The organism is Polynucleobacter sp. (assembly GCF_040400325.1).
In the GTDB taxonomy this organism is placed as follows: Bacteria; Pseudomonadota; Gammaproteobacteria; order Burkholderiales; family Burkholderiaceae; genus Polynucleobacter.
On sequence record NZ_JBBAQK010000008.1, the window covers coordinates 1 to 57,671 of the forward strand.

Genomic DNA, 57,671 nt, shown 5'->3' on the forward strand with positions numbered 1-57,671 from the left:
ATCAAACCAAGCTTCATCAGTCTGGCTAGATTTGAAAAGAGATCCGAGGGTTTTACTTAAGCCGAACATAATCGATACAATTTAAACCTTGCATTTTATCAATTTAATTCTTGGGATATGGTGATTTAGCAGATGCGTTCTAATTTACTCCGTTTTTTCTTTTCCTTACTACTAGTTAGCCCATTAGCATGGGCTTCGGCAGGTAATCCTCCACAAACTCATGAGTTTAATTTGAGTAATGGCCTCAAACTTATTGTGAGGGAAGATCATCGCGCCCCTACGGTTGCTCATATGGTTTGGTACCGCGCCGGCTCTATAGATGAGACTAATGGCAAAACAGGAGTGGCTCACGTGCTTGAGCACATGATGTTTAAGGGCACTAAAAAAGTGAAGTCAGGAGATTTTTCTCGTTTAGTTGCTGCAGTGGGTGGTCGTGAGAATGCATTTACATCGCGTGATTACACTGCCTATTTTCAGCAAGTAGAAAAGTCAAAGCTTGAGGAAGTGATGAAGCTCGAAGCCGACCGAATGTCTAATCTGAGCTTTGATGATGCAGAGTTTGATAAAGAAATTCAGGTCATCATGGAAGAGCGTCGTCTTCGTACAGAAGATAATCCAAGCAGCCTTCTCAATGAGTCATTAATGGCTACAGCCTTTATGAGTTCACCTTATCGTTATCCTGTCATCGGCTGGATGAATGATCTAATGAATATGAGAGCAGTGGATGCGCGCGATTGGTATCGCAGTTGGTACGCGCCAAATAATGCAACTGTTGTTATCGCTGGTGATGTGGATCCACAGAATATGTTGAGGCTGGTGCAACAATATTATGGTGTTGTCCCCCCCCATGAATTGCCAGTGCGTAAGCCGCAAATTGAGCCACCCCAAAGAGGTATCAAGCAAGTAGAGGTAAAGGCTCCAGCCGATAGCGCTCAGATATCGATGGCTTGGAAGGTTCCCCGCCTTGAGCCAGGTAAGTTGGATGATCCAGAGCCATATGCCCTAGAACTTTTAACAGCCGTCCTAGATGGATATGACAATGCTCGCCTTAATCGAGTTTTAGTCAAGCAGGAGAAAGTCGTCAATGATGTCGGTGTAGGTTATGACATGGTTTCTCGTGGGCCAGAGTTATTTCTAATTGGTGCAACGATGGCTAAAGGTAAGACAGTGGCCCAAGCACAAGTGAGTATTCGAAAAGCCCTAGAAGAGCTCAAGCAAAAAGGAATTTTGGAGTCTGAACTCAAGCGTATAAAAGTGCGCATTCTGTCTAACCAAATCTATAAGCGAGACTCGATCTTCGGACAGGCAATGGAAATTGGTAGTAATGAGATGGCAGGCTTTTCTTGGAAAGACATTGATTACATGTTGGAGAAAATGCAAACCATTACACCAGCCCAGGTACAGGCAGTAGCTAAAAAATATTTAGTAGATGAAGGTTTGACAATTGCTACATTGGATCCTCAGCCACGTAAAACTGAAGTAGCCAAGGGGAGTAAATAATGCGCACTCTCAATAGAGGATTATGGCTTGTCATTCTGACGCTAGGCCTTATCCAAAGTGCATACGCAATTTTGCCGATTGAAAAATTAGACTCATACAAAGGTGCCAAGGTATTTCTAGTGCAAACCAAAGCCTTACCTATGGTAGATATTGAAATCAGCATTGATGCTGGTGACCGCTATGACCCAAGCAATAAGAGTGGCTTAGCTGATATGGCTGCAGGCCTCATGAGTTATGGTGCGCGTGGCGATAAGGGCGTATGGACTGAGGCACAGATTGCTGATGAGATTGCTGACTTGGGTGCCAGTATTGGCGTATCGGCAGGCGGGGAACGCACGATCATGCGTATTCGGAGCTTGAGTCGTAAAGACTTGCGAGATAGAGCAGTCCAATTGGCTGCGACCATGCTCAGCTCGCCTTTATACGATGCCAAAATTCTGGAGCGTGAAAAACAACGCTCAATCACTAATTTGCTTGAAGCAGAAACAAAACCAGAGTTCGTACTCGATCGTAGGTTTAAAAAATCAGTCTATGGTAACTATCCCTTAGGCAATTCTCCATCAGTCAAATCGGTGAGTTCAGTTAGTGTTTCTGACTTAATGCAATTTCATAAAACGTTTTATCGTGGTGATCGGATCATCATTAGCATTGTTGGGGATGTCGATCGCGTACAAGCCGCCGAGATTGCGCAACGATTATTAAAGAAGCTTCCACAGTCTGGACCTGCTATCGCAGCATTGCCAACGCTTGGACGATCCCCTGTAGAGGGTTTGTCAGAGCGTGAAATTCAAATTCCGTTCGATAGTCAGCAGGCGCATATCGTCATGGGCATGACAGCCATTGCGCGCAATAATCCCGACTATTTTTCTTTGTTGGTCGGCAATTACGTGCTGGGCGGTGGTGGCTTTGTATCTCGTTTGATGTCTGAGGTCCGAGAAAAGAGGGGTCTTGCCTATAGTGTATCTAGTTACTTTGCCCCCGGAAAAGATGCTGGTATTTTTCAAGCTGGCTTACAAACCAAAAATGATCAAGCAACACTAGCGCTTGAAGTTCTCAGTTCGACGATTGCAAAGTTTATTGCTGACGGACCTGCAGTATCTGAGCTGGTGGCTGCAAAGTCGAACCTAGTCAATGGCTATCCTTTGCGTATTGATAACAATCGTAAATTATTGGATAACGTTTCCTCGATTGCTTGGAATGATCTTCCTATCGATACCATGGAGATTTGGACTAAACAGGTTGAAGCAGTTACTCTAGAACAAGTGACTACTGCATTTCAAAAATATCTTGCGATGGATCGTATGAAGATTGTGGTCTTGGGTGCTAAGAGCAAAGCCTCTCCTTAATGGTGCATGAATAAAACAGCCGCTAAGAAATCAATAAAAACTGAGCTACCTAAGAAAGTCAGAATCATCGGGGGTCTTTGGCGTAGTCGTTTGCTCTCGGTATTGGATTTGCCTGGGCTACGACCAAGCACTGACCGGATTCGGGAAACGCTATTTAATTGGCTTGGACAAGACTTAAGTGGCTTACGCTGCTTAGATTTATTTGCTGGTACCGGTGCGTTGGGATTTGAGGCGGCCTCCCGCAATGCAGAGACGGTAGTTCTTTTAGAAAAAGATAAAAAAGCCTATGTCAATTTGCAAGCAAACCTAAAGCTTTTGTTATCGACACCAGTTTCTGGAGTAGTAGAAATCTTGCATAAAGATAGTTTGGAGTTTTTAAAGCAACAAGCTGATCTTTCCAGCAATTTGATTTTTATAGACCCTCCCTTCCAAGATTTTGCGTTATTAGATCATTCGATCATTGAGGCATCCAGGGTCTGTGACGACTCCGCTGGCGGAGGTATTTATGTGGAGTTTTCCGCCAGCCGAAGGCGTGAGGAAGTAGAAGCCCTGATTCCTCAGTGGAATTGTGGAAAATACTTAGAGCTAGGGGCTGTAAAAGCCTGTCTATTTCGGAGTAGAAGAGACTAAAATCTTGCTTGTAGCTGATAAAGCCTTAGGAGATTTATGACTGTCGCTGTATACCCAGGAACATTTGACCCTTTTACTCGTGGTCATGAGGATTTAGTCCGTCGCGCATCTAGTATTTTTGATGAGCTGATTGTGGGCGTTGCCTCCAGTCGTAGCAAGCATCCTTTCTTTACTTTTGAAGAGCGTATTGATATTGCCAAGGAAGTATTGGGCCATTATTCGAATGTAAAGGTTGTTGGCTTTAATGGTTTATTAAAAGACTTTGCTCGTGATCATCATGCCCGTGTCATTGTGCGTGGCTTACGTGCGGTGTCTGATTTCGAATATGAATTTCAGATGGCTGGTATGAATCGCTATCTACTGCCGGACGTGGAGACATTGTTTTTAACGCCTTCCGACCAATACCAATTTATTTCAGGTACTTTCGTACGTGAAATTGCTTCCATGGGCGGTGACGTTAGTAAGTTCGTTTTTCCATCTGTCGAAAAATGGCTAGTCAAAAAGACTGCTGCGAACGAATTAAATAATAAGTCAGGTCAATAGCCCTCTATGGCTTTAATGATTACGGACGAATGCATCAACTGTGATGTATGTGAGCCCGAGTGCCCCAATGATGCGATTTACATGGGCCTAGAGATTTATGAGATTCACCCAGATAAGTGCACTGAATGTGTAGGGCACTACGATACGCCTCAATGCCGTCAGGTATGCCCAGTAGACTGCATCCCATTTGATCCAGCGCATAAAGAAAACCAAATGCAACTAATGGCTAAATACAATTTACTGCTGACTAAGAAAAAGGCTCAGTCGGCTTAAGTCTTAGAGTGCAACTCCAGCATGGCACCCGCTACATCACCTTTTAAGAAAAGCGGCAAAATTTTTAAGCCATTTTTAATGCTCTCATCAATCTGATTTTGTTCTGATCGTTGCGGTCTACGTAAAACGTAATCTGCTACATCCATGGCTTGTCCATCACCAGCTAAGTCTCTTGGGTGACCAATGCCAAGGCGCAAGCGCCAGTAATCAGGGGTTCCCAGGTGGGCTTGGATATCTTTTAAGCCATTGTGCCCCCCAGTACCACCACCTAATTTAATCCGAGCCGTGCCTGGCTTTAAATCTAGCTCATCTTGAATCACTAATATTTCTGCTGCTGTGATTTTATGAAAACGACAGAGTGCTCCAACGGCTTGCCCACTCAAATTCATGTAAGTGTTAGGCTTGAGAAGATAAATATCACTCCCTTCCCATTTGCCTTTGGCCACTTTTCCATGAAAGCGTTTTTCGGTTTCAAAGCGGACGCCTGATTGTTTTGCCAAGGCATCAACAAACCAGAATCCGGCATTGTGTCGATCATCTTCGTGCTCGTCTCCTGGATTGCCTAGGCCAACAATTAATTTAGTCATGGTGGGAGTTTAAAGATATAAGTGCTTTTGCACAAAAGAGAAAAAAGAAAGCCCGCTTGCGCGGGCCTTCTTTTGCATAGTAGGCAGCTTTAAATCATTAGGCCTTATCTTTGGTATCCGCAGCAGGAGCAGCTGCTGGGGCTGCAGCAGGCGCTGCAACTTCTTCAGTTTCAGCGGCTTTAACAGATGGAATACGTGCGTTTGCAATCACTGGATTCTCTTGTGAAACGTGCAATACCAATGCAACGCCTTTTGGCAATGTAACGTCTTTAGCGTGAATAGAGTGACCCACTTCAATTTTGCTCAAGTCCACTTCAATAAACTCAGGCAAGTCTGCTGGTAAGCAAGACACCTCGAGATCGTTGAGGATATGACTAATAACAGCACCTTGCAGCTTTACAGCAGTTGAAGTTTCAGCATTAGTGAAGTGCAATGGAATGCGCATATGGACTTTCTCAGTCGCAGATACGCGCTGGAAGTCAATGTGCAATACCAATGGTTTAAATGGATGCATTTGGTAATCGCGCAACAACACTTGTTGTGTCTTGCCGCCAACTTCCAAATCCAAAATAGATGAGTGAAATGCTTCCTTGCGGAGAGCATGAAACAGTGCGTTATGGTCTAACTCAATGACCAAGGCTGGATCTTTACTACCGTAAACGATTCCCGGAGTTTTACCGGAATTGCGCAGACGGCGGCTCGCACCCGTTCCCTGTACGCTTCTTTCAAAGGCTACAACTTTCATATTTAATTCCCTTTTAAGGTTAATTTCCGTTCGCGACCAAACGGAAAAGCCTTCGATTATATCGTGGGAATGGAGATTTTTGCCTACAAATGCCTCAAAACTACCAAAAAGCGGGATAAAACTGTATTTTGAGCTTATTCCGCAAACATGGACATGACCGAATCGCCCTTACTGATACGGGACAAAGTTTCGGCCAAGATAGGCGCCACACTGAGCTGACGTATTTTTGGCTCTTTCATGGCTTCTGGAGTCAAGGGAATAGTGTCAGTAACCACTAATTCATCTAATTTGGAAGAGGCAATACGAGCCACTGCTCCGCCAGATAGGACAGCGTGAGTACAGTAGGCGGTAACACCCTTAGCGCCACGCTCTTTAAGGGCTTCAGCAGCCTTACAGAGGGTTCCACCAGTATCAATGATGTCATCCATGATGACGCAATGACGGCCTTCTACTTCGCCTATAAGGTGCATTACTTCAGAGACATTCGCTTTGGGGCGTCGTTTATCAATAATCGCCAAATCTGTGCCTAATTGCTTGGCCATAGCACGGGCTCGAACAACGCCTCCGATATCTGGAGAAACAACAATGAGGTCTTTTTGGCTCTTCTGGGCCTGTAAGTCAGCCAAAAGAACTGGGGAGGAATAAATGTTATCAACGGGAATATCAAAGAAGCCTTGAATTTGGTCCGCATGCAGATCCATCGTCAGAACCCTTTCAATGCCGGCAACCGATTGCAACATGTTGGAAACGATACGTGCCGAAATAGCGACCCTGGCAGAGCGTGGGCGACGATCCTGCCTTGCATATCCAAAGTAGGGAATCACTGCGGTTATACGGCCTGCTGATGCTCGTTTTAGAGCATCGATCATGATCATCAGCTCCATCAAGTTATCGTTTGTTGGAGCGCAAGTAGATTGAATAACAACTACATTTTTACCGCGGACATTTTCTTGAATTTCAACCTGAATTTCGCCGTCCGAAAATCGACCCACAAAGGCTTTACCCATTTGGAGATTTAGCTCTTTGGCAACAGCCTTTGCCAAAACGGGATTCGCGTTGCCTGTGAATAAAGTCAATAAATCAGCGTTCATGTGGGCGGACATAGGCTTTTCGATGAGGGTTAGGGTCGAGTGTTTTATTTGTTATTTCTACAGTATTGGCAGGGGAAGAAGGATTCGAACCTTCGCATGCTGGAATCAAAATCCAGTGCCTTAACCAGCTTGGCGATTCCCCTACAGGTCATTCTGAAGAAATCAAATTGTAAGCGGGATTTTTATTTAACCCCCGAACAATCCTACCCACCCACCCTTTGGGGAGCGTTTGCAAAAGATTTTGGAGTTTTGCGCTATCAGTCTTAGGGTCTAAAACGGCAAAAACGCTACTTCCAGAGCCTGACATTCTGGGTTCAGAACCCGGTACCGCCTGGCTAATCCAATCTAAAGCTTGCTTCACTTCAGGGCATATTCGCAGCGCTACTGCCTGACAATCATTCGATTGTTTAAACTTTGGCGACGCAAGAAAGCCGTCAATTGTAATCGGAGCATGATCTCGGGTCAATTCAGGGTCTTGAAAAATGCTTGTAGTGGCAATACCTTGGTTCGGAAAAATCACTAAAAAGTCTTGAGTTTCCAAGGCAACTTCTTGAATTTGTTCGCCTACACCTTCAACAAAGGCATTTTTTCCAAAGATGAAAAAGGGCACATCGGCCCCCAGTTTTAATCCCAACATGCTTAAGGTTTGTTTATCTAACTTTAGATCCCATAAAGCATTTAAGCCAATCAAGGTTGTGGCTGCATCTGAAGAGCCTCCACCTAAACCAGCACCCATCGGTATATTTTTTTGAAGACTAATTTCAACACCAGTTTGAGTATGGCAAAAATCTTTTAGTAAGTTTGCAGCGCGTACTACTAAATCTTGCTCTGGCGCAAGCTCGGGAATAGGATCAATGCGCCGTACTTCATTTTGGGGAATGAGTTTAAGGGTGACCGTATCGCACCAATCAATGAGTTGAAATACGGATTGCAGTAAATGATATCCATCAGATCTGCGACCAATAATATGTAGAAAGAGATTTAATTTAGCTGGCGAATGTAGCTCTAGAGTTTGTAAAGATAATTTAGTCATCAGGGCGATCAAATACTAAGCGAATATCAATCGACCCCACATTAGAGTTACGAGTCATCAATAACTTTTCTAAGCGATTTGAATCATCCCAACTGTAAATTAAATTCCAACCATCTTGATCAATTTTGCTGACTTGTCCTTTGCTATTTCTTTCTACGCTTGCGTTACTGCCGGGACGTATTTGGCCGCGCAACCAATCGGATAAGCCACGCGCAGGCAGGGGAAGACCTAAAGTATTTTGCACAAGAGAGTCCGCATCAACGGCTGTGACCACTTTACCATCGCGTTCAAGACTAGCTTCCCCTGGAGTAATCGTAATTTTGGCTATTGCACCTCCAACGGGATTACGTATTTCTAGGATGTCTTTTAGTTCATCTTGCGTCAAAGTAAAACCACCAGATCCACCTTGATTTTGGGTATTAGTTAGACCCGTGACTTTCACTGCAAAGCGACCATCCCAAGAACCCTTGGAGACTCGCTCTGAGACTGACCAGGTGGGCTTTAAACGTTTTAAAGTTTCTTTTAAGGTTGAATTATTAGCATCTAATTTTTGCCCTTGTCGCCACATCTCTTCCGCTTGCTCTGGTTGGTTCATGACCCACAATACTTCACCAGTATGCGCAGCAATATCAGCCTCAGGTTTTATATTAAATGCTTGTTGGAGCTGCTCCAAAGCAATGGCATTTTTACCAAGACGAAAATTGACCCAACCTAGGCTATCTAAGATAAAGCCATCCTTTGGTGATAGTTGATGAGCCTTGTTGATCAAGATAAAGGCTTCAGATAATTTGAGATTACGGTCTGCTAATGAATAACCTAAAGCATTCAGTGCATTTACATCATTCGGATTTTTACTCAAAATTTCACGTAATGTTTTTTCCATGACATCTAAACGACCCACTTTTTCTGCTGCCATTGCATAGGTGTATACCAGGGTAGCGTCGTTTGGTGAAAGCTTGATCGTAGAGGCGATTTCATAAAAAGCATTCAAAGCTTCCGATTCATTTTTTGCTTTTCCAAGCAAACTTTGTAATTGCTTTAATGTATTTTCTTGTTGAGCGGGGGTTTGTTGCTTTAATAAATTAATCGCAGGCTTAATAGCATCTGACCAGCGGTCACTGAGGATCAGCAGGGTAACTAGGACTTCTTTGGGTTTGGTATCCGAGGCGGGCGTTAAGTTATCCCAAGATTGAGCTGCCTGAAGCGCTAATGAAGGGGAGCCATTCGTAATGGCAATTTCCATGGCTCTTTGGGCTAGGCGAGGGTCGTTGTACTGGCGAGCCATCTCTAGATAAGTATTAAAGGCAAGCCCTGCTTCCCCACGTTGCAAGGCAATCTCAGAGGCGAGGACCTCAAAAACAGCCTCCCCAGACTCAAGGCCGTTACTTTGGGCCTGGGCTGGAAGAATCAGTCCTGCAGCCAGAAAAGTGACCAGCAAAACTTGCAAAAGTGGCTTTAGTCTTAATTTACTCATAAGCACATTCTAATCTGCGAATCTACAATCCATTGATGCCAGAACTTCCAGAGGTAGAAGTCACCCGATTAGGTATTGCCCCTCATTTGATAGGGCGCAAGATTAGCGCCGTCAAAGTGATTGATGGGCGCCTACGTTGGCCAGTACCACGCAATTTGCCCAAGATCTTGCAGGATCAAAAAGTCCACTCAATCGAGCGCAGGGGCAAGTATTTGCTAATGGCATTAGATACGGGATATTTACTCTTGCATTTGGGGATGACGGGAACCCTGCGGGTATTGCCCAGTTCAGATTTGTTAAAGCCACATGATCGAGTCACTTTTGAGTTCGGCAAGTTGAGTTTGCGTTTGCACGATCCCAGAAAGTTTGGTGCAGTTTTATGGCACCCGAATACAAAAGGCACGATTGATAAAAATGCCTTGTTACAAAAGTTGGGTACAGAACCATTTGCTCCAGAGTTTGCTGGGGAGCTGGGTGGCCGGATTTTGTATGAGCGGTCTCGCAGACGCAGTATTGCAGTGAAACAGTTTTTATTAGCGGGTCAAGCAGTAGTTGGCGTCGGTAATATTTATTGTTCAGAAAGTCTATTCGAGGCAAAGATTCATCCTGCTAAAGCGGCTGGAAAATTAACTCGCCCTGAATGTATTCGTTTGGCCAATGCAGTGCGCTTTATATTGCAAAAGGCGATTGATGCTGGTGGTAGTAGTTTGAAAGATTTTGTCAATAGCGAAGGTAATCCTGGATACTTCATGGTACAAACCAAGGCCTATGATCGTAAGGATCAGCCCTGTAAGGTATGTAAAACCCCTATCAAGCAAATTGTGCAGGGGCAGCGCTCCACCTATTTCTGCCCGCAATGCCAAAAGCGTTGATGAAGCAGTTCTCTAAAAAATTAATTGCTTGGCATCAGCAAAATGGCCGTTCTGGATTACCTTGGCAAGGTAACCGTGATCCTTATGCGGTTTGGGTTTCAGAAATTATGCTGCAGCAAACACAAGTAGCAACCGTATTAGAGCGCTACCCGCGTTTTATGAAGCGCTTTCCGACGGTGAAAAAATTAGCCGCTGCTGATATTGATGAAGTATTAGCAGAGTGGGCTGGATTAGGTTATTACTCCCGCGCGAGAAATTTGCATGCTTGTGCAGGTCAGGTGGTCGAGCAATTTTCTGGAAAATTTCCGAGCGATCCTCTCTTGTTAGAGCAACTCAAAGGTATTGGGCGCTCAACTGCAGGCGCGATTGCTGCCTTTGCTTTTCATGAGCGAGCTCCCATACTCGATGCGAACGTCAAACGTATTCTGGCGCGTATTTTTGCAGTAGACGGAGCATTGCAAGATAAGGCAGTAAATGAGCGGCTCTGGGAATTGGCCGAAGATCTATTGCCTAGTAAGCCAGCAGATATGCCTATTTATACCCAGGCCTTGATGGACTTTGGCGCAACCTGGTGCACTTCACGGAAACCGGTCTGTTTCAGTGGCGAGCGGAAATGTCCTTATTTGAAGGAATGCCAAGCGAACTTGAGCGATCAGGTTTTGTTATTTCCGCAAAAAAAAGTGAAAGCAAAATCTCCAGAATTGAATTGCGACATGCTTTTGATGAGAAGTGGCAATTCTGTTTTGTTGCAAAAGCGGGCAAGCAAAGCAATTTGGGGTGGTCTCTGGTCTCTCCCTGAGTCGCCTTGGAAGCCAAGAATATCAGCCATACAGGTCTTAGATATCAACACAAAAGATTTGCTGGCAGCAGCATTGCCGAATGAAAAGATTGCTACCTTATTAAAGTCATCTCAAAAGCTCATTCGGGGTGAGCAAATTAAACATGTCTTTACTCATCGTCGTCTATGGATGCAGATATGGGAAGCTAGCTTATCTAAGCCACTTGAATTTTCAAATACAGACTTAAAGTGGGTAGAGCTATCACAATTGGGGCGTTACGGATTACCGCAACCAATCAAAGTTCTTTTACAGCAATTGAGTCTAGTTCGCGGTGGCGGTCTAAAAAATTAAGCTGCAAGTTAACCAGTTCTTTTTGGGCTCTAAAGTGTTTGCTAATGCGATTCACTAGATAAACAGAGCGGTGTTGGCCACCAGTGCAACCGATAGCAACAGTTAAATAGCTTCGTCCATCGGCAATATAGTGCGGCAACCACTTATCTATGAATTGAATGATGTCACTTTCCATGCTGACTACTTCCGGAATTTTTTCTAAGAATTCTTTAACGGGTTTATCGTTACCTGTCAGAGGGCGTAAGATTTTGTCGTAGTGCGGATTAGGTAAACAACGAACATCAAAAACCAAATCAGCTTCACTGGGAACCCCTTTTTTGAAACCAAAGGATTCAAAAATGATTGTCAGTCCAAGAGGCTTATCTTGGAGTAAATCCCGAATCCAGGAGCGTAATGCATGAGCTGGAATATTACTCGTATCAATGCTGTGAGCTTGATTACGCAATGGCTCTAGAAGCTGACGCTCCTTATCGATCGCCTCAATGAGTGTTGCTGATTGTGACTGTTCTGCATTGGTAGATAGAGGATGGCGACGTCTTGTTTCTGAGAAACGCTGCACTAAAGTATTGGTATTAGCATTTAAAAAGACTACCCTTACCTGATGATTGCGTCCTAAGTTCTCTAAAATTGACGGAAGCTCTTCAATCGATTGGCCGCGACGTGCATCTATGGCAACAGCAACACGTTCACATTTTTCATTTTCGAGAGTGCTGATGAGATTTTCTAATAAAGAAACTGGGAGATTGTCTACGCAGTCGTAACCCGCATCCTCAAAAGCTCTTAGGGCTACTGATTTACCTGAGCCTGATATTCCGGTAATCAGATTGATTTGCATGATTTAAAGCAGGCGCCCTTGTGATTTCGTTGAGTCGGCTTCAGCGTTCATTTGTAAACGCTGGCGCTCCATAAATTCTTTTAGAGTATCAATGCCACGTAATTGCAAAATCGTATTTCGTACAGCCGCCTCAACCAGTACGGCTAAGTTGCGACCTGCAGCCACTTGGATTTTGACTGTACGAATTGGTACGCCTAGGACATCGATGTGTTGAGCTTCCAATGGCAATCTTTCGAATTCGCCATCCGTTCTTCGGACCAACTGAACAATCAGCCGTAATTTCAATTTACGACGAACAGCAGTTTCGCCAAAAATAGTGCGAATATCCAATAAGCCTAGCCCGCGCACTTCCAGTAAGTTGCGCAGAATAATTGGACAGCGGCCTTCAATATAGTCTGAACCTAGTCTGGCAAAGTCAACCGCATCATCGGCAACTAAGCCATGGCCGCGAGAAATAAGCTCTAGACCTAATTCACTTTTACCTAGTCCAGATTCGCCAGTAAGCAATACCCCTAAACCCAAAATATCCATGAATACGCCATGCATCGTAATTTGAGGCGCACCAATTTTGGTTAAGTAAATACGCAGATGATCAATCACCTCAGCAGCAGAAATACTAGTAGTAAATAGCGGAGTAGATGACCGTTGGCAAAAGAGTTGTAGGTCGGGATCCGCAGATTTTCCATCTGCAACGATGACACATGGTGGCGTTTTTGAAATTAAGCTAAAGATTTGCTCTTGCTTTTGCTCGAGCTCAAGTGCTGCGTGATAGTCAACCTCTTGTTCACCAAAGATTTGGATGCGACTAGGATGAATCAGATTTAAGTGGCCTACCAAATCTGAGCTGGCTGCGGCTGCCTTGACTGCTTCAGGTGGAAAGGTGCGGTCGGCACCTTCTAGGCCGCCAATCCAAGAAAGCTTGAGATCGGAAACATTATCATCAAAAATCTGTTGGGCAGTGACTCCATCTAAGAGTAAGGGTTGAGTCATTTTGGTAAACCCCACTGTTGAAGCAAGTTACATACTTTGCTGGGCTCGTTTGAAGAGGATAAAAATTGACGAGCATCCGAATCTGATAAAAGTTGCGCAATCGAAGACAAAATTTCAAGATGTTGTTGGGTCGCTTTTTCGGGGACTAGTAAAAAAATCAAAATAGATACTGGCTCACCATCGGGGGCAGCAAAATCAATCGCATTTTTTAATCGTATGAAGGCAGCAATTGGCTGCTTTAGACCTTTAACGCGACCATGAGGAATGGCAACGCCGGCCCCTAGAGCCGTAGATCCCAAATCTTCACGCGCATTGAGAAAGCCAACTACTGCATTTGAGTCAATACCAACTTGCTTAGAAAATAATTCCCCTGCGGCTGCAAATGCATCTCCTCTGTTATTAGCAGGGCTATCTAATGCAATGCAGTCAAGGGCAAAAAGATGAGTCAGGACATTCATATTCAATGATTATAGGTGTCCTGACGCACCAAATCACTCAAAATGCTTATCGTGATGATGATCTTGAATCTTTTCCTTGTGTTTTACGACTTGACGCTCGAGTTTATCGACGACTGAGTCCATCGCATGGTAGAGGTCTGCATGATGAGCTTCGGCAAAAAGTTCCTTGCCCTTGAGGTGGAGGGTGATCTCAGCGCTTTGACGGAGATCCTTTTCTTTGGCGTTATCGACAAGCAGAAAGGCTGAAGCATCAATGACATGGTCAAAGTGCTTTCGAATTTTGGCTAAGCCAGCCTCAAGGTGAGTGCGCATGGCGGGGGTAACTTCCACATGATGGCTATTAATTTTGAGATTCATCAGCAACTCCTTTTAAAAGTGCGTGCGCATGCTCATGCCCGGGGTGCGCAGCAAGCCCCTGAAATTCTGGAGGTATCGCTTTGGGAAGGAAGCTCATGAACCTCCAGCGTATCAGCGAATTTGTTGAAAACCAAGGGGGGAAGCACTTTTTTATTGCGTATCAGGCTGGGAAGCCCATCTGGCTTACATCCGGAAGTTTTCGCCTAGATAAACTCTTCGCACAGCGTCGTTTTGAATAATTTGATCAGGCTTACCTTCAGCCAAAACGCTACCCTCGCTAATGATGTAGGCGTGATCACAAATTCCCAGGGTTTCTCGAACGTTATGGTCAGTAATCAGAACCCCAATTTGGCGGTCACGCAGAAAGCGGACAATCCTCTGAATTTCCCCAACGGCAATAGGGTCAACGCCCGCAAATGGTTCATCTAGCAAAATAAATTTTGGTGAAGAGGCTAGTGCTCTAGCAATTTCTACGCGCCGCCTTTCGCCTCCCGAAAGAGATAGTGCTGGGTTGTTACGAAGATGAGTGATTTGTAATTCACCTAAGAGCTCATCAAGACGTTGTGCAATTGCTGCCTTGCTTAATCGCTTACCGCCTTGTACTTGCAGCTCTAGTACGGCTTGAATATTTTCGGCAACATTGAGCTTACGAAATACCGACGCCTCTTGAGGTAGGTAGGAGAGACCCATGCGTGCTCGCTCATGAATGGGTAGTTGGGTAATATCTGCGCCATCGAGCACGATATTGCCGCCATCTAAGGGAACTAAGCCCACAATCATGTAAAAAGAGGTCGTTTTACCCGCTCCATTTGGCCCTAGTAGGCCAACTACCTCACCGCATTTTACTTGTACGGATACGTCACGCACAACAGTTCTGGAGCCATAACGTTTCTGCAGGTGTTGCGCAGTAAGGGTTGGTGAATTATTGGTTTGATCTAAATCCGCTGTCATTTCTCTAATAGCACTTTTCGTCTTGGGGTGAGAATTGCTCTTGCCACGGGCAGGTCATCAGGTTTTATATCTTTTGGGGGTATGACTCGATAGTACTGCTTTACATCATCGTATTCAATTTTCCAGCCAGTCAGCTTGTCGAGCATTTGCATATTCAGAAGGCGCCTTAGAGTGGCATCACCAGTGAGTGTGAGCAACTCTGTCTTTGCATCATAGGTGGCATGAGCACTTCGACCTTGCATAAATTCATCAGCGCGTCCTTCGCGACGTTGTCTAAAGGTGGCGACTGCTTCAGGAGTACCCTTAACGTCAATAAATTCATAGCCCTGAGGATCAATTCGAATTTGACCATCTTCACCAGTGACGATGATGCTACCTTTGACTAGCAATATATCTCCATTGAGGTCATAAACTTGCGTCGTATCATTGCCAAATACTTTGTCCGCCTCAAGAATGATGGGCTTATCCTGATCAGCCTTTTCCGCATAGGCCAGTTGAAATACATTAACAACTACTAAGGCTAGGCATAGCAAAGCAAAAGGCAGATTAATCTTAAGGCTTTGCATGCTATTGAGCTTCCTTTGGCGCGCGCTCAATACGACCTTTTACTCTACCTAAAAGCCTCATACTCTGATCAACATTATTGAAAGTTCCCCCTACCGTGGAGTTCATGGTGGACATGCCTTGTTCGAGGATCATCGGCTTGTCGGTCTCAATAATGTCATCGTTAATAAATACCTTGAAATAACTTGAAGCAGCCAGCATTCGGGCACTTGCTGCTTGGGTCTCTGTAGCCGCTTGTGCAGGGCGATAGATTTGCGCATTATCGTATAAATCCATAATGGTGACATCACCATCTATGTGCCCAGTATCCGCTTTCACAGTGACTGGCGCCTTATTGAGTTGAAAGAGCCGCATGCGAGGTGTCAGAACATCCATTGAGGCGTCATCATCGTAATGGATTAGTTTTTTGCCGGTGACTCGATACTTAGTGGTTCCAAGCTCATTTAGGGCAGTCAATGTTCCATCCACAATAGTGTAATCAGGCTCGTGAAGTCGCACGCGCTCAAGGGTTGTTTTTTTTTCTTGAGGAGTATTTTTTTCAACCAAATAAAAAGTCAGCAGCGTCAGTAGCCCCATTAGTAGCAGAGGCATCAAGCCTAGGAGCGCACGAAAGACTCCTACTTTGATTTTTTGAGAATTCAATACCATGACTTACTGACAAGCCTTATTCAAAAGTTCTTCGTAACGGTTTTGGGCTTTCAGTATGAGATCACATACTTCGCGCACTGCGCTATTTCCGCCTGCACGAGTAGTTACGAAATGGACATACTCTTTTACTGACTCATGAGCCTGTGCTGGGCAAACACGAAAACCAGCACTCTTCATCATGGCAAGATCTGGCCAGTCATCACCCATCACAGCACAATCTTTTGGAGTCATCCCCATAGATTTGAGTATCTGATCTAAAGCAAGCGCTTTATTTTCAACTCCCATATGCACCTGTTTAATTCCGAGCTCTTCGCAACGGGCTGATACCATTTTGGAATGACGACCAGTAATGATGGCTGTTGGAATACCAGATTGCTCTAATAATTTGATACCTAAGCCATCTTGAATATCAAAAGCTTTCAAGGCTTCCTTTCCGTCAGCGCCAATCCATACTTGACCATTGGTTAACACGCCATCTACATCTAGGACTAGTAGCTTGACCTTGCTCGCTCGCTCCCAGGCTTGTGGGTATTCAGTACTAGGGTTTGTGACGTGGGTGCTAAAAGCGTTCGGCATCGTTAAATAACTTTGGCTGCAAACAAGTCATGTAGGTTGAGCGCTCCCAAAAGAGTGCCTGAAGTATCTGTTACCACTAGCTGATTGATACGATGCTTTTCCATCATCTCAATAGCTTCTTCGGCAATCAACTCAGGTGGGATAGTGCGTGGCTTAGAAGTAGTTGCATCCTTGATAGTCACGCCATCAAGATTGCTTGTTTTTTCTAGTAGGCGACGTAAGTCACCATCAGTAAAGATTCCAGTAACCTTCTTTGCATCATCTAAGGTAATTACCATGCCCATCCGTTTAGATGTCATTTCTAATAAGGCCTCTTGAAGTGTGGCATTGATAGAAATCTTCGGCGTATCTTCAAGGGGGCGCATCACTTCACTAACATGCATCAATTGTTTGCGACCCAATCTGCCACCAGGGTGTGAGCGGATAAAATCTTCCGCTTCAAATCCTCTGGCATCTAACAGAGCAACGGCTAGGGCATCACCCATTGCTAAGGTTGCGGTAGTACTGGTGGTGGGCGCTAGATTTAATGGACACGCCTCTTTTTCTACACTGGTATCAAGGTGGGCGTCTGCTAATTTAGCGAGTGAAGATTGTGGTGCGCCTGTAAGGGCAATTAGTTTCGCGCCAGTTCGCTTAACGATGGGAACAATCATGAGGAGCTCCTCAGTTTCCCCTGAATTGGAAAGAGCCACAAAGACATCATCACGCGTCACCATTCCTAAGTCACCATGGCTGGCTTCAGCGGGGTGTACGAAAAAGGCGGGTGAACCAGTGGAGGCAAATGTGGCGGCAATTTTGCGAGCAATATGGCCTGATTTACCGATGCCTGAGACGACGATACGGCCTTTGCAGCCATGCAAGAGATCTACTGCAAGGACAAGGGCATCAGCATTGGCCCCTTCCAGGCGATCACGCATAGTTTGCAGGGCTGCAGCCTCAATAGTGAGGGTGTCGCGCGCAAGCTTTAGGGTTCGTTCACGAGTCTTAGCTATCATCGAGTAAGTATATGCCGTCAGTCCTTCATTTAACTCTCATTCTCTTGGCCTCTGGTGTGGCCGGAGTGGTTATTTTCCGCTATTTTGGCTTACCCCCTATTTTGGGCTATTTAGCCATTGGGGTCTTGATAGGCCCCCATGCTTTGGGTTTGGCAAGCGATACGGCCACCGTCAAGTATCTAGCGGAATTTGGGGTAGTTTTCTTGATGTTCTCAATTGGCCTGGAATTTAACCTTCATAAGCTAAGGGCAATGCGTTCGATCGTATTCGGCCTTGGTGGCAGCCAAGTCATTTTGACTATCTTGTTGACGGTACCAGCAAGCTTTCTGATGAATTGGGTATATCCAATTTCTTGGCAAGCAGCAATTGCATTGGGTGGTGCTTTAGCAATGTCATCAACTGCGATTGTGACCAAGCTTATTTCTGACCGTGCTGAATTAGAGGCTGAGCATGGTCGAAATGTTGTTGGTATTTTGCTATTTCAAGATTTGGCTGTGGTCTTTTTACTGATCTTGTTGCCATCGCTTGGAAAAAACCCTACAGATTTATTTGTTGCCTTGACAACCGCATCTATCAAGATTTCGATTGCCTTGATCTTGATTTTCTTCATCGGCCAATCGTTGATGAGTCGCTGGTTCAGATTGGTTGCAAAGTTGCGTTCACAAGAGTTATTCATGCTCAACCTCCTTCTCATTGTTTTGGGTATGGCTGGTTTAACTGAGTATTTTGGTTTGTCATTGGCGCTGGGAGCATTTTTGGCAGGCATGTTGATTTCTGAAACACCTTATCGCCATCAAGTGGAAGAAGACGTTAAACCTTTCCGTGATGTGCTTCTAGGCCTTTTCTTTATTACGATTGGGATGTTGCTCGATTTCAATGTGATTCGGGAACAGTGGGTCTTAGTTTTGCTGCTGCTGATAGGCCCACTAGTATTTAAGTTTGGATTGATTGCCATTCTCTCCCGGGCCTTTGGTTCTAGCTTGGGTGTATCGATTCGTACGGGTTTATGTTTGGCGCAAGCGGGCGAATTCGGTTTCGTTCTATTAACCCAAATCGATGGCTTAGATTTAATTGATCCAATACTTAGCCAGGCAGTGCTAGCGGCGATGTTGATCTCCATGTTCTGCGCTCCATTCTTAGTTGAATATAGCGACCGGATAGCAATGCGTTTTTCAAGTAATGAATGGTTACTACAATCTCTGGCGTTAACACGCGTAGCTGCAAAAAGTGTTCGTAATGAAAACCATGTTGTGATTTGCGGATTTGGACGTTCGGGGCAAAGTTTGGCTCGTATGCTTGATCAAGAAAAGATTCCTTATATTGCTTTGGACTTAGATCCTGATCGAGTCAAGGAGGCAGCAGCTGCCGGTGACAATGTGGTCTATGGCGATGCAAGTCGCGAAAATTATCTCAATGCGGCAGGTCTTAATCGCGCTAAGGCAGTAGTCATTACCTATGCAGATACTGTCGCAAGCTTACGTGTACTGAGACAAGTCGAGCAATTACGACCGGGAATGACAGTGCTGGTTCGTACTCGAGATGATGCTGATATTGCTAAGCTACAGGCGGCAGGTGCAACCGAGGTTGTGCCTGAGCTGATTGAGGGTAGTCTGATGATTGCTTCCCATGTGCTACTCATTATGGGTGTGCCGATGCGTAAAGTGGTAAGAAGAATTACTACTGCTAGAGAAGAGCGTTATAGCTTATTAAGGGGCTACTTCCGTGGCTCAGCTGACGATGATTTTGGTTCTAATGAATCTTGGAGGCTACATTCGATTACCTTGCTGCCAAAATCACAAGCAGTTGGTAAGACGCTTGGTGAGCTTCACATAGAAAATGAGGGTGTGAGCGTCCAGGCAGTAAGACGCAAAGGCCAGAACTCTGATTATGTAAAGCTGAGCCTATCTCCAGACTTGCGCCTAGAAGCGAATGATATTTTGGTGATCTCAGGTAATTCAGAGGCAACTGATTTAGCCGAAGCTAAATTACTCTGAGCTTATTTCTTCTTCTTGGTAGTAGGGGCTTTACGTGTCAAAAGTGCTGCCAAGTAGTGTCCAGTAAAACTGGCTGCGTTCTTAGCAACATCTTCTGGGGTTCCAGTAGCAATAATTTGTCCGCCACCAGCCCCGCCCTTAGGCCCAAGGTCAATAATCCAATCGGCAGTCTTAATCACATCTAAGTTGTGCTCAATGATGACGATTGTGTTTCCTTGCTTCTTGAGAGTCTGAATCACTGTCAGAAGAAGCTGAATATCATGGAAATGCAGACCTGTTGTTGGCTCATCCAAGATATAGAGCGTTCTACCCGTATCACGCTTGGAGAGTTCAAGGGATAATTTCACGCGTTGTGCTTCACCGCCAGATAAGGTGGTAGCACTTTGTCCTAGCTTTACATAACCCAATCCAACATCAAGCAGGGTTTTGAGTTTTCGTTTTACTACTGGCACTGCTTCAAAGAACTCATGTGCCTGCTCGATTGTCATCGACAGTACTTCATGAATATTTTTACCTTTGTAGCGAATATCGAGAGTTTCACGGTTATAGCGTTTACTGTGACAGATATCACAGGGAACATAAACATCTGGCAAGAAATGCATTTCTACTTTAAGAACGCCATCGCCTTCGCAAGAATCACATCGGCCCCCTTTGACGTTAAAGGAGAAACGTCCAGCTTCATAACCACGCTCACGCGATGCTGGCACTCCGGCAAACAGCTCTCTGATCGGTGTAAAAAGTCCTGTATAGGTTGCTGGATTTGAGCGTGGCGTTCTGCCGATCGGTGATTGGTCTACGCTAATGACTTTGTCAAAATGCTCTAGACCTTTCATAGCTTCATGGGCTGCAGGTTCAGCATTAGAGCCATATAGATGTTGTGCAACAGCATGATGCAGGGTGTCATTAATCAAGGTAGATTTACCAGAGCCCGAAACACCTGTTACGCAAGTGAGAAGTCCTACTGGAATCTTGGCATGAACAGATTGCAAATTATTACCACGCGCACCAATAATTTCTAAGAAACGGTCATTGACTGGAATACGCTTTTCTGGAATCGCAATCGCTGCGCGACCAGCCAGATAGTCACCAGTCAAAGAGCGAGGGTTTGCTTCAACTTCCGCTGGCGTGCCCTGCGCGACAATTTCACCACCGTGCACCCCGGCACCTGGGCCGATATCAATCACCCAGTCAGACGCTCGGATCATATCTTCATCATGCTCAACTACTAACACGCTATTACCTAGGTCACGTAGATGTTTTAAGGTCCCAATCAAGCGATCGTTATCCCGTTGATGCAATCCAATCGACGGTTCGTCTAACACATACATGACACCCGTTAAGCCGGAGCCGATTTGTGATGCTAGACGAATACGCTGCGCCTCACCACCAGAGAGAGTGTCAGCACTGCGCTCGAGCGAAAGATAATCCAGTCCAACATCGTTTAAAAAACGTAGACGTGCACTGATTTCTTTCACAATCTTATCGGCGATTTCGCGTTTAGCACCTTTTAAATCGAGGGCTTCAAAATATTCTTTTGCTTCTTTCAGTGGCAAGGCACTGATTTCATAAATAGCGCGAGATTGCTTTTTCTCACCTACTTTTACAAAACGTGCCTCTTTTCGTAAGCGACTACCGTTACATTCTGGGCAGGTTTGTACATTTTGATAACGCGCCAGTTCCTCGCGAACTGTCATTGAATCCGTTTCACGATAGCGTCTTTCAAAGTTTGCAACAATGCCTTCAAAAGCATGTTCACGAGTACTATTTTTGCCACGCTCATTGATGTATTCAAATGGGATGGTGATATCACCAGAGCCCAAGAGGATCAGATCTTGCTGTTTTTTGTTGAGGGTTTCAAAGGGCTTCTCAACATCAAAGCCACCGTGCTTTGCCAAGGTTTGAAGTAGCTTGAAATAAAACTGATTACGACGATCCCAGCCTTTAATTGCACCAGAGGCAAGGGATAAATCAGGGTGTGCCACGATCCGTTTTGGATCAAAGAAGGACTGATGTCCTAGGCCATCACAGGAAGGACAGGCACCCATTGGGTTATTAAATGAAAATAGGCGTGGTTCAAGTTCTTGTAATGAATATGAGCATACAGGGCAAGCAAATTTGCTCGAGAAAATCATCTCTTTGCCAGTATCCATATTTACGATCATGGCTTTACCGTCAGCCAAGCGCAGCACGGTCTCAAAAGACTCAGCCAGTCGTTGTTGAATATCAGGACGTACTTTAATACGATCTACAACAACCTCAATTGAATGCTTATCGTTCTTCTTCAGTGTAGGCAGTTGATCAACTTCAAAAATTTCTGCTTTTGCTGCATTTGCTGTGCCACCACCAGAGCGCACCCTAAAACGAACAAAGCCTTGTGCCTGAAGGTCTTGGAAGAGATCTACAAATTCACCTTTACGTTCACTGACTACCGGCGCAAGAATCATGAGCTTCGTATCTTCAGGCATTGCCTGCACGGTGTCGACCATTTGCGAAACACTTTGTGCCTCTAAAGGTAAATCGTGATCTGGGCAGTGTGGTGTGCCAGCACGAGCAAACAAAAGGCGTAGGTAATCATGTATTTCGGTGACAGTGCCCACAGTAGAGCGTGGGTTATGACTAGTGGCTTTTTGTTCAATCGAGATTGCTGGTGACAGACCTTCAATCGTATCGACGTCGGGTTTTTCCATTAGTTGTAAAAACTGGCGGGCATAGGCAGAAAGCGATTCTACATAGCGACGCTGACCTTCCGCATAGAGCGTATCGAAAGCTAGGGAGCTTTTACCTGACCCCGATAGACCAGTCAGAACAACTAACTTTTCTCTGGGGATATCGAGATTGATGTTTTTGAGGTTGTGAGTGCGAGCACCACGGATTTTAATTTCGTTATTCATGATTTTTTAGCGTAACTTGTTAATATAGCTCTTTCCCATGAATTCTTCTGAACTTCGCTCCGCTCTTGCCTTAGCAGGCATCTTTGGCCTTCGTATGCTGGGCCTTTTCTTGCTTTTGCCTGTCTTTAGCATTCATGCCAAAGACTTACCTGGAGGCGACCAAGCCTTATTAATAGGGCTGGCATTGGGTATTTTTAATATTGTTCAGGCTTGCTTTCACATCCCCTTAGGCAGACTTTCTGATCGAATCGGCCGAAAAAAGGTCGTTTTATGGGGGCTATCCTTATTTGTTGCTGGAGCCTTAATTTGTGCCGCTAAGGATGATTTGCTTTGGATCTCGATTGGTAGAGGGGTGATGGGTGCTGGCGCAATTTCTGCCGCTGTTTCTGCTTGGGTTGCTGACCTGACTCGGGAGCAAGTGCGCAGTCAAGCCATGGCCTTGGTCGGCGTCAGTATTTCCCTATCATTTGCTATTTCCTTGGTTGTCGCTGCCCCGCTTTATCGCATGATGAGCTTAAGCGGGATGTTTTTGGTGCTGGCAATCTTAGGAATCGTGGCGATGTTGGTAGCGTATTTTGTATTGCCAAATAACAAACCTGAAGTTCATGCGCAGCAAGAATCAATTAAGGTGGTGTTTTTACGCCCAGAGCTCATGCGCCTAAACTTAGGGGTGTTTGTTTTAAATGCTACCCAAGTAGCAATGTTTTTAGTGGTGCCACGCCTATTAGAGCAAGCAGGATTTCCGCTTGCTGCACATTGGCAAATTTATCTCTCAGTCGTTTTACTGTCTTTTGTATTTATGGTCCCGCTTTTAATTTACGGAGAAAAAAAACAGCGCATCAAACTTGTCCTATTAATCGCCATCATTCTTTTAGTGATTGCTGAAATCATTTTCACTCAAGCTTCATCCGTGACACTGATTACTGTGGCATTGCTGATTTATTTTGTAGGCTTTAACTTACTAGAGGCTTTACAACCCTCATTAGTGACTCGTTATGCAAAAGAATCTAAGGGAACGGCTTTAGGGGTTTACAACACCACACAATCGATTGGTCTCTTTTCAGGCGCATTGTTGGGGGGTTGGTTAATGGATGCCCATGGTGATTTATCGGTCTTTACTGCTGGTACAGTCCTCTTAATTTGCTGGCTTATAATTGCGTGGTCAATGCGCGAATTGCCTGCAAGGACTGCAGATTTGCAGGATGCATCAGCAAAGACATAGCCTTAGTTTGTACTTAGAGTTTATAGTGCAATTTTTAGTCGTAATCACATCATCATTTTTCTTCGGGAGACAACATGGCTTCGGTAAATAAGGTCATCATCGTAGGTAACGTAGGGCGCGATCCAGAAACGCGTTATATGCCAAGCGGCGACGCAGTTACTAATATTTCAGTAGCAACATCTGATCGCTACAAAGATAAACAAACTGCCGAAATGAAAGAAACTACAGAATGGCATCGTGTTGCCTTCTTTGGTAAGCTTGCAGAGATCGCTGGTCAGTATCTTAAAAAAGGTTCGCAGGTTTATGTTGAGGGACGTTTACGGACACGTAAATGGACTGACGCTAGTGGCCAAGAAAAGTATTCCACTGAGATCGTTGCAGAAACGATGCAGATGCTGGGTGGTAAGCCTGTTGGCGGTAGCGGTGACGGTGGCGAAAGTTATAGTCGCTCAAAGGCATCTGATCAAACTGCACCAGCAGCATCTAATGCTGCTTCACTCGGTGCGATGGATGACGACATTCCGTTTTAAGTAACAGCGTAATAGCAAAAACCCCTTCTAGGATTTCCTACAAGGGGTTTTTTATTGTCGAGAGTGGCGAGTATTTTCTGGCCAGGGTGCATTGTGATCCGTGCGGAAGGGATTGATGTCTAATCCACCGCGTCTGGTGTAGCGCGCATAGACAGATAACTTATCTGGTTTGCAATAGCGTTTGATGTCACTAAAAATAGTTTCTACACAATGCTCATGAAACTCACCTAGTTGTCGAAAACCAATCAGATAACGCAATAAGCCTTCCTCAAGAATGGGGCGTCCTTGATAACGGATTTGAACGCTAGCCCAGTCTGGTTGGCCAGTCACAGGACAGTTCGATTTGAGTAAGTGGGAAACAAGACATTGCTCGATGGGACCAAAATCTTCGTTGACACCTAACAAGTGGGGGTCGGCTGGAATATGGGGGTCAATTTCAATATCAAGGCGATCCAGTAAAACCCCACCCATTTCTTGTATCCCTTTTTTGGCAATTGCTTCGGTTGGATTGATTTTAGTAGTGATTTTGCTGCCGGCTACTTTAGATAAGTCAGCAATCAATCGCTCACGTAATTGGTTCTCATCTTCGAAGCGTGTGTTGTTCAGGCTATTGAGATAGAGTTTAAAAGACTTGGATTCAATCATCTGAGGTGAGTCAGCAGGTATCTGAAACTCAGCTAATGCAATTTGGGGTTTACCTTTGTGATTTAACCAACTGAGTTCAAATGCATTCCAAATATCAACGCCAACGAATGGTAAGGCTTGTCCTTCTTTGAGACCTAATTTCAGGCGGTTTTCTGAGCGTGGAATTGGGTATAGCAAGCCAGGATCATATTGTTCTGGATATTGCGTAGCTTGACCAAGTGGTAATGTTGCCATGGAATCAGTAACTGAGTCTGTGCTGCTTAGTTTTTAGGTTGATTAGATACACCCGAGACGACATGTCCTGTAGGTGCAACAGTTGCGGCAGACTGGCAATGGCCGGTTTGATCATCAAAGAAAAAGTCGGGCTCAAATTCTCGTAGGAATTCGCTTTTCGATAAGCCACCCAAGAACATGGCTTCGTCCACATCAATGCCCCAAGCCATCAAAGTACGAATCGCTCGCTCATGCGCTGGCGCTGAACGGGCAGTCACTAAGGCCGTCCGAATGCGCATGCCGTTCTCACTAGTTGAGCGCTGCAGTCTATGAAGCGCTTCTAGTAATGGTTTAAATGGTCCTGGGGGCAGGGGAATATCAACCTTTTTACTTTCATGATCAACGAAAGCTTCAAGCCCTTTTTTCTGGAAAACTTGCTCGGCTTCATCGGAAAACAGTACCGCATCTCCGTCGAAGGCGATACGGATTTCATTAGGATGAGATTCAGCTGTTTTACTAGATTCTGGATACACACGCGCAGCAGGAAAGCCCGCATCAATTGTTGCTCTAACATCATCTTCATTGGCTGACAAAAAGAGATTGGCATGTAAGGAGCGCAGATAGTGATAAGGTGGACGACCCCGTGTAAATACACCACGCTCTAGGCGCAAGCCATGATGTTCTGCGGAACGGAAAACCCGTAGTCCACTCACAGGGTCATTGCGCGAGAGAATTACCACCTCTACACGCTGCTCGCCCTCTTCATTAAACGCGAGTAGTTTTTTGACTAAAGGAAAAGCGACTCCGGTCCGGGCGGCGACACCAAGGCGCTCAAGCTGTAATTTCATGTAGGCGCTGTCATCAGAAGATTCAAAGATACGATTTTCTTCTTCGAAATCGAAGAGGGCGCGAGAGGAAATCGCAACAACGAGTTTTCCGGTTAGTGTGAACGACATCTTAAAAATTTCATTTTAGAAATAGGCGATAAGCAGGATTATGAGTTTCATTCCAGTAAGGATAGCCAAGAGTGGTTAAGAATTTCTGGAATTTCTGTTGCTCATTCTTGGGTACTTGAATACCAATCAAGATACGGCCATAGTCAGCACCATGATTGCGATAGTGAAACAGGCTGATATTCCAGTTGGGCGCCATGCTAGTTAAGAATTTCATCAGGGCCCCTGGACGCTCTGGAAATTCAAAGCGATAAATCAATTCATCCTTAGCAAGTACTGAATGTCCGCCCACCATATGGCGTAAATGTGATTTGGCTAATTCGTCATGCGTAAGGTCAATCGTTGCAAACTTCGCTTTACGAAAATGTTTAGCAATCGCTTCACTGTCCCCAGCCTTTAGGGTGCTAATCCCAACAAAAATATGGGCTTCACTTTGATCGCCAATACGATAATTAAATTCAGTGACATTGCGCTTGCCAAGTAACTCACAGAAGCGTTTAAAGGAGCCACGCTCTTCAGGAATAGTGACGGCAAATATGGCTTCACGGAATTCACCTACATCAGCACGCTCAGCCACAAAGCGTAAGCGACTAAAGTTCATATTGGCACCGCAGGCAACTGCAACTAGAGTTTTCTTCTTGGTGTGATGTTTTTCAACGTACTTCTTCATGCCTGCGATGGCTAGGGCGCCAGCTGGCTCCAAAATGCTTCGCGTATCAGTAAAGACATCATTAATAGCAGCGCAGATTTGGTCTGTATCAACCGTCACAATTTCATCAACCACCTTTTTACAGATACGGAAAGTTTCTTTGCCAACCAACTTTACTGCAGTGCCATCTGAAAATAAGCCTACATCTTTCATTTCAATACGCTTATTTGCTTTAAGTGAGCGATTCATGGCATCGGAATCTGAAGCTTGAACGCCAATCACTTTCGTTTTTGGGCTGACTGCTTTGACGTATTCACCAATACCAGAAATAAGACCGCCACCTCCAATAGCAACAAACACAGCCTCGATTGGTTCTTGATGTTGTTGAAAAATTTCTTGAGCAATCGTTCCCTGACCAGCAATGACATCGGGATCATCAAATGGATGGACAAAAGTAAGTCCACGTTTTTTCTCTAATAGTTCTGCATGTTTGAAGGCATCGCTATACGACTCACCATGCAAAATCACCTCTACCCAAGAGCCACCCCGTGCTTTGACCGCATTCATTTTGAGACTCGGTGTGGTGATTGGCATCACAATCACGGCTTTGCATTTCATCTTGGCAGCAGATAAAGCGACACCTTGGGCATGATTTCCAGCGGATGCGGCAATCACTCCACGTTTGAGGGCCTCAGAGCTTAAATGGGCCATTTTGTTGTAAGCACCGCGTAGTTTGAAGGAGAAAACCGGCTGGTTATCCTCTCTTTTCAGCAGTACCTGGTTACCTAAGCGCTTACTGAGTTCCGGGGCTAGTTGGAGCTCAGTTTCTCTAGCCACGTCATAGACGCGAGCTGATAAAATTTTCTTTAAATAGTTCGTTGCCATCCAATGAGCGTAACACGGATGAGCTCTAAGCCCTTAAATTTGCAAGGGTTTATCTCTTGAGGCGACATCTTTCGATGTTTCCTGCCACTATCAAGCTTGCTCTATTAAAATGCTTATTTATCAGATATGTTGCCATGAACGCCCCATTAGCTTTGAACCAGTTGTTGGACGCAGAAGCGGACTTACCCCGTTTGCGTGAAATTCCCTATAACTACACCTCTTTTTCAGATAAAGAAATAGTCATTCGCCTATTGGGCGAGGAGTCATGGCGCGTTCTGAATGATCTTCGCGGGGTTCGCCGAACTGGGCGTTCCGCCCGGATGTTATTCGAAATCTTGGGTGATATTTGGGTTGTTCAGCGCAATCCATTTCTACAGGATGACTTGTTAGATAACGCTAAACGTCGCCAACAATTAATCGATGCTTTATGGCATCGCTTAGGTGAGGTGAAAAAACGCAATGCTGGCGAGTCTGCTGATCAAGTAGATATTTTATTGGGTGCTGCAGATCGCGCTATAGAAAACTTTGAAAATGGGTTTAAAGAAGTTGAGCACATTCGAAAGCGTGCTCGAAAAGAATTAGCTCGTCATACCGCTGCAGACAATATTTGCTTTGATGGAGTGTCGCGCGCTGCCCATGTGACTGATGCTACAGATTGGCGTGTTGAGTTCCCCTTAGTCATTTTGAAGCCAGATTATGAATCTGAAATTCCTGGTTTAGTAAAAGCGTGTGTTGAGTTAGGTCTCACGATCATTCCTCGTGGAGGCGCTACAGGCTATACCGGTGGAGCAATTCCGCTCTATGCGATGTCTGCAGTGATCAACACTGAGAAGCTAGAAGATATTGGTAGCGTAAAGAGCATGCGCTTACCAGGGCATGCTCACGAAGTACCGACGATTTTTACCGGAGCCGGGGTCGTAACGCGCCGAGTTTCTGATGCTGCTGAGCATGCAGGGCTTGTGTTCGCAGTTGATCCCACTTCTGCGGATGCTAGTTGTATTGGCGGCAATATCGCGATGAACGCAGGTGGCAAGAAGGCTGTTCTTTGGGGTACTGCTTTAGACAACCTAGCTAGCTGGCGCATGGTTGATCCTGATGGCAATTGGTTGGACATTGAACGTCTTGATCACAACTTGGGAAAAATTCATGAAGTAGAAAAGGTGCGTTTTCAGTTAACTTGGTCTGATGGAATAAAAGAGCCGGGCGAGCGCATCCTAAAAACAGAATTACTCGAAATAGAAGGAAAACGTTTTCGTAAAGAGGGTTTAGGCAAAGACGTTACTGATAAATTTTTATCTGGCCTACCTGGTGTACAAAAAGAAGGTTGTGATGGGTTGATTACTAGCGCAACCTGGGTGCTGCATCGCATGCCTCAATATATGCGGACCGTTTGCTTAGAGTTTTTTGGCCAAGCGCGTGAAGCCATACCCAGTATTGTTGAAATCAAAGCCTATCTTGATGGCCTCAGTAAGCAGGGTGGCCCAATTTTGGCCGGCCTAGAACATCTGGATGATCGCTATTTAAAGGCAGTGGGCTATTCAACTAAATCTAAGCGTAATGGTTTGCCTAAGATGGTATTAATAGGCGATATTGCGGGCGATGATGAGGAGGCTGTTGCGTCAGCCACTAGTGAGGTAGTGCGTATGGCCAATCTACGAGTTGGCGAAGGCTTTGTGGCTGTTAGTCCTGATGCTCGTAAGAAATTTTGGTTAGATCGCGCTCGCACGGCTGCAATTGCTCGCCATACCAATGCTTTTAAGATTAATGAAGATGTAGTGATCCCATTGCCACGCATGGGCGAGTACACAGATGGAATAGATCAAATCAATATTGAGCTATCCCTCAAAAATAAATTACAAGTTCTTGATGGGCTCGAAGCATTCTTGAGAAAGAGCTCATTACCGCTTGGTAAAGGCGATGAGGATTATGAAGTACCTACTGCAGAAATTTTGGGAGATCGTGTACAGCAGGCCCTAGAGCTGATACAAACAGTGCGCCTGCGTTGGTCTGAGTGGCTGACTCAGATGAATACGTATTTTCCGCAATTACAGAGCCATAGTTTGCGCGCCTCCTGGAAAGAAGAAATTCGCGCTGAGCTACGAATTATTTTTGGTGGCTTAGCATTTGAGCCAATTCTGAATGAGCTTGAGGCAATTCATAAAAAGATTTTGCGTAAGCGCGTCTTTATAGCGCTCCATATGCATGCTGGTGACGGTAATGTACACACTAATATTCCCGTGAATTCGGACGATTATGAAATGTTACAAGATGCTCATCGTGCAGTAGATCGCATCATGAAATTTGCACGCTCTTTGGATGGTGTGATTTCTGGTGAGCATGGAATTGGCATTACAAAACTGGAATATCTGACCGAAGCTGAATTGAAAGATTTCCGAAGCTATAAAAATCGTGTTGATCCAGAAGGTCGCTTTAACAAGGGCAAACTCATGCCTCATGCTGATCTCAGTATGGCCTACACACCTAGCTTTGGTTTGATGGGTCATGAATCGATCATCATGCAGCAAAGCGATATCGGAGCGATTGCGGATAGCATTAAAGATTGCTTGCGTTGCGGTAAATGTAAGCCAGTCTGTGCTACGCATGTACCACGTGCAAACTTGTTATATAGCCCCCGTGACAAAATTTTGGCTACTTCATTATTGATTGAAGCCTTCTTGTATGAAGAGCAAACTCGGCGTGGTGTATCTATTCGCCATTGGGAAATGTTTGATGACGTGGCAGCACACTGTACGGTTTGTCATAAGTGCTTGACACCTTGTCCGGTCAAAATTGACTTCGGTGATGTCAGCATGAATATGCGCAATCTTCTGCGGAAGATGGGTCAACAACGCTTCAATCCCGGTACAACTGCATCGATGTTCTTCCTTAATGCTACGAGTCCAGACACCATTAATCTTACCCGTAAGATGATGATTGGCTGGGGTTACAAATTACAGCGCTTGGGCAATGATGTGCTGCGTAAGTTTGCAAAACAACAAACTGCACATCCACCAGCAACTGTCGGTAAGCCTAGTGTTAAAGAGCAGGTTATCTTCTTTGTAAATAAGAAAATGCCTGGTAATCTGCCTAAGAAAACTGCACGTGCATTACTAGACATTGAAGATGCGAACTATGTCCCAATCATTCGCGACCCTAAGACTACTTCTGCAGATACTGAGGCAGTATTTTATTTCCCAGGCTGCGGATCTGAGCGTCTCTTTTCACAAGTGGGCCTAGCAACTCAAGCGATGTTGTGGAATGTGGGGGTTCAGACAGTCTTGCCTCCTGGCTATTTATGCTGTGGCTATCCACAACGAGGTAATGGCGACTTTGATAAAGCTGAAAAGATGATCACAGATAACCGGGTGTTATTTCATCGGGTTGCCAATACTTTGAATTATCTGGATATTAAGACGGTGGTGGTATCTTGTGGCACTTGTTATGACCAACTAGCAGGCTATCAGTTTGAACAGATCTTCCCAGGCTGCAGAATTATTGATATTCATGAATATTTGCTAGAGAAGGGTGTAAAACTCTCGGGTGTTAGTGGAGTTAAATACATGTACCACGATCCTTGTCATTCTCCAATGAAGCTGCAGGATCCAATGAAGACAGTGAATGAACTGATTGAAATGGAAGATGGCAATGCGATTAAAAAGAATGATCGTTGTTGTGGTGAGTCGGGTACTTTAGCTGTGACTCGTCCAGATATTTCTACCCAAATACGTTTTCGTAAACAAATTGAAATGGAAAAAGCAGCCAATGATCTGCGCAAAAACGACTTTACAGGTGAAGTGAAGGTTTTAACAAGCTGCCCATCTTGCTTGCAAGGTTTAGCGCGTTTTGATGCTGACAGTGGCACTTCCGCTGACTACATTGTGGTTGAAATGGCTCAAAAATTACTTGGCGAGAACTGGATGAAAGATTATGTGGAAAAAGCAAACCACGGTGGCATCGAAAGGGTGTTGGTTTAAATGATTCCAAAAAATATCGTAGTGCATCAGCAATCTAAAGTTTTAGAGCTTTCCTATGAAGACGGTAAAAGCTATCGTCTTCCTTTTGAGCTTTTGAGGGTGCTGTCTCCCTCTGCAGAAGTTCAAGGCCATGGCCCAGGACAAGAAACCTTACAAACTGGCAAACGAGAGGTGCTGATTGCCAATATTGAGCCAGTTGGTCATTACGCTGTAAAGCCTAGTTTTTCAGACGGGCATGAATCAGGCCTGTACTCTTGGGATTATTTACGTTTCTTGTGTGATAACCAAGATCAGTTGTGGCAGGAGCATTTAGATAAATTAGCTGCTGCTGGTTTGGATCGGGACGCACCCATGCCTAATTCAGGGCATTCTTGTGGAAGTCATTAATGAGTAAAACCCATTTCGGCTATCAAAGCGTTGATGAGGCAGACAAGGCCGGCAAAGTTGCCGAGGTTTTTCATTCGGTTGCTAGTAAATATGATGTGATGAATGACTTTATGTCATTTGGTTTACATCGTGTTTGGAAGCAAATGACGATTGCTCGTGCGCAGGTTAGGCCTGGTCAAAAAGTTTTAGATATCGCTGGGGGTACTGGAGATTTAGCAGCCGCCTTTGCAAAAGCAGCTCAATGGGGAAGTAATTCAGAGGCACAAGTCTGGTTAAGTGATATTAATGCGTCCATGCTGGAAGTTGGCCGTGATCGTTTATTAGATCGTGGAATGGCCCTGCCTTGCGTTCAGTTTGATGCTGAGCAGATTCCCTTTCCCCACAACCATTTTGATTTGGTGACGGTGGCATTTGGACTCCGTAATATGACCCATAAGGAGGTTGCTTTAGGTGAGATGTTGCGCGTCATTAAGCCAGGCGGCCGTGTGCTGGTATTAGAGTTTTCAAAGCCAGATGCTTTCTTGCAGCCGGTTTATGATCTGTATTCTTTTAAGGTTTTGCCATGGTTGGGTGAGAAAATTGCCCAAGATGCTGAGAGTTATCGCTATTTGGCTGAATCGATACGGATGCACCCTGACGCTAACACTTTGAAGGAAATCATGCTTGGAGTGGGTTTTGACGAGGTAGAAACCCATAAAATGACTAGGGGTATCGTTGCGCTGCATATTGGTATTAAATACTAATAGTTGTCTAATATTTAAAATTCTAGAGTTAAAGAAGTAAAGCAGTTATAAAGGGGTCAATGAACATGAACAAACATTTTTTTAAAGCAGCTCTACTCAGCATTACTTTGGTTTTTTCCACAGTAGGTTATGTTGAGGCTGCACGCTTGGGTGGTAGCAAAAGTATTGGCAAAGCGCCTAGCGCTCCAATGCAAAAACAAGCAACGCCAGCGCAAAAGCCTGCTCAACAAGCTCAGCCAGCAGCTCCTGCTGCCGCTCCTGCTGCTGCACCTAGTCGCTTTGGCGGCATGGGTGGAATCTTAGGTGGTTTAGCAGCGGGTCTTGGAATCGGTTATTTACTTTCCCATTTTGGTTTGGGTGAAGGGGCCGCTTCTTTGATTACTGGTCTATTGATTGCCATGCTTGCTGGTTTTGCAATCATGTTTGTGATTAAGAGATTGTTGCCTGCAATGTCTGGTGCTGGCAGAAATGCTAATTTGCCAACAACAGGAATGCAGCGCACTTCACAGGAGCAAGCGCCGCGCCAGGAGCCTGCCTTTAGTCCTGCAGCTGGTGCACTTGGAGGATTAACTACTGAGCCTGAGCAATTCCAGTCAACGCTTCCACCAGGATTTGATCAGCACGCCTTTTTGGAAAATGCAAAACAGTATTTCACTAATTTGCAAAAAGCCTGGGATCAAGGCGACTTAACATCCTTGCGTGAATTTACAACGCCAGAAATGTTTGCCACGATTCAGCAGGATTTAGCTGGCCGGACAGATGGCTCTAACCAAACAGATGTGATTAGCATCAATGCTAGCTTATTAGGTATTGAGACAAATGACGCACACTACTACTGCAGTATTCAGTTCAGCGGGATGATTCGTGAGCAGCTAGGGGCGCCTGCAAATAATTTCTCTGAAATCTGGAACCTTAGTAAGCCAGTAGAAGGCCCTGGGGGCTGGGTACTGGCAGGGATCTCCCAGTTGGTTTAAGCTTGACGTAGTTTCCATTGGAAAACCCGCACTAGTGCGGGTTTTTTACACTCATGAACACAAGTTTTCCATCTACCCATGTAATGACTACTGGCGCCCTATGCCGAGCGATTAATCACGTTCTGAGTAGTGAGCCCTGGGCAATGAATCAGCTTGTAAAGCATGCTAAAAAAACAATTCATCTTCAACTCCCTCTTGGTGAGCTGAGTTGTGAGATTGGTCCAACGGGTTTGTTACAAGCTTTAAAGCAGGTAGATTCGCCCTCGCTGACCCTCGCAGTGTCAGCTAAAGCACTAAATGATTTGGCGGGTAGCTCTGGAAGTTTGCGTGAGCAGGCATTTAAAGCAGTCAAGATTACTGGCGATGCTGATTTAGCACAGTTGATCGGGCATCTTGCAGGACAGCTGCGCTGGGAGTATGAAGAAGACTTGGCGCGCCTTGTAGGAGACGCTCCAGCCCATTTTGCGGTCAAGCAGGGTAAGCGGCTGGTGTCTGCAACTTACTCTGCGGCCAGTGATTTGCGGGACAATCTGGTCGAGTACCTTAGTGAAGAAAAAAAAGTGCTCATACATCAACGTGATTTCATGATTCGTAAATCTGAATTAAATAACTTGCGTGATGCTGTAGATCGAATAGAAAAAAGAATCCAACTCTTAGAGCAAAAGGCTAAATAGAACCGTGCGTCGAATTGCTCGTCTTTGCTATATTTTCTTAACTGCTTGGCGCTTTGGCTTGCTACCGCTTTTGCGTGATCTATTAAAGCCAGGCATTCGCCGTAGCTTATTAAGTGTTCTTTGTTGGATTTCTCCCGGAAAACATTTATCAAGAGGTGAGCGTATTCGCTTAAGCCTTGAGGCATTAGGTCCTATTTTCGTTAAATTTGGACAAGTACTTTCTACCCGCCGTGATTTATTGCCAGAAGATATTGCAAATGAGTTGGCGAAATTACAAGACCAAGTGCCACCTTTTTCAAATGAGGAGTCACGTCGTTTAATTGAGAAGGCTCTAGGACAGTCTATTGAAGAGATCTTTATCAGCTTTGATGCAACCCCGGTTGCCAGCGCCTCAGTTGCTCAAGTCCATTTTGGAATATTGCGCGCTACTGAGAAGCATCCTGAGTGGGAAGGCGAGGCTGTAGCCATCAAGGTTTTGCGCCCAGGGATTTTGCCAGTAATCGATGGTGATTTGGCTTTGATGTATGACTTAGCCAAAATTATTGAGAAGACCTCAGAAGATGGGCGACGTTTGAAGCCGCGCGAAAATGTTTCTGAGTTTGATACTTGTTTACATGATGAATTAGATCTGATGCGTGAGGCGGCTAATGCAAGCCAGCTCCGCCGTTATTTTGTAGACTCCACAATGCTGATGATTCCAGAAATGTATTGGGATTTATGCCATACCAATGTCATTGTGATGGAAAGAATGTATGGTATTTCGATTGGACGGCTTGCAGAGTTACGTGAAGCCGGGGTTGATTTTAAAAAGCTGGCCGCTGATGGTGTTGAGATATTTTTTACTCAAGTATTTGAGCATGGTTTTTTCCATGGGGATATGCATCCTGGCAATATCATGATTAGCTTAGAGCCTGAAACTTTTGGCCGTTTCATTTCTCTAGACTTTGGAATTGTTGGGGCGCTGAGCGAGACTGATAAAAATTATTTAGCACTGAATTTTCTAGCCTTCTTTAATCGTGACTACCGTCGCGTTGCAGAATTACATGTTGAGTCAGGATGGGTTCCAGCTGACACACGTGTGGAGGAATTGGAGGGTGCAGTGCGTTCTGTGTGTGAGCCCTACTTTGATCGCCCCTTGAAAGAGATTTCTTTAGGTATTGTATTGATGCGACTCTTTCAGACCTCGCGTCGTTTTAAGGTAGAGATTCAACCTCAACTGACTTTGTTACAAAAAACCTTATTGAATGTTGAAGGATTGGCGCGTCAATTAGATCCTGATTTAGATCTCTGGAAAACTGCTAAGCCTATTCTGGAAAAATGGATTGATAAGCAACTGGGTTGGCGTGGACTGCTAGATGGCCTAAAGGCTGAAGCGCCTTTGTGGGCCAAAATCCTCCCTACTTTGCCTCGTTTATTGGCTGATAGCTTAGCTAAGGCTAGCGCTAAGCAAAAGGACGAAAGTGGCGAATTAGAGCTCATTAGGGCTCTTTTGGTCCAGGAAAGACGAACCTATCGCCTATTAGTGGGCGCTTTGCTCTTTGGGGGCGGCTTTTTGGTGGGAATTTTGATCATTCGCCTAGGTGTTTATTAAGCTCTACCTACTGAGGCGCCTAAACCGCTAAAATAATGGGTTAGGCGGAACACATGAAAAAATACTTTATCGCAGGCATCTTGGTTTGGGCACCATTGGCAGTCACCATTTGGGTGATTTCATGGGGCCTGGGTTTGCTCGACGGCGTATTTGGATCAGTGATGCATGCAATCATTGTAGTTCTGCCAAATAGCGCTACATCAGATGTTCAGCACTTCCGTGATATTCCAGGTCTTGGAATACTGATTGTGATTTCCATCATTATGTTAACCGGTCTTGTCGCCATTAGTTTTGCAGGTCAATGGTGGCTAAAAGTATGGGATAAATTTGTTCATCGTATTCCAATTGTCCGTTCGATTTATTCGAGTGTTAAGCAAGTCTCATCGACTTTATTTTCTGGAAACGGTCAGGCGTTTGGCAAGGCTTTATTGATCCGCTATCCCCATGCAGATTCTTGGGCGATTGCTTTTCAAACAGGGATACCAGCTAAAGAAGTCACCGCAAAGTTAGGCGAAGATTATGTCAATGTATTTTTGCCGACCACTCCTAATCCTACCTCAGGTTTTTTCATGATCGTGCCTCGCTCACAAACGATTCAACTGGAGATGAGTGTGGAAGAAGCATTGAAGCATATTGTCTCAATGGGGTCTGTCCCACCCAATAGTTCAAGTGGAAAACCTGCAATTGGCTTACCACCCCATCTTTGATTTATAGGAAATTTTATGTCGATGCGAAGTCATACCTGTGGGCAGGTAACTGATTCACTGATTGGTCAAGAAGTTACTCTCTGCGGATGGGTTAATCGTCGTCGTGACCATGGTGGCATCATCTTTATTGACTTGCGTGACCATCAAGGTTTTGTGCAGGTGGTGTGTGACCCTGATCGCCCAGAAATGTTTGCGCTTGCAGAGCTAGTTCGTAATGAGTTTTGTATTCAGATAAAAGGCAAGGTGCGTGCGCGTCCAGCTGGCACAGAAAACACTGATTTAGTGAGTGGCAAAGTGGAAATTCTCTGTCATAGCCTAGTCATTCTGAATGCTTCTATCACACCTCCATTCCAGTTAGAGGATGAGAATTTATCCGAAACAACACGCTTAACCCATCGCGTACTCGATTTACGTCGCCCACAAATGCAAAAGAATTTACGTTTGCGCTACAACGTAGCGATGGAGTGCCGTCGTTATTTGGATGAGGCCGGCTTTATCGATATTGAAACACCGATGTTGACCAAGAGCACTCCAGAGGGTGCCCGTGATTACTTGGTGCCTTCTCGTGTACACGATGGCCAATTCTTTGCCTTGCCACAATCCCCACAACTTTTTAAACAGTTATTGATGGTGGCTGGTTTTGATCGCTATTATCAAATTACTAAATGCTTTCGTGATGAAGATTTACGCGCAGATCGTCAACCTGAATTTACTCAGATTGATTGTGAAACGGCATTCTTAAACGAAATAGAAATTCGCGATTTGTTTGAAAACATGATTCGCCATATTTTTAAGAAGACCATGAGCGTGGAATTGCCCAATCCATTTCCGACCATGGCTTATTCAGAAGGTATGGCACGTTTTGGCTCTGATAAGCCTGACTTGCGTGTGAACTTTGAGTTCACAGAGCTGACGGATTTGATGAAGGATGTTGATTTCAAGGTTTTCTCAGGCGCTGCTAATCAAGCTGGTGGGCGCGTAGTTGGTTTATGTGTTCCAGGTGGCGCCACAATTAGTCGTAGTGAAATTGATGACTACACACAATTTGTGAGCATCTATGGCGCTAAAGGTTTGGCGTGGATTAAGGTGAATTCTGTTGCCGAAGGCCGTAACGGCTTGCAATCTCCGATTGTGAAGAACTTGCATGATGCAGCGATTGAAGGCATTTTGAAGCGCACCGGTGCAAAAGATGGCGATATTATTTTCTTCGGTGCTGATAAAGAAAAAGTTGTGAACGATGCGATAGGTAATTTACGTTTACGTGTTGGGCATTCCGCTTGGGGTAAAGAGCATGGCCTCTTTACTGAAGCTTGGAAGCCATTATGGGTGGTTGATTTCCCCATGTTTGATTACGATGAAGGTGAAGCCCGTTGGGTAGCTTGCCATCATCCATTTACTAGCCCCAAAGATGAGCATCTGAAGTATCTGGAATCTGATCCAGGAAAATGTTTGGCTAAAGCTTATGACATGGTCCTTAATGGTAGTGAAATCGGTGGAGGCTCTGTACGTATTCATCAAAAAGTGATTCAAAGTCAGGTATTTCGCGCCCTCAAGATTGGTGCTGAAGAAGCGCAAGCTAAATTTGGTTTCTTATTAGATGCTCTTCAGTATGGCGCTCCTCCTCACGGTGGTGTTGCATTTGGTTTAGATCGTATCGTTACCATGATGACTGGTGCTGATTCGATTCGTGATGTGATTGCCTTCCCTAAGACCCAGCGTGCTCAGTGCTTGTTAACTCAAGCTCCTAGTCCTGTAGATGAGCGTCAGTTGCGTGAGTTACATATTCGTCTACGCCAAGCTGCGCCCGCTGCTTAAATTAGTTCAGCAGTACTCATCTTGAAAATCCCTATTTCGGTTTTAGTAGTCATTTATAAATTGAATGGGGATGTTTTATTGATTGAACGTGCAGATCGTAATCAATTCTGGCAATCCGTCACTGGAAGCCTAGATGCTACTGATGAAGCTTTAGCCCAAGCTGCAAGCCGTGAAGTATTTGAAGAAACAGGCATATCGATAGAGGTATTGCCCCCTGAATCATTGCAGAATATGCATCATCAGATTGAGTATGAAATCTATCCCGCATGGCGTTTTCGCTATGCTCCAGGTGTTACCCGAAATACCGAGCATTGGTTCTCCTTAAAAGTTCCTGATGACATTCAGATTCGGCTTGCTCCAAGGGAACATGTTGCCTATCAATGGCTGCCTTATCAGGATGCGGCTAAGCAATGTTTTTCTCCTAGCAATGGCGAAGCAATTCTGAAATTATTTTCAGGACTTTGACATCTGAAGAATGATAGAATAAGGAATAAGATAGAGCGATGAGACATTCATCGGGGCACCATCGTATTAGCGCAGATTCAAAAACACCTCAAAGAGGTGATTGGCACGTCATCCGTGATCTCTTGCCCTATCTCTTGGAGTATCGCTTTAGAGTAGCTTTTGCTTTGAGCTGTTTGATTGCAGCTAAGTTTACCAATCTAGGTATTCCTATCTTAATGAAAGAGTTGATTGACTCTTTAAACATTAAAGCAAGCTCCCCTCAGGCCCAGCTTGTGGTGCCGGTTAGCATCATTGTTGCGTATGGTTTATTAAGAATTTCTGCCTCGGTATTTAATGAGCTACGTGAGGCTGTATTTGCCCGCGTGACACAAAATGCTGTTCGTAAGGTTGCCCTCCAGGTTTTTGAGCATTTGCATTCTTTAGCGCTCAGTTTTCATTTAGCTCGTCAGACTGGTGGCGTCAGTCGCGATATTGAACGCGGTACGCGCGGCATTCAGTCGCTGATTTCTTACTCTCTTTACAGCATTCTTCCGACTCTAGTTGAGTTCTGTTTGGTACTGGGTTACCTTGCCTATTCTTATGACATCTGGTTTGCAGCAATTACCTTAGCAGCCTTAGTTTTATATATTATTTTCACGATTGTCGTAACGGAATGGCGCACGCATTATCGCCGTACCATGAATGATATGGATTCCAAGGCCAATCAAAAGGCAATCGACTCTTTGTTGAACTTTGAAACAGTGAAGTATTTTGGTAATGAAGCCTTTGAGGCGAATCGTTATGATGAAAACTTATTGCGTTATCAAGTAGCGGCGGTCAAGTCACAAAAAACATTAGCCGTTCTCAATTTAGGCCAGCAAATTATTATTGCCGTTGGTTTGGTATTGATATTGTGGCGTGCTACTGTTGGGGTCATTAATGGCACTATGACCTTGGGTGATCTTGTCTTGGTTAATACACTCATGATTCAGTTGTACATCCCTTTAAATTTCTTGGGTGTGATTTATCGAGAGATCAAACAAGCTTTAACAGATATGGATCGCATGTTTTCTTTACTTAATACTGATAAAGAGATCGCTGATTCACCGGATGCAAAAGTGTTACAGATCCATAATCACGGCTTAGGCCCAGATATTCGGTTTGAGCACGTCTCATTTCACTATGAGAGCAAACGAGAAATCCTAAGAGATGTCAGTTTTAATATTCCTGCTGGAACTATTACAGCAGTCGTAGGTCAGAGTGGTGCTGGTAAAAGTACTTTAGCCAGATTGCTCTTTCGTTTTTACGACGTGCAGACTGGAAAAATATTAATCGATGGTCAAAATATTCAAGATGTCACGCAAGCTAGCTTGCGCAAAGCGATTGGCATCGTGCCGCAAGATACCGTTCTATTTAATGACACTATTGGATATAACATTGCGTATGGCAATCCTTCGGCCTCAATTGAAGAGGTGCATGAGGCTGCTAGAGCAGCACAGATTGATGGTTTTATTAAACGCCTACCGGATGGCTATGATGCACAAGTTGGTGAGCGGGGCTTAAAGCTCTCTGGCGGTGAAAAGCAGCGTGTGGCGATTGCGAGAACTTTACTAAAAAAACCTGCCATGCTGATTTTTGATGAAGCTACTTCGGCCTTAGATTCAAAAACCGAGAGGGCTTTTCAAGAAGAGCTACTGAGCTTAGCTAAAAATCGTACAACTCTTATTATTGCCCACAGACTGTCGACCATAATTCATGCTGATCAGATATTAGTTATGGACCATGGGCAAATTGTGGAGCGTGGAACCCATTTTGAGCTATTGTCCGCCAATGGTCGCTACAGTGAGATGTGGCAAATGCAAGAGCGAGCGACGCTTGATTAGAATAGCTAGATGACTCAATCCTTAAACACCGAAGCTATTCTGAAGGAAGCCTTTGCAGTAGCAGTAGCAGTGGCAGATCCGCAGTTAATTGTTCCGCAGTATTTAGCCAAGATCTTTCCGCCTGGACAAGAGCCTCGGGGAAGGTGCTTGGTGGTGGGGGCCGGCAAAGCGAGCGCCTCCATGGCAAGCGCATTAGAGTCTTATGCGAAAGTGCATTGGCCAAAGGTTGTGATAGAGGGTGTAGTGCTGACTCGTTATGGTCATAGCTCTCCAACAACCCATATCGAAATTGTTGAAGCAGGACATCCCGTTCCTGATCAGGCTGGCATGAACGGAGCTAAGGCAGTTTTAGCCCTAGCAAAACAGTTGCAAGCCGAAGACGTATTGATTGCATTGGTTTCTGGTGGGGGATCTAGTTTATTGACTTTGCCGCAAGAGGGAATCTGCATTGATGATATGCGCGCTACAACAGAAACTCTTTTACGAAGTGGTGCGCCAATTGAAGAAATGAATATTGTGCGTAAACACTTATCTGCGATTTTAGGAGGTAATCTTGCTAGGGTAGCTATGAGTCGAGGTGCACGAGTTGAAGCCCTATTAATTTCTGATGTTACTGGTGATCATCCTGCAGATATCGCCAGTGGTCCTTGTGCAGCTGACTATTCAACTTACCAGGATGCTCTGAATATTTTTGCAAAGTATCACCTTGGGAATGATGTCATTCCTGCATCAGTCATGAATCATCTTCTACAAGGTGCAGCTGGAAAAAAGCCCGAGACTTTAAAAGAACATGATTTGAAGAATGCACAAGTGACCAATCATGTCATCGCGACAGCTTATAAAAGTCTCGAGGCTGCAGCAGACTATGTTCGTAGTCAAGGTTATGAGCCTGTTGTATTGGGCGACACTATTACTGGTGAGGCCCAAGAGCTTGGGGTTGAACAAGCGAATCTAGTTCGCGAGCATTCAGCTAAAGGTGGTAAGCCCCTAGCGCTTATCTCTGGTGGTGAATGTACTGTAACGATTCCTCTGGGCATTAAAGGACGAGGTGGCCGTTGCAGTGAATACCTGCTTTCTCTTTTAGCCGCAAGCTCTGATTTGCCCAAAATGGCTGCTTTGGCAGCTGATACCGATGGAATTGACGGTAGCGAAAAGAATGCAGGGGCATGGTTTGACGGCGAGATTCGAAAAGCAGCTCAATCTCAGGGCTTAAAACCAGAAACATTTTTATCGGCACATGATTGTTATGGTTATTTTGCAGAATTAGGGGCTTTAGTAGAAACTGGTCCTACACTAACGAATGTGAATGATTTCCGTATCATCTTGATAGATCAATCAAATGCCTAATAGCCCTACAGAAATTCAACTCATCCAGCCAGATGACTGGCATTTGCATATTCGTGATGGCGCTGTCATGAGGGATGTGTTGGCTGATACCGCCAGACAATTTGCGCGCGCCATCATCATGCCGAACTTAAAGCCGCCCGTTACTACAGTGGAATTAGCCCATGCATATCGTTCACGGATAGAGGCGAACTTGAAATCTCTCGGCATCAATGACTTTGAGCCTCTAATGACTCTGTACCTGACAGACAATACTTCGGCTGATGAAGTTCGTAAAGCCAAGGCTGAAGGAATTGTCGGCTTCAAGCTTTATCCGGCCGGAGCCACAACCAATAGTGATGCTGGAGTAACCGATATTCGGCATTGCTACAAAGCGCTGGAAGCGATGCAGGAAGTTGGGATGCCATTTTTAGTTCATGGCGAAGTAACTCATGCGGAGATTGATATCTTTGATCGCGAAGCAGTCTTTATTGATCAAATATTGGAGCCATTGCGTAGCGATTTTCCACAGCTCAAAATGGTGTTTGAACACATCACCACTAAACAAGCTGCACACTATGTGCGTGATGCCCTTACAACAGGGGATACCATAGCAGCCACTATTACTCCGCAACATCTACTGATGAATCGTAATGCGATTTTTTCTGGGGGAATACGTCCACATAATTATTGTTTACCAGTGCTCAAGCGTGAAGAGCATCGTGTTGCACTATTAGAGGCTGCCACTAGTGGCAATCCCCGTTTCTTTTTAGGAACCGATAGTGCACCACATGCTAAGGGAGATAAAGAGGCGGCTTGTGGTTGTGCCGGTTGCTATAGCGCTTTTAATGCCTTAGGTTTATATGCTGAAGCATTTGAAAGCGTTAATCAGTTAGAAAAATTAGAAGGCTTCGCAAGTTTTTTTGGCCCTGATTTTTATTCTTTGCCGCGCAATAGCAAAAAAATTACCCTCAAGAAGCAAGCGCAAAGTATACCGCAGGAGTTGCCTTTAGGCGATGCCACGATTGTTCCGCTACGTGCCGGTGAAACGATTGCATGGTCACTGGTTTAAGCCAAACCTTTTAATTTCCGAACCAAATTAGTCTGACTGCGTTAGACTGCAGTCGCAGAGTCAATTGGGCAATCGCCGCCTCTTTAGTGAGGGGGAGGAAAGTCCGGACTCCATAGGGAAGGGTGATGGCTAACGGCCATCCACGGCGACGTGAGGAATAGGGCCACAGAGACGAGCGTATTTAGTTACGGTGAAACGCGGTAACCTCCACCTGGAGCAATCCCAAGTAAGCAGGCGATGAGGCGTCCCGCTGAGTCTGCGGGTAGGGAGCTTGAGCCGTCAGGTAACTGCCGGCCTAGAGGAATGATTGCCCCTAGATGCAAATCTAGGCGACAGAATCCGGCTTATCGATTGACTCTGCACTTATTCCGAAATGACTTGCACGCTGTAAGTGAGTTCAGCAGTTTTTGCTAGCATCGCGGTCGCTGAGCAATACTTTTCGTGGGAAAGCTTCACTGCTCGATCTACTTTGGCTTGATCCAGATCTTTTCCCTTCACTTCAAAGTGCAAATTGATTTTGGTGAAGACTTTGGGGTCTTCGCTAGCGCGCTCTGCTGTGAGGCTGACATTGCAAGCGCTGATCGCCTGACGGGATCTTTGTAGGATTAAAACCACATCAAAGGCTGAGCAACCGCCTGCACCTGCCAAAAGAAGCTCCATAGGTCTTGGAGCTAGGTTTTTGCCTCCTGCTTCTGGGGCGCCATCCATATTCATGAGGTGTCCACTCCCTGTTTCTGCCGAAAAAGCCATTCCGCTATTACCCAACCAAGATACTCGACATTCCATATAGCAAGCCCTAATTTGAAAATTAATCAATATTTTCAATAGTTTATCAATTTTCAAGAGATCTCAGTTGTTGCGTAGCAACATAAAACTCTTGATACCGATCAATTTTCTTGCACTGCACCACGTTTTTTATGTAGAATAACCATATTGGTAGTCAGTCTTATAGAAGACTGCGACTTACCTCCTAGTGTCTCCTCCACCCAAACAAAGGTGGATTCCAACCCAGGACTCGTTCCTGGGTTTTTTTTAGGATACAATTCAAGGCTTTACTGAATTACCGAACTAGTCAGCGGTAATTGTTTTACCAGTTAGATTTTAAAAAACTGCGAGCTTGCAAATATAAGCAGGGCCAAGGTGGACGCGGTGTGATTGGAGTATTTTTTTGACTATAACAATTTGAGAAATCATGAAAACTTTTTCTGCAAAATCCCATGAGGTAGTGCATGAATGGTTCGTGATTGACGCTACGGACAAAGTCCTCGGTCGTGTCGCCAGTGAAGTGGCACACCGTCTACGCGGCAAGCACAAGCCTGAATTCACCCCACACGTTGATACTGGCGACTTTATTGTCGTGATCAATTCATCTAAGCTGCGTGTCACTGGCACGAAAGGCTTAAACAAAATTTATTACCGTCACAGCGGATACCCAGGCGGTATTAGCTCGACTAACTTCGACAAGATGCAAGATCGTTTTCCAGGTCGCGCTTTGGAGAAGGCTGTGAAGGGTATGTTGCCAAAAGGCCCACTAGGCTATGCCATGATCAAGAAATTGAAAGTCTATGGCAACGCCAGTCATCCGCATGCGGCTCAACAGCCAAAAGCGTTAGAGATTTAAGGAAACCAAATGGCTATTAATTACGGAAATTGGAATTACGGTACCGGTCGTCGCAAGAGTTCTGTTGCGCGCGTATTCATTAAATCTGGCAAAGGCGAAATTATCGTTAACGGTAAGCCTATTGATACTTATTTTGCTCGTGAAACATCGCGCATGATTGCTCGTCAGCCTTTGGCTCTCACAGCCCACTTAACGACCTTTGATATCAAAGTAAACGTTTCTGGTGGTGGTGAAACTGGCCAAGCTGGTGCAGTTCGTCACGGTGTTACTCGTGCATTGATGGACTACGACATCACTTTGAAGCCAGCCCTGTCCAAAGCAGGCTTGGTAACTCGCGATGCCCGTGAAGTTGAGCGTAAAAAAGTTGGTCTGCATGGCGCGCGTCGTCGTAAGCAGTTCAGCAAGCGCTAATTTCTTTCAGTCGCTATTGTTTTTTGAAAGGGTCGCGCAAGCGGCCCTTTTTGTTTCTACAATCAAGGTATTCAGTAGTTTTATTAAAAACTACTCTTGGCCAGTATTTTGGAGAATGACATGATTAAGGTTGGCATCGTTGGCGGCACTGGATATACAGGGGTTGAGTTATTGCGTTTATTGGCGCAGCACCCCGAGGTAAAAATTGTTGCTATTACTTCTCGGACAGAAGCTGGTATGCCAGTGGCTGAGATGTTTCCATCTTTGCGTGGTCGCGTTGATCTGAAATTTACAACACCAGATGAGTCTAATTTAAACGACTGTGATGTCGTGTTCTTTGCAACCCCACACGGAGTTGCAATGGCACAAGCAAAAGAATTGCTGGCAAATAATGTCAAGATCTTGGATTTGGCTGCTGACTTTCGCTTAAAAGATGTGAAAGAATTTACCAAGTGGTATGGCATAGAGCATGGCTGCCCTGACATTTTGGCGGAAGCAGTTTATGGCTTGGCAGAGATCAATCGTGAGGCAATTAAAAAGGCACGCGTGGTAGGTTTAGCTGGCTGCTATCCCACCTCAGTTCAACTTGGCTTGGCCCCAGTACTGTCGCCGAAATCGACTGGTGGTAAACAATTGATTGATGGCAACCATATTATTTCTGATTCTAAGTCTGGCACTTCTGGCGCTGGGCGTAAGGCAGAGATCGGAACTTTACTCTCCGAGGCCAGTGATAACTTCAAAGCCTACAGCGTAAAAGGCCATCGCCATCTTCCTGAAATTGTGCAAGGCTTAAAGGCCATCGCTGGTCACGATCAGATTGGTTTAACTTTTGTGCCCCATTTGACACCAATGGTCAGAGGCATTCATTCCACCTTATATGTGCGTTTGACGGATGCCGGCAAAGATGTCGATTACCAAAAACTGTATGAGGATTTCTATAAAGATGAGCCATTTGTAGATGTCATGCCTCCTGGTAGTCATCCAGAGACACGCTCTGTGCGGGGCAGTAATGGCATCAGAATAGCCATCCATCGTCCAGGCGGCGCAGATACCTTAGTTATTCTGGTGGTTGAGGATAACCTAGTAAAAGGGGCATCAGGACAGGGTGTACAGTGCATGAACCTGATGTTTGGCTTGCCTGAAACGACTGGTTTGACCCAAATTGCCCTATCCCCTTGACGAATCAGAAATGACCCTTCAGCACGCTGGGCATTAAAAGCCTAAAATAAATGATCGCATTTTGAATTAGGAGTGAACCATGACTGAATTAGCTACGCAACCTGCACAAGATTTAGCTGAGCCACCAACTCCCTTGGTGTTCACAGATAGCGCTGCTGCAAAAGTGGCCGACCTGATTGCTGAAGAAGGAAATCCAGAATTAAAGCTACGTGTATTCGTTCAAGGTGGCGGTTGCTCCGGTTTTCAATACGGCTTCACCTTTGATGATGCTGTAAATGAAGATGACACTTTGTTTGAGAAGAATGGCGTTACGCTTCTAGTAGATACAATGAGCTTTCAGTATTTAGTTGGCGCTGAAATTGACTACAAAGAAGATATTAATGGATCACAGTTCGTGATCAAAAATCCAAACGCGACAACGACTTGTGGCTGCGGATCTTCTTTCTCTGCTTAAAGAAATTCTCTACGCAGGATAGTAAGCGCCTAGAATTCTAGGGCCCTTCGCTCCCGTAACGGCTGGCAAGTTCGCTGGCCGTTTTTCTTTATGGGCCCAAGCAAGCCAAGCAAAAGCGAGTCCCTCTACAAGCTGTGGATCCACTCCTAATGAGTCACTTGTCGTGATTTCTACAGCGTGTTTGAAGAAATCACTTGCTTTTATTTTGAGTAAATCTAGCAAGGCTATATTTTTTGCTCCGCCTCCACAGACAATCAGCTTGTGGGTTTGTGGGGCATGCACTAGCAATGATTCTAAGATTATGTGAGTAGTTAAATGCAATAAAGTAGCTTGGACATCCTCTGTTAGATAATTTTCTTCAGCTAGTTTTTCTTGTAACCATCCTAGATGAAAGTCATCGCGACCAGTACTCTTCGGAGGTGCTTTTGCGAAAAAGGGATCGGCAAGCATCTTCTGAAGTAATGCTTCATTTGATTTTCCCTGTGCTGCCCAAGCACCATTTTGATCAAAGAGATTTCCCTGTTGATCAAAGATCCAGGCGTCCATCAGCATATTGCCTGGTCCGCAATCAAATCCGCTGACTTCACCATCTTTGGGTAGTAAGGTGAGATTAGCTATGCCACCAATATTCACAATGGCCACATTATCTGTAGATGCAAATTGCTGCGCATGAAAAGCGGGGACTAGTGGGGCGCCATGACCGCCAGCTGCTAGATCCCGAGACCTAAAATCAGCGATAACATCAATCCCCGTTTTTTCAGCTAAAAGTGCTGCATTCAATGTTTGATGGGTATAGGCTAAGTTTTCACCAAGCTCTGGTTGATGACGAATGGTTTGTCCGTGAGCCCCAATGGCAACAATATCGCTGGCTTTAAGCCCCGCTTTTTCTAGTAATAAATAAACAGTTTGGGCGTAAGCAATAGCCAAGGCATTGGCCGCCTGTTTTTCTCGATGTAATTCATTTGGCCCGGGGCTTTGGAGTTCAATTAAGGCTATATGAAGCTCGGCTGAAAACGGCGCACTCACCGCTGCTTGAGCCTTGGTTTCGCCATTGGCCCCAATCTTGGCGAGAACGGCATCAATCCCATCTAGGCTGGTACCAGACATTAGGCCAATATAGAGGGAGTGGGGTTTGTTCATGGGGTTCTGGGTGTTAGTCTCAGGAGTGCGACAATTATGCTTTAGCAATTTAAATACTCAATAACTGTATCAGTATCCGAATCAGCATGACGGCTAAACCAGAACAAAAATATCCTTTAACCCCTGAAGTCTTCGCTGCGCTTGAAGTCACGAAACGTGGCTGTGATGAGCTATTAGTTGAGGCAGATTGGGTGCAAAAATTGGCGCGCAGCCAAGCTACCAAGACGCCTTTGCGCATCAAGCTTGGTTTAGATCCTACGGCCCCTGATATTCATCTTGGGCATACCGTTGTTTTAAACAAATTACGACAGTTGCAAGACTTAGGTCATACGGTGATTTTCTTGATCGGAGATTTCACCAGCATGATTGGAGATCCATCAGGCCGCAATGCAACTCGTCCACCATTGACCCCTGAAGAAATTGCGATCAATGCAGATACATACTATCGTCAAGCTAGTATGGTACTTGATCCTTCTAAAACAGAAGTGCGTTACAACAGTGAGTGGTCTGATCCTCTAGGCGCACGCGGCATGATTCAACTGGCTGCTAAACATACGGTAGCAAGGATGCTAGAGCGCGATGATTTTACAAAGCGTTATCGTACTGGCATCCCTATCTCTATCCATGAATTTCTATACCCCTTGATGCAAGGCTATGACTCAGTTGCACTCAAAAGTGATATAGAGCTTGGTGGTACTGACCAAAAATTCAATTTGCTAGTTGGGCGCGAGCTCCAGCGTGAATATGGCCAAGAACCCCAATGTATTTTGACCATGCCTTTATTGGTTGGTTTGGATGGCGTTGAGAAGATGAGTAAATCCAAGGGTAATTACATTGGTATTAGTGAGCCTGCTGGCGATATGTTTGGCAAGCTCATGAGTATCTCGGATGATTTGATGTGGGATTATTTCACCCTACTCTCATTCCGTCCAATGTCAGAAATTGATTTGATGAAGCAAGAAGTTACAGCCGGAAGAAATCCGCGCGATTGCAAAGTCCTACTTGCACAAGAAATCGTGGCACGTTTTCATTCACAAACTGCTGCCCAGAAAGCGCTAGAGGACTTTAATCACCGCGCTAAAGGTGGCGTCCCAGATGATGTTCCAGAAGTAAGCTTGGCGGGGGCTCCCATGGGCGTTGCTCATTTTCTTAAGGCAGCAGGCCTTGTACCATCTAGTTCAGAGGCTAATCGCAATATTGAACAGAACGGCGTAAAAATTGATGGTGTGACAATCAGTGACAAGCAGCTCAAGATTGAGACAGGCACTTACTTAATTCAGGTGGGTAAGCGTCGCTTTGCTAAAGTGACACTCAGCTAAGAGCTGCACTACAGATCTAAGCTGGTGTCATTGCTTGGTGGCGTTAATCCGAAGTGCTCATAAGCCTGGCGTGTTGCTATTCTGCCGCGAGAAGTTCTTTGGAGATAGCCCTGTTGAATCAGATAGGGCTCTAAGACATCTTCAATCGTGTCACGCTCTTCACCAATTGCGGCAGCTAAATTATCAATCCCGACAGGACCGCCATCAAACTTATGTAAGATCGCTTCTAAGAGCTTTCTATCCATGACATCAAAGCCGCTTGGATCTACATCAAGCATTTTCAAGGCAGCATCAGCCATTGCCTTAGTGATAGCACCAGTGCCTTTCACTTCAGCATAGTCGCGAACTCGACGTAGTAAACGGTTAGCAATCCGTGGGGTACCGCGTGCACGCTTGGCAATTTCTACTGATCCTTCGGGGTCAATATTAGCCTTAAGAAGATTAGCGGAGCGATTAATAATTTTAGTGAGTTCCTCAGTTGTATAAAACTCAAGTCTAGCAACGATACCAAAGCGATCGCGCAAGGGATTAGTGAGCATGCCTGCGCGAGTAGTAGCACCAATGAGTGTGAAAGGCTTGAGATCAATTTTGACACTGCGTGCCGCAGGACCTTCACCAATCATGATGTCTAAGCTGTAATCTTCTAGCGCTGGGTACAGAATTTCTTCTACAACGGGAGAGAGGCGATGAATCTCATCAATGAAGAGCACATCATTGGTTTCAAGATTCGTTAATAAGGCTGCTAGATCTCCAGGTCTATCTAAGACGGGACCGCTAGTCTGACGTAAATTGACTCCCAGTTCGCGGGCGATGATATGCGCTAAGGTGGTCTTTCCAAGTCCGGGCGGTCCGAAGAGTAGAACGTGATCTAAGGCTTCTTGGCGCGCTCTAGTGGCGGCAATAAAAATTTCTAGTTGGGCGCGTGCTTTGGTTTGACCAACATATTCATCGAGTTGTTTTGGCCGGAGTGCTCTTTCAAATACAGCCTCGGCATTACCTGCAGCGCCGCTAACAATACGATCACTACCTTCAGGTAAATCTTCAGGAATAGCGCTTAGGTCGTCAGTGTGAATTGCCATACTGTAAGTTTAGTGCCGTTTGCTTATTTAGACCTTAGATAGATACTTTAGACCCATCCGAATACCATCAGATACGGTAGTGTCAGCAGGAATCTGTTTGAGGGCCAAGAGAGCTTCTTTTTCAGAGTAACCTAAAGCCAATAAGGCTTGAAGAACTTCGCTACTCGCTTCGATTACATGAGGCTTCCCAGTGCTAATCCCTAAGTCTGGTGCCAGCTTACCTTTGAGTTCTAGGCAAAGGCGTTCAGCCGTTTTTTTACCAATGCCAGGAACTTGGGTCAAGCGTCCAGCCTCCTGTAGGGCAATGGCTTGGGCCAACTCATTCACACTCATTCCAGAAAGTACTGCTAGAGCGGTACGTGAACCTACGCCACTAATTTTGATTAAGGCCCGAAAGGCTTCGCGCTCTGTTTCTGTGGCAAAGCCAAAGAGTTGCTGCGCATCTTCACGAACCTGAAAGTGAGTTAATAAGGTAATGGTTTGATTGACCTCTGGCAATTGATACAAGGTGCTCATCGGAACATCGATTTCATAGCCAACACCCTGGCAATCAACCAACAGTCTAGGGGGATGTACTGAAACGAGAGTGCCTTGAATACGACCGATCATAGGAAGATCTTAACCTGTTTAGTCAATTTACTTAGTGCGCTTCTTCGGGGCGAGTGCTGCAGTAATCGCTTTTGGTATTTGAGCATGATGAGCCGCGCAGATAGCGACACCTAGTGCATCAGATGCATCCGTACCAGGCGCACGATTGAGTCTAAGAAGCCGCTTCACCATTTCTTGAACCTGCGGTTTAGCAGCGCGCCCTGTGCCTACAATTGATTGCTTGACCCGTAATGCACTGTACTCAGCCACAGGAAGTTTTTCTGAAACCAGGGCAGCAATGACAGCCCCTCTAGCTTGCCCTAGCATGAGGGTAGAGCGAGGATTAACGTTTAAAAAGACTTCTTCTATGGCGGCCGCTTCAGGCCGATAGGTTTCTAGTATTTCTTTCACCCCAGAATAAAGTGCACCTAAGCGCTCAGGCAAACCCTTGGCGGGATCGCCACTTTCAATAATGCCTGAGGCTACATAGCTTAACTTTTGACCATCAACATCAATCACACCAAATCCAGTGGTACGTAAGCCAGGGTCGATTCCTATCCAGCGCATGAAGTATTAATGTCTACTGTCTTAGTGACGGAAATGGCGAGTGCCAGTAAAGACCATGGCAATACCATGTTCATTGGCAGCAGCAATAATCTCATCATCACGCATGCTGCCGCCAGGCTGAATAGCACAGCTCGCACCACCATTGACAACTACATCTAAGCCATCTCGGAAAGGAAAAAAGGCATCGCTAGCGACAGCAGAGCCTTTAAGACTCAAGCCAGCATTTTCAGCTTTAATGCTCGCCATTCTGGCAGAGTCAACCCGACTCATTTGACCGGCTCCAATGCCAAGAGTCATGCCATCTGCACAATAGACAATCGCATTTGATTTAACAAACTTAGCAACGCGCCAAGCAAACATCATGTCATTCATTTCGCTGGGGGTTGGTAATCGTTGGCTCACTACGCGCATTTCATTTTCTAAAACATTTTTGGCATCAGGTGATTGAACTAATAAGCCACCACCCACGCGTTTAAGGTCAAAAGCATTAAATGCAGTCCCCAGCGGAATTTCAAGTAAACGTACATTTTGTTTTGCAGCAAAGATTTTTTTTGCTTCAGCACTAAAACTAGGGGCAATCAATACTTCAACGAATTGTTTAGAAATTGCTTCAGCTGCTGCACCATCACAAGCAACATTGAAGGCAATAATGCCGCCAAAGGCAGAGCTCGGATCAGTTTTAAGTGCTTTTTGATAAGCCTCAAGTGCATTAGCACCAACTGCTACGCCGCAAGGATTGGCATGCTTAATGATGACGCAAGCTGCGGCTCCGCCAGAATGATTAAAAAAACTTTTGACGCATTCCCAAGCAGAATCGGCATCAGCAATATTGTTATAAGACAGCTCTTTACCTTGGAGTTGCTTGTAATTGGCAAGGGCGCCAGCAACTGGATGAATGTCTTTATAAAAAGCAGCAGATTGATGTGGATTTTCACCGTAACGCATTTCTTGTACTTTTTCAAAAGCAAGATGGAGCGTTTCTGGGAAAGCTGAACGTATTTTGTGGTCTAACTCATTGCCAAGTGATGAGAGGTAGTTTGCAATGGCACCATCGTATTGTGCAGTGTGCGCAAAGACCTTTTTAGCTAAGCCCAAATTCGTTTGATAGGATACGGTATTGTTATTGGCCTTCATCTCGGCTAATACCGGAGCGTAATCATCCGGAGAAATTAATACAGTGACATCTTGATGATTCTTCGCAGCCGCACGGAGCATCGCTGGGCCACCAATATCAATATTTTCTACGGCATCTTCAAACGAGCAGTTTTCGCGGGCCACTGTCTCATTGAATGGATAGAGATTGATCACGAGCATATCAATCGTATCAATGCCATGCTCTTTTAAAGCTGCCATATGCTCAGGAAAATCCCTGCGCGCTAACAAACCGCCGTGCACCATTGGGTGCAAGGTTTTGACGCGGCCATCAAGCATCTCTGGAAACTTAGTTAGCGAAGTTACTTCGACTACTGGCAGGTGATTTTCAGCCAAGAGTTTTGCGGTCCCACCGGTCGAGATCAGCTTGATGCCTTGCTCATGAAGTGCTTTTGCAAAAGGCACAATGCCATTTTTATCGGAAACAGAGAGAAGTGCTGAACGGATCATTGAGGATTAGGGATAAGAATAAAGATTAAATGTATGAATATTTTTTAAATTACTTGAGAAGTTGATGTTCAACTAATTTCTTATGTAGGGTGTTGCGGTTAATACCAAGGTATTGAGCGGCCAAAGATTGATTCTGTTTGGCGTGCTACATCACTAGCTCTAACATTGGCTTTTCAACTACCGCCAAAACCATTTGGTAAATATCGTTCGGTGGTGTGCCTTTGAGGTCGTTCAGATAGCCTTGCAACTGAGTCTCAATACATTCGGTAATCGGGTGTTTATTGTTCATAAAGTCTAGCAATGCTAAAAAATAATTAGGCTGCTTCTAAAAAGAGTAAACGATCAGAGTGTGATCTCATTTCATCAAAATAATCATTGACCATTTGTAATTGGATCTTGCAATCATCAGCTGTATTCATCCGCTGACGAAATGCATGTGAATCTCTCAAGCCTTTGCAGTACCAGCCAATATGTTTGCGGGCGGTACGCAGACCAATATGTTCGCCATAGAATTCGTAATGGTCAAGGAGATGTGCATTCATAATCCCTTGAATCTCACTAATTTCAGGGGTTGGCAATTTGTCACCAGTCTTGAGGTAGTGATGAATTTCACGGAATATCCAAGGTCGACCTTGGGCTGCACGACCAATCATGATCGCATCGGCCCCAGTAGTCTGAAGTACAAATTCTGCTTTTTCTGGGCTTGTGATGTCGCCGTTAGCAACCACTGGTATAGCGACGCTACTTTTAACTGCGGTAATCGTTTCGTATTCAGCCTCACCATGATAGAGATCAGCCTTGGTGCGACCATGAACGGTCAGCATAGAAATGCCAGATTTTTCTGCAATCTTAGCGATATCGATTGCATTTTTATGTTCACGATCCCAGCCGGTACGAATCTTTAACGTCACTGGTACAGCATCTGGTCCAACGCCAACTGCCTTGACTATAGTCTCTAATATTTTTTTGTACCAGCGCTTCATCACAAAGTAGCGCTGACCCTGCAGCAACATTGCAAACTTTCTTTGCAGGGCATCCCATATTGATATCAATAATTTGCGCGCCATGATCAACATTTAATTTAGCAGCTGCGGCCATCATTGCGGGATCTGCGCCGGCTATTTGAACGGCGATCGGTTTAAATTCGCCTACGTGATTAGCGCGACGTTGAGTCTTGACGCTTTTCCAAAGTAAAGCATTGGAGGCAACCATTTCTGAGACAGCGTATCCAGCGCCCAACTGCTTACAAAGCTGTCTAAAGGGACGGTCTGTTACGCCAGCCATAGGGGCAACAAAGAGTCGATTTGCTAGGAGGTGTGGACCAATCTGCATTTTTAAGAGGTTTGGGCTTAGAGCGACTTTGTTGTGCGTGAAGAGCTTGACACTTTAGCACAGTCGGGACTAAATCTGCCTAAAAATTAGGCAGATTACACGGTACAAGTCAGATCAACGGCAATCTTCTATTGCATTCGATTTAAGCGGCTTAGCGCCTGCCAAACATCATCTGGCGAGCCAAGGCTGTCTTCGCTGAGGGAAGCCACTGAAGGGCTGATAAGGCTAATCCACGGGCAAGTACTACAGGTGCTAAGTTAGAAGTAAAGACTCTGGCCATAAAGTCAGTTAAACCAATGGTTGTGGTGCGATCCACTTTTCTGCTTTGGGCATAATCTTCCAGAGCATTTTGGATTTCTGTTGTGCTGGGGCCTTCTGGAGTATTCGCAAATACGCTCGCTAATTTTTCTGCCAAGAGAAATGCATCTCTTAAACCTAAATTGAGACCCTGTCCGGCAACGGGATGTAATGTCTGTGCAGCATTGCCAATCCAAACCTCATGATCCTTCGTAATTTGCTTGCGGTAATTCAAGCCTAATTCATAAAGGCGTCGATCTTGAATTTTCAAAAAGCGCCCAATCCTTGAGCCAAATTCATTTTGTAAGCTAGATAAAAATTCGATCTCACTTAACTGCAGGCGATGTTGTGAGGATTCAGGAGAGCCACACCAAACGAGATTTAAAATATTGTGGCCATAATGACTTGGTAATACTGCAAGAGGACCCTCGGAAGTAAATCGTTCCCAGGCTTGATGAGGCGTTGCATTTTCGACTTCCACCAACCCCACTAATGCAGATTGTCCGTAATCGCGACCTGACTCTACCCACTCTTGTGTTTTGAATAAGCCACCCTCAGCATGCACAATGCATTTGGCAGTGATGGTGCTTTGCGAATCATCATCCTTGATATGCTGCCAAATAAAGTTGGGGCTCTTAACTTGTATTGCTCTTAGGGCATTTCGCAGTGCTAAATGAATATCACGATAACGAACAATATGTCCCAAGGCATCTTGATTGAGCTCCTCACGAGTCATCAGGGCGCGCCCAAATCGGCCTGCTTGAGAAACATGGACCCGGTGAATATCGGCACAATCGGTCGGCCAAGCCTGGATCGTATCGAGTAAGATTTTGCTGCCATGAGAAAGAGCAATACCACGGCTATCAGCGTTGGCTATATCAGCATCTTCAACTGGATTGCGATCAAGTAGGGTGAGTTTTGCTTCTGGAAATTTTTGTAAATACCAGGCAGCACAAGCAAGGCCTACAGGACCCCCACCTTGAATCAAAATGTCGCTACTGGTTGTATTCATTTCAGGATTTCATGAGCGCTTCAATTTCATCAGCATTCACTGGCACACCTCGAGAAATGAGCTCACATCCAGAATCGTTGAGGACTGCATCATCTTCAATTCGGATGCCAATATTCCAAAAGGCTTTATCGACATCATCAGCTGGTCTGATATATAAACCGGGCTCAACAGTAATGACCATGCCACTTTTCAGAATGCGCCACGGCTTTTCTTCTTTACCACTGTTTTCAATCTGCTCGCGATAGGAACCTACATCATGAACATCCATCCCTAACCAGTGGGAGGTTCTATGCATATAGAAACGACGATAAGCACCTGTTTCGATTGCATTCTCAAGACTGCCATAGTCAGCAAGCTTGAGCAATTTTTCATCTAACAGACCTTGAGTCAACACTCGGAGTGCTGCTTCATGCGGTTGCATAAAAGTATTGCCCGGCTTAGTCATGGCTACCGCCGCTTCTTGAGCAGCTAAGGTAATGTCGTACAGCGCACGCTGTGGCCCAGTAAATTTGCCATTAATTGGAAAGGTACGCGTGATATCAGATGCGTAGCCATCGAGCTCGCATCCAGCATCAATGAGGCAGAGCTCTCCGCTCAGTAACTCTGTTGAGCCAGCGCGATAGTGCAGGATGCAAGTGTTTTCTCCACCAGCAACAATGCTGTTATAGGCTACGCTTTGTGCACCACTATTACGGAATTCATGAAGGAGCTCTGCTTCTAATTGGTATTCACGCATGCCAGGTTTACAGATTTGCATTGCTCGAATATGGGCGCGGGCAGAGATAGCAGCAGCTTTACGCATGATGTCAATTTCATGAGCCTCTTTAAAGAGACGCATTTCATGAATCAGAGATTCAACATCATGAATCTCTGAGGGAGGATTAATGCCAGCACGTGATTGGCTACGCACTTGTTTCATCCAGTGACGCAAGCGTCGATCAGCATCGGCACTTTCTGCCAAACGAAGATAAATTGCCTCTTGATTAGCTAGTAGCTCACCCAGTTTTTGATCGAGCACCTGATTACTGTGCGCAAATTCCACACCCAGCTTTTCTGGGGCTGCTTCTGGTCCTAAACGAATACCATCCCAAATTTCTCTTTCAAGATCCTTGGGCCTGCAAAATACGTGTGATTCAAGCTGACCATTGCCGGAGACTTTTAAGACTAGCGTTGCGCCTGGCTCTTCAAAGCCACTTAAGTAGAAAAAGTCACTATCGTGTCGATATGGAAACTCACTATCGCGATTGCGTGCGACCTCGGGTGCTGTGGAAATGACAGCAATTCCACCACCCGTTTTGGATAGCATCTGTTTTGCTAAGGCAATTCTGCGCTGTTGATAGATATTAGTTTTATTCATAGACTGCATTCAGTTCTTTTAAGCGCTGTGGAGTACCTACATCGTGCCACGGACCTGGATATTTTTCACCGCTCACTCTATTTTCACCCATTGCTTGTCTGAGGATGGGAGCTAATTTGGCAGGACTGCCTATCTTTAAGTCTTTAAAGAGGGCTTTGTGATAGACGCCGATCCCTGAAAAGGTCAGTTTTTCAGCTCCTGTGGACTCTTGGTCTGAGATTACCGAGCCATTCAAGTAAAAATCACCATATGGATGTTGAATGGGGTTGGGAACCATGAGGAGATGGGCTAAAGGCTGATTGGACTGAGCGCTTAATTGTGATGCTGTTTGCAAAATCTGCGCAATCGGCAAATGCGGAGAAAAAACATCCCCATTGATTACCAAGAAATAGTCAGCTGGGGCGAGAAGGGGTAGCGCCTTACAAATTCCCCCCGCAGTTTCCAGAGCGGTGACTTCAGGTGAATATTGAATCTGAATTCCAAATGGCTGCCCATCGCCAAGAGCAGATTCAATTTTTGAGCCTAACCAAGCATGGTTAATCACTA

54 protein-coding genes, 1 tRNA gene, 1 other RNA gene and 2 pseudogenes (1 of these 58 running past the window's edge) are annotated in these 57,671 nt (G+C 45.1%); 28 read left to right on the forward strand and 30 right to left on the reverse strand.

From position 1 onward, the window contains the following. Positions 1 to 132: 132 nt before the first annotated feature. From ABWP14_RS07285 to ABWP14_RS07305, 5 genes are read left to right on the forward strand one after another with little or no spacing between them, the layout of a single operon-like run. Positions 133 to 1,500: a M16 family metallopeptidase gene (locus ABWP14_RS07285; protein WP_353202315.1), complete on the forward strand. Its 1,368-nt coding sequence runs from the start codon at positions 133 to 135 to the stop codon at positions 1,498 to 1,500. Continuing rightward, complete coding sequence (locus ABWP14_RS07290) at positions 1,500 to 2,846, forward strand: M16 family metallopeptidase (protein WP_353202316.1); 1,347 nt, start codon at positions 1,500 to 1,502, stop codon at positions 2,844 to 2,846. Before ABWP14_RS07285 ends, ABWP14_RS07290 begins: the two co-directional genes overlap by 1 nt. Before the next feature lie 6 nt (positions 2,847 to 2,852). Then, entirely contained in the window at positions 2,853 to 3,476 is a 624-nt protein-coding gene (gene rsmD / locus ABWP14_RS07295) for a 16S rRNA (guanine(966)-N(2))-methyltransferase RsmD (RefSeq protein ID WP_353202317.1), read from the forward strand. Positions 3,477 to 3,512: 36 nt separating this feature from the next. Then, entirely contained in the window at positions 3,513 to 4,019 is a 507-nt protein-coding gene (gene coaD, locus ABWP14_RS07300) for a pantetheine-phosphate adenylyltransferase (RefSeq protein WP_353202318.1), read from the forward strand. A 6-nt stretch (positions 4,020 to 4,025) separates the two neighbouring features. After that, the gene (locus ABWP14_RS07305; protein WP_353202319.1) at positions 4,026 to 4,292 is read left to right on the forward strand and encodes a YfhL family 4Fe-4S dicluster ferredoxin; all 267 of its coding nucleotides are present in this window, start codon (positions 4,026 to 4,028) and stop codon (positions 4,290 to 4,292) included. On the opposite strand, the gene pth is transcribed toward ABWP14_RS07305, so the two are convergent. From pth to ABWP14_RS07335, 6 genes are all read right to left on the reverse strand, one after another. Further along, on the reverse strand, positions 4,289 to 4,879 hold the full coding sequence (gene pth / locus ABWP14_RS07310; RefSeq protein ID WP_353202320.1) for an aminoacyl-tRNA hydrolase: 591 nt from the start codon (positions 4,877 to 4,879) through the stop codon (positions 4,289 to 4,291). The genes ABWP14_RS07305 and pth overlap by 4 nt on opposite strands. Before the next feature lie 97 nt (positions 4,880 to 4,976). Next, entirely contained in the window at positions 4,977 to 5,624 is a 648-nt protein-coding gene (locus ABWP14_RS07315; protein WP_353202321.1) for a 50S ribosomal protein L25/general stress protein Ctc, read from the reverse strand. A 134-nt stretch (positions 5,625 to 5,758) separates the two neighbouring features. Then, positions 5,759 to 6,715: a ribose-phosphate pyrophosphokinase gene (locus ABWP14_RS07320; RefSeq protein WP_353202322.1), complete on the reverse strand. Its 957-nt coding sequence runs from the start codon at positions 6,713 to 6,715 to the stop codon at positions 5,759 to 5,761. Between the two features lie 66 nt (positions 6,716 to 6,781). Then, positions 6,782 to 6,858: transfer RNA gene (locus ABWP14_RS07325), tRNA-Gln, on the reverse strand. Between the two features lie 5 nt (positions 6,859 to 6,863). Then, the gene (gene ispE, locus ABWP14_RS07330; protein ID WP_353202323.1) at positions 6,864 to 7,748 is read right to left on the reverse strand and encodes a 4-(cytidine 5'-diphospho)-2-C-methyl-D-erythritol kinase; all 885 of its coding nucleotides are present in this window, start codon (positions 7,746 to 7,748) and stop codon (positions 6,864 to 6,866) included. Then, entirely contained in the window at positions 7,741 to 9,222 is a 1,482-nt protein-coding gene (locus ABWP14_RS07335; RefSeq protein WP_353202324.1) for a lipoprotein insertase outer membrane protein LolB, read from the reverse strand. Before ABWP14_RS07335 ends, ispE begins: the two co-directional genes overlap by 8 nt. 35 nt (positions 9,223 to 9,257) lie before the next feature. Here ABWP14_RS07335 and mutM point away from each other — a divergent pair, with 35 nt between their 5' ends. Beyond that, a complete protein-coding gene (mutM, locus tag ABWP14_RS07340) occupies positions 9,258 to 10,094 on the forward strand; it encodes a bifunctional DNA-formamidopyrimidine glycosylase/DNA-(apurinic or apyrimidinic site) lyase (RefSeq protein WP_353202325.1) in 837 nt (278 codons plus the stop codon). Further along, positions 10,094 to 11,224, forward strand: a complete 1,131-nt coding sequence (mutY, locus tag ABWP14_RS07345; RefSeq protein ID WP_353202326.1) for an A/G-specific adenine glycosylase — start codon at positions 10,094 to 10,096, stop codon at positions 11,222 to 11,224. The genes mutM and mutY overlap by 1 nt, the downstream gene beginning before the upstream one ends. Here mutY and rapZ read toward each other — a convergent pair. The 9 genes from rapZ to ABWP14_RS07390 form a co-directional block, all read right to left on the reverse strand. Continuing rightward, positions 11,169 to 12,059, reverse strand: a complete 891-nt coding sequence (rapZ, locus tag ABWP14_RS07350) for an RNase adapter RapZ (protein WP_353202327.1) — start codon at positions 12,057 to 12,059, stop codon at positions 11,169 to 11,171. The two genes, mutY and rapZ, sit on opposite strands and share 56 nt — an antisense overlap. 3 nt (positions 12,060 to 12,062) lie before the next feature. Then, positions 12,063 to 13,049 (reverse strand): HPr(Ser) kinase/phosphatase, encoded by a 987-nt coding sequence (hprK, locus tag ABWP14_RS07355; RefSeq protein WP_353202328.1) that lies wholly within the window; start codon positions 13,047 to 13,049, stop codon positions 12,063 to 12,065. Beyond that, a complete protein-coding gene (locus tag ABWP14_RS07360; RefSeq protein WP_353202329.1) occupies positions 13,046 to 13,507 on the reverse strand; it encodes a PTS sugar transporter subunit IIA in 462 nt (153 codons plus the stop codon). Before ABWP14_RS07360 ends, hprK begins: the two co-directional genes overlap by 4 nt. Before the next feature lie 33 nt (positions 13,508 to 13,540). Further along, the gene (gene hpf / locus ABWP14_RS07365) at positions 13,541 to 13,864 is read right to left on the reverse strand and encodes a ribosome hibernation-promoting factor, HPF/YfiA family (protein WP_353202330.1); all 324 of its coding nucleotides are present in this window, start codon (positions 13,862 to 13,864) and stop codon (positions 13,541 to 13,543) included. Positions 13,865 to 14,047: 183 nt separating this feature from the next. Next, positions 14,048 to 14,815, reverse strand: a complete 768-nt coding sequence (gene lptB, locus ABWP14_RS07370; protein WP_353202331.1) for an LPS export ABC transporter ATP-binding protein — start codon at positions 14,813 to 14,815, stop codon at positions 14,048 to 14,050. Continuing rightward, complete coding sequence (locus ABWP14_RS07375) at positions 14,812 to 15,381, reverse strand: LptA/OstA family protein (RefSeq protein WP_353202332.1); 570 nt, start codon at positions 15,379 to 15,381, stop codon at positions 14,812 to 14,814. The genes lptB and ABWP14_RS07375 overlap by 4 nt, the downstream gene beginning before the upstream one ends. Before the next feature lies 1 nt (position 15,382). After that, positions 15,383 to 16,027: an LPS export ABC transporter periplasmic protein LptC gene (gene lptC, locus ABWP14_RS07380; RefSeq protein WP_353202333.1), complete on the reverse strand. Its 645-nt coding sequence runs from the start codon at positions 16,025 to 16,027 to the stop codon at positions 15,383 to 15,385. Positions 16,028 to 16,030: 3 nt separating this feature from the next. Beyond that, positions 16,031 to 16,603: a KdsC family phosphatase gene (locus ABWP14_RS07385; protein WP_353202334.1), complete on the reverse strand. Its 573-nt coding sequence runs from the start codon at positions 16,601 to 16,603 to the stop codon at positions 16,031 to 16,033. Between the two features lie 2 nt (positions 16,604 to 16,605). Continuing rightward, positions 16,606 to 17,598 (reverse strand): KpsF/GutQ family sugar-phosphate isomerase, encoded by a 993-nt coding sequence (locus ABWP14_RS07390; protein ID WP_353202335.1) that lies wholly within the window; start codon positions 17,596 to 17,598, stop codon positions 16,606 to 16,608. Between the two features lie 11 nt (positions 17,599 to 17,609). On the opposite strand from ABWP14_RS07390, the gene ABWP14_RS07395 reads away from it, so the two are divergent. Further along, positions 17,610 to 19,592, forward strand: coding sequence for a monovalent cation:proton antiporter family protein (locus ABWP14_RS07395; protein WP_353202336.1), 1,983 nt, complete (start codon positions 17,610 to 17,612; stop codon positions 19,590 to 19,592). Positions 19,593 to 19,594: 2 nt separating this feature from the next. On the opposite strand, the gene uvrA is transcribed toward ABWP14_RS07395, so the two are convergent. Next, positions 19,595 to 22,483 carry an excinuclease ABC subunit UvrA gene (uvrA, locus tag ABWP14_RS07400; protein ID WP_353202337.1) on the reverse strand — a complete coding sequence of 963 codons (2,889 nt, stop codon included), beginning with the start codon at positions 22,481 to 22,483 and terminating at the stop codon, positions 19,595 to 19,597. 37 nt (positions 22,484 to 22,520) lie between these two features. Here uvrA and ABWP14_RS07405 point away from each other — a divergent pair, with 37 nt between their 5' ends. Both ABWP14_RS07405 and ssb read left to right on the forward strand, forming a co-directional pair. Continuing rightward, positions 22,521 to 23,705, forward strand: coding sequence for an MFS transporter (locus ABWP14_RS07405; RefSeq protein ID WP_353202338.1), 1,185 nt, complete (start codon positions 22,521 to 22,523; stop codon positions 23,703 to 23,705). Between the two features lie 74 nt (positions 23,706 to 23,779). Continuing rightward, the gene (ssb, locus tag ABWP14_RS07410) at positions 23,780 to 24,235 is read left to right on the forward strand and encodes a single-stranded DNA-binding protein (RefSeq protein WP_353202339.1); all 456 of its coding nucleotides are present in this window, start codon (positions 23,780 to 23,782) and stop codon (positions 24,233 to 24,235) included. A gap of 51 nt (positions 24,236 to 24,286) precedes the next feature. Here the strand turns inward: ssb and queF are convergent, their stop codons facing one another. The 3 genes from queF to ilvA are packed head-to-tail and all read right to left on the reverse strand — an operon-like array spanning position 24,287 to position 27,580. Beyond that, a complete protein-coding gene (gene queF / locus ABWP14_RS07415; RefSeq protein ID WP_353202340.1) occupies positions 24,287 to 25,114 on the reverse strand; it encodes an NADPH-dependent 7-cyano-7-deazaguanine reductase QueF in 828 nt (275 codons plus the stop codon). A gap of 26 nt (positions 25,115 to 25,140) precedes the next feature. Beyond that, entirely contained in the window at positions 25,141 to 26,049 is a 909-nt protein-coding gene (locus ABWP14_RS07420) for a 5'-nucleotidase (protein WP_353202341.1), read from the reverse strand. 10 nt (positions 26,050 to 26,059) lie between these two features. Continuing rightward, positions 26,060 to 27,580, reverse strand: a complete 1,521-nt coding sequence (gene ilvA / locus ABWP14_RS07425) for a threonine ammonia-lyase, biosynthetic (protein WP_353202342.1) — start codon at positions 27,578 to 27,580, stop codon at positions 26,060 to 26,062. A 134-nt stretch (positions 27,581 to 27,714) separates the two neighbouring features. On the opposite strand from ilvA, the gene ABWP14_RS07430 reads away from it, so the two are divergent. From ABWP14_RS07430 to rnpB, 13 genes are all read left to right on the forward strand, one after another. Next, entirely contained in the window at positions 27,715 to 31,554 is a 3,840-nt protein-coding gene (locus ABWP14_RS07430; protein ID WP_353202343.1) for a DUF3683 domain-containing protein, read from the forward strand. Further along, a complete protein-coding gene (locus ABWP14_RS07435) occupies positions 31,555 to 31,941 on the forward strand; it encodes a gamma-butyrobetaine hydroxylase family protein (RefSeq protein WP_353202344.1) in 387 nt (128 codons plus the stop codon). It begins immediately after the preceding gene. Continuing rightward, positions 31,941 to 32,684 carry a bifunctional demethylmenaquinone methyltransferase/2-methoxy-6-polyprenyl-1,4-benzoquinol methylase UbiE gene (gene ubiE / locus ABWP14_RS07440; RefSeq protein ID WP_353202345.1) on the forward strand — a complete coding sequence of 248 codons (744 nt, stop codon included), beginning with the start codon at positions 31,941 to 31,943 and terminating at the stop codon, positions 32,682 to 32,684. The genes ABWP14_RS07435 and ubiE overlap by 1 nt, the downstream gene beginning before the upstream one ends. A 65-nt stretch (positions 32,685 to 32,749) precedes the next feature. Further along, positions 32,750 to 33,658 carry a Tim44 domain-containing protein gene (locus ABWP14_RS07445; protein WP_353202346.1) on the forward strand — a complete coding sequence of 303 codons (909 nt, stop codon included), beginning with the start codon at positions 32,750 to 32,752 and terminating at the stop codon, positions 33,656 to 33,658. A 53-nt stretch (positions 33,659 to 33,711) separates the two neighbouring features. After that, positions 33,712 to 34,332, forward strand: coding sequence for a ubiquinone biosynthesis accessory factor UbiJ (locus ABWP14_RS07450; protein WP_353202347.1), 621 nt, complete (start codon positions 33,712 to 33,714; stop codon positions 34,330 to 34,332). A 4-nt stretch (positions 34,333 to 34,336) separates the two neighbouring features. Continuing rightward, positions 34,337 to 35,923, forward strand: a complete 1,587-nt coding sequence (gene ubiB, locus ABWP14_RS07455) for a ubiquinone biosynthesis regulatory protein kinase UbiB (protein WP_353202348.1) — start codon at positions 34,337 to 34,339, stop codon at positions 35,921 to 35,923. 53 nt (positions 35,924 to 35,976) lie between these two features. Next, positions 35,977 to 36,630: a DUF502 domain-containing protein gene (locus ABWP14_RS07460; protein WP_353202349.1), complete on the forward strand. Its 654-nt coding sequence runs from the start codon at positions 35,977 to 35,979 to the stop codon at positions 36,628 to 36,630. Between the two features lie 15 nt (positions 36,631 to 36,645). Next, positions 36,646 to 38,445: an aspartate--tRNA ligase gene (gene aspS, locus ABWP14_RS07465; RefSeq protein WP_353202350.1), complete on the forward strand. Its 1,800-nt coding sequence runs from the start codon at positions 36,646 to 36,648 to the stop codon at positions 38,443 to 38,445. A 21-nt stretch (positions 38,446 to 38,466) separates the two neighbouring features. Continuing rightward, the gene (gene nudB / locus ABWP14_RS07470; RefSeq protein WP_353202351.1) at positions 38,467 to 38,910 is read left to right on the forward strand and encodes a dihydroneopterin triphosphate diphosphatase; all 444 of its coding nucleotides are present in this window, start codon (positions 38,467 to 38,469) and stop codon (positions 38,908 to 38,910) included. A 38-nt stretch (positions 38,911 to 38,948) separates the two neighbouring features. After that, positions 38,949 to 40,772, forward strand: a complete 1,824-nt coding sequence (locus tag ABWP14_RS07475; RefSeq protein WP_353202352.1) for an ABCB family ABC transporter ATP-binding protein/permease — start codon at positions 38,949 to 38,951, stop codon at positions 40,770 to 40,772. Positions 40,773 to 40,781: 9 nt separating this feature from the next. Further along, a complete protein-coding gene (locus ABWP14_RS07480) occupies positions 40,782 to 42,119 on the forward strand; it encodes a glycerate kinase type-2 family protein (protein ID WP_353202353.1) in 1,338 nt (445 codons plus the stop codon). Then, complete coding sequence (gene pyrC, locus ABWP14_RS07485) at positions 42,112 to 43,167, forward strand: dihydroorotase (protein WP_353202354.1); 1,056 nt, start codon at positions 42,112 to 42,114, stop codon at positions 43,165 to 43,167. The genes ABWP14_RS07480 and pyrC overlap by 8 nt, the downstream gene beginning before the upstream one ends. A 56-nt stretch (positions 43,168 to 43,223) precedes the next feature. Then, positions 43,224 to 43,530, forward strand: an RNA gene (gene rnpB, locus ABWP14_RS07490) — RNase P RNA component class A. On the opposite strand, the gene ABWP14_RS07495 is transcribed toward rnpB, so the two are convergent. Then, a complete protein-coding gene (locus tag ABWP14_RS07495) occupies positions 43,531 to 43,953 on the reverse strand; it encodes an OsmC family protein (protein WP_353202355.1) in 423 nt (140 codons plus the stop codon). Between the two features lie 406 nt (positions 43,954 to 44,359). Between ABWP14_RS07495 and rplM the strand changes: the two genes are divergently transcribed. The 4 genes from rplM (at position 44,360) to erpA (ending at position 46,832) form a co-directional block, all read left to right on the forward strand. Then, on the forward strand, positions 44,360 to 44,788 hold the full coding sequence (gene rplM / locus ABWP14_RS07500) for a 50S ribosomal protein L13 (protein WP_353202356.1): 429 nt from the start codon (positions 44,360 to 44,362) through the stop codon (positions 44,786 to 44,788). Positions 44,789 to 44,797: 9 nt separating this feature from the next. Beyond that, positions 44,798 to 45,199: a 30S ribosomal protein S9 gene (gene rpsI / locus ABWP14_RS07505; protein ID WP_353202357.1), complete on the forward strand. Its 402-nt coding sequence runs from the start codon at positions 44,798 to 44,800 to the stop codon at positions 45,197 to 45,199. A gap of 120 nt (positions 45,200 to 45,319) precedes the next feature. Beyond that, positions 45,320 to 46,378, forward strand: a complete 1,059-nt coding sequence (argC, locus tag ABWP14_RS07510) for an N-acetyl-gamma-glutamyl-phosphate reductase (protein ID WP_353202358.1) — start codon at positions 45,320 to 45,322, stop codon at positions 46,376 to 46,378. Positions 46,379 to 46,457: 79 nt separating this feature from the next. Further along, positions 46,458 to 46,832: an iron-sulfur cluster insertion protein ErpA gene (erpA, locus tag ABWP14_RS07515; protein ID WP_353202359.1), complete on the forward strand. Its 375-nt coding sequence runs from the start codon at positions 46,458 to 46,460 to the stop codon at positions 46,830 to 46,832. Positions 46,833 to 46,841: 9 nt separating this feature from the next. On the opposite strand, the gene ABWP14_RS07520 is transcribed toward erpA, so the two are convergent. Further along, positions 46,842 to 47,972: an anhydro-N-acetylmuramic acid kinase gene (locus tag ABWP14_RS07520; RefSeq protein ID WP_353202360.1), complete on the reverse strand. Its 1,131-nt coding sequence runs from the start codon at positions 47,970 to 47,972 to the stop codon at positions 46,842 to 46,844. Positions 47,973 to 48,058: 86 nt separating this feature from the next. Between ABWP14_RS07520 and tyrS the strand changes: the two genes are divergently transcribed. Further along, entirely contained in the window at positions 48,059 to 49,291 is a 1,233-nt protein-coding gene (tyrS, locus tag ABWP14_RS07525) for a tyrosine--tRNA ligase (RefSeq protein ID WP_353202361.1), read from the forward strand. An 8-nt stretch (positions 49,292 to 49,299) separates the two neighbouring features. Here the strand turns inward: tyrS and ruvB are convergent, their stop codons facing one another. The 9 genes and pseudogenes from ruvB to murU form a co-directional block, all read right to left on the reverse strand. Beyond that, positions 49,300 to 50,370: a Holliday junction branch migration DNA helicase RuvB gene (gene ruvB / locus ABWP14_RS07530; protein ID WP_353202362.1), complete on the reverse strand. Its 1,071-nt coding sequence runs from the start codon at positions 50,368 to 50,370 to the stop codon at positions 49,300 to 49,302. A gap of 27 nt (positions 50,371 to 50,397) precedes the next feature. Continuing rightward, a complete protein-coding gene (gene ruvA / locus ABWP14_RS07535) occupies positions 50,398 to 50,979 on the reverse strand; it encodes a Holliday junction branch migration protein RuvA (protein ID WP_353202363.1) in 582 nt (193 codons plus the stop codon). Positions 50,980 to 51,006: 27 nt separating this feature from the next. Continuing rightward, a complete protein-coding gene (gene ruvC, locus ABWP14_RS07540) occupies positions 51,007 to 51,525 on the reverse strand; it encodes a crossover junction endodeoxyribonuclease RuvC (protein ID WP_353202364.1) in 519 nt (172 codons plus the stop codon). A gap of 21 nt (positions 51,526 to 51,546) precedes the next feature. Next, the gene (purH, locus tag ABWP14_RS07545; RefSeq protein WP_353202365.1) at positions 51,547 to 53,127 is read right to left on the reverse strand and encodes a bifunctional phosphoribosylaminoimidazolecarboxamide formyltransferase/IMP cyclohydrolase; all 1,581 of its coding nucleotides are present in this window, start codon (positions 53,125 to 53,127) and stop codon (positions 51,547 to 51,549) included. Between the two features lie 49 nt (positions 53,128 to 53,176). Continuing rightward, positions 53,177 to 53,416: pseudogene (locus ABWP14_RS07550) on the reverse strand (helix-turn-helix domain-containing protein). Between the two features lie 25 nt (positions 53,417 to 53,441). Further along, a pseudogene (dusB, locus tag ABWP14_RS07555) lies at positions 53,442 to 54,459 on the reverse strand (tRNA dihydrouridine synthase DusB). Positions 54,460 to 54,610: 151 nt separating this feature from the next. Then, positions 54,611 to 55,768 (reverse strand): FAD-dependent monooxygenase, encoded by a 1,158-nt coding sequence (locus ABWP14_RS07560; RefSeq protein WP_353202366.1) that lies wholly within the window; start codon positions 55,766 to 55,768, stop codon positions 54,611 to 54,613. A gap of 1 nt (position 55,769) precedes the next feature. Continuing rightward, the gene (gene pepP / locus ABWP14_RS07565; RefSeq protein ID WP_502930156.1) at positions 55,770 to 57,125 is read right to left on the reverse strand and encodes a Xaa-Pro aminopeptidase; all 1,356 of its coding nucleotides are present in this window, start codon (positions 57,123 to 57,125) and stop codon (positions 55,770 to 55,772) included. Continuing rightward, positions 57,118 to 57,671, reverse strand: partial view of an N-acetylmuramate alpha-1-phosphate uridylyltransferase MurU gene (gene murU / locus ABWP14_RS07570; RefSeq protein WP_353202368.1) — the 3' portion only. Its footprint extends 169 nt past the window's final position; the window shows 554 of its 723 coding nt (coding positions 170-723); its start codon lies off the right edge, out of view; the stop codon is at positions 57,118 to 57,120. The genes pepP and murU overlap by 8 nt, the downstream gene beginning before the upstream one ends.

Coding starts and splice junctions, on each gene's coding strand:
- ABWP14_RS07285 (WP_353202315.1), top strand. CDS start 133: ATGCGTTCTAATTTACTCCGTTTTTTCTTTTCCTTACTACTAGTTAGC.
- ABWP14_RS07290 (WP_353202316.1), top strand. CDS start 1,500: ATGCGCACTCTCAATAGAGGATTATGGCTTGTCATTCTGACGCTAGGC.
- rsmD (WP_353202317.1), top strand. CDS start 2,853: ATGAATAAAACAGCCGCTAAGAAATCAATAAAAACTGAGCTACCTAAG.
- coaD (WP_353202318.1), top strand. CDS start 3,513: ATGACTGTCGCTGTATACCCAGGAACATTTGACCCTTTTACTCGTGGT.
- ABWP14_RS07305 (WP_353202319.1), top strand. CDS start 4,026: ATGGCTTTAATGATTACGGACGAATGCATCAACTGTGATGTATGTGAG.
- pth (WP_353202320.1), bottom strand. CDS start 4,879: ATGACTAAATTAATTGTTGGCCTAGGCAATCCAGGAGACGAGCACGAA.
- ABWP14_RS07315 (WP_353202321.1), bottom strand. CDS start 5,624: ATGAAAGTTGTAGCCTTTGAAAGAAGCGTACAGGGAACGGGTGCGAGC.
- ABWP14_RS07320 (WP_353202322.1), bottom strand. CDS start 6,715: ATGAACGCTGATTTATTGACTTTATTCACAGGCAACGCGAATCCCGTT.
- ispE (WP_353202323.1), bottom strand. CDS start 7,748: ATGACTAAATTATCTTTACAAACTCTAGAGCTACATTCGCCAGCTAAA.
- ABWP14_RS07335 (WP_353202324.1), bottom strand. CDS start 9,222: ATGAGTAAATTAAGACTAAAGCCACTTTTGCAAGTTTTGCTGGTCACT.
- mutM (WP_353202325.1), top strand. CDS start 9,258: ATGCCAGAACTTCCAGAGGTAGAAGTCACCCGATTAGGTATTGCCCCT.
- mutY (WP_353202326.1), top strand. CDS start 10,094: ATGAAGCAGTTCTCTAAAAAATTAATTGCTTGGCATCAGCAAAATGGC.
- rapZ (WP_353202327.1), bottom strand. CDS start 12,059: ATGCAAATCAATCTGATTACCGGAATATCAGGCTCAGGTAAATCAGTA.
- hprK (WP_353202328.1), bottom strand. CDS start 13,049: ATGACTCAACCCTTACTCTTAGATGGAGTCACTGCCCAACAGATTTTT.
- ABWP14_RS07360 (WP_353202329.1), bottom strand. CDS start 13,507: ATGAATGTCCTGACTCATCTTTTTGCCCTTGACTGCATTGCATTAGAT.
- hpf (WP_353202330.1), bottom strand. CDS start 13,864: ATGAATCTCAAAATTAATAGCCATCATGTGGAAGTTACCCCCGCCATG.
- lptB (WP_353202331.1), bottom strand. CDS start 14,815: ATGACAGCGGATTTAGATCAAACCAATAATTCACCAACCCTTACTGCG.
- ABWP14_RS07375 (WP_353202332.1), bottom strand. CDS start 15,381: ATGCAAAGCCTTAAGATTAATCTGCCTTTTGCTTTGCTATGCCTAGCC.
- lptC (WP_353202333.1), bottom strand. CDS start 16,027: ATGGTATTGAATTCTCAAAAAATCAAAGTAGGAGTCTTTCGTGCGCTC.
- ABWP14_RS07385 (WP_353202334.1), bottom strand. CDS start 16,603: ATGCCGAACGCTTTTAGCACCCACGTCACAAACCCTAGTACTGAATAC.
- ABWP14_RS07390 (WP_353202335.1), bottom strand. CDS start 17,598: ATGATAGCTAAGACTCGTGAACGAACCCTAAAGCTTGCGCGCGACACC.
- ABWP14_RS07395 (WP_353202336.1), top strand. CDS start 17,610: ATGCCGTCAGTCCTTCATTTAACTCTCATTCTCTTGGCCTCTGGTGTG.
- uvrA (WP_353202337.1), bottom strand. CDS start 22,483: ATGAATAACGAAATTAAAATCCGTGGTGCTCGCACTCACAACCTCAAA.
- ABWP14_RS07405 (WP_353202338.1), top strand. CDS start 22,521: ATGAATTCTTCTGAACTTCGCTCCGCTCTTGCCTTAGCAGGCATCTTT.
- ssb (WP_353202339.1), top strand. CDS start 23,780: ATGGCTTCGGTAAATAAGGTCATCATCGTAGGTAACGTAGGGCGCGAT.
- queF (WP_353202340.1), bottom strand. CDS start 25,114: ATGGCAACATTACCACTTGGTCAAGCTACGCAATATCCAGAACAATAT.
- ABWP14_RS07420 (WP_353202341.1), bottom strand. CDS start 26,049: ATGTCGTTCACACTAACCGGAAAACTCGTTGTTGCGATTTCCTCTCGC.
- ilvA (WP_353202342.1), bottom strand. CDS start 27,580: ATGGCAACGAACTATTTAAAGAAAATTTTATCAGCTCGCGTCTATGAC.
- ABWP14_RS07430 (WP_353202343.1), top strand. CDS start 27,715: ATGAACGCCCCATTAGCTTTGAACCAGTTGTTGGACGCAGAAGCGGAC.
- ABWP14_RS07435 (WP_353202344.1), top strand. CDS start 31,555: ATGATTCCAAAAAATATCGTAGTGCATCAGCAATCTAAAGTTTTAGAG.
- ubiE (WP_353202345.1), top strand. CDS start 31,941: ATGAGTAAAACCCATTTCGGCTATCAAAGCGTTGATGAGGCAGACAAG.
- ABWP14_RS07445 (WP_353202346.1), top strand. CDS start 32,750: ATGAACAAACATTTTTTTAAAGCAGCTCTACTCAGCATTACTTTGGTT.
- ABWP14_RS07450 (WP_353202347.1), top strand. CDS start 33,712: ATGAACACAAGTTTTCCATCTACCCATGTAATGACTACTGGCGCCCTA.
- ABWP14_RS07460 (WP_353202349.1), top strand. CDS start 35,977: ATGAAAAAATACTTTATCGCAGGCATCTTGGTTTGGGCACCATTGGCA.
- aspS (WP_353202350.1), top strand. CDS start 36,646: ATGTCGATGCGAAGTCATACCTGTGGGCAGGTAACTGATTCACTGATT.
- ABWP14_RS07475 (WP_353202352.1), top strand. CDS start 38,949: ATGAGACATTCATCGGGGCACCATCGTATTAGCGCAGATTCAAAAACA.
- ABWP14_RS07480 (WP_353202353.1), top strand. CDS start 40,782: ATGACTCAATCCTTAAACACCGAAGCTATTCTGAAGGAAGCCTTTGCA.
- pyrC (WP_353202354.1), top strand. CDS start 42,112: ATGCCTAATAGCCCTACAGAAATTCAACTCATCCAGCCAGATGACTGG.
- ABWP14_RS07495 (WP_353202355.1), bottom strand. CDS start 43,953: ATGGAATGTCGAGTATCTTGGTTGGGTAATAGCGGAATGGCTTTTTCG.
- rplM (WP_353202356.1), top strand. CDS start 44,360: ATGAAAACTTTTTCTGCAAAATCCCATGAGGTAGTGCATGAATGGTTC.
- rpsI (WP_353202357.1), top strand. CDS start 44,798: ATGGCTATTAATTACGGAAATTGGAATTACGGTACCGGTCGTCGCAAG.
- argC (WP_353202358.1), top strand. CDS start 45,320: ATGATTAAGGTTGGCATCGTTGGCGGCACTGGATATACAGGGGTTGAG.
- erpA (WP_353202359.1), top strand. CDS start 46,458: ATGACTGAATTAGCTACGCAACCTGCACAAGATTTAGCTGAGCCACCA.
- ABWP14_RS07520 (WP_353202360.1), bottom strand. CDS start 47,972: ATGAACAAACCCCACTCCCTCTATATTGGCCTAATGTCTGGTACCAGC.
- tyrS (WP_353202361.1), top strand. CDS start 48,059: ATGACGGCTAAACCAGAACAAAAATATCCTTTAACCCCTGAAGTCTTC.
- ruvB (WP_353202362.1), bottom strand. CDS start 50,370: ATGGCAATTCACACTGACGACCTAAGCGCTATTCCTGAAGATTTACCT.
- ruvA (WP_353202363.1), bottom strand. CDS start 50,979: ATGATCGGTCGTATTCAAGGCACTCTCGTTTCAGTACATCCCCCTAGA.
- ruvC (WP_353202364.1), bottom strand. CDS start 51,525: ATGCGCTGGATAGGAATCGACCCTGGCTTACGTACCACTGGATTTGGT.
- purH (WP_353202365.1), bottom strand. CDS start 53,127: ATGATCCGTTCAGCACTTCTCTCTGTTTCCGATAAAAATGGCATTGTG.
- ABWP14_RS07560 (WP_353202366.1), bottom strand. CDS start 55,768: ATGAATACAACCAGTAGCGACATTTTGATTCAAGGTGGGGGTCCTGTA.
- pepP (WP_502930156.1), bottom strand. CDS start 57,125: ATGAATAAAACTAATATCTATCAACAGCGCAGAATTGCCTTAGCAAAA.